General features: G+C 59.7%; 63 protein-coding genes and 1 tRNA gene (1 of these 64 cut by a window edge). 22 read left to right on the top strand and 42 right to left on the bottom strand.

Going from position 1 to position 55,215, the window contains the following annotated elements; translation table 11 throughout:
- Window positions 1-67: 67 nt before the first annotated feature.
- From BBG20_RS25125 to BBG20_RS25110, 4 genes are all read right to left on the bottom strand, one after another.
- Complete coding sequence (locus tag BBG20_RS25125; RefSeq protein WP_065908235.1) at window positions 68-1,111, bottom strand: phage late control D family protein; 1,044 nt, start codon at window positions 1,109-1,111, stop codon at window positions 68-70.
- A gap of 81 nt (window positions 1,112-1,192) precedes the next feature.
- Window positions 1,193-1,399 carry a tail protein X gene (locus BBG20_RS25120; RefSeq protein WP_065908233.1) on the bottom strand — a complete coding sequence of 69 codons (207 nt, stop codon included), beginning with the start codon at window positions 1,397-1,399 and terminating at the stop codon, window positions 1,193-1,195.
- A complete protein-coding gene (locus tag BBG20_RS25115; RefSeq protein WP_065908231.1) occupies window positions 1,374-2,219 on the bottom strand; it encodes a phage tail protein in 846 nt (281 codons plus the stop codon). Before BBG20_RS25115 ends, BBG20_RS25120 begins: the two co-directional genes overlap by 26 nt.
- 12 nt (window positions 2,220-2,231) lie before the next feature.
- Window positions 2,232-4,427, bottom strand: coding sequence for a phage tail tape measure protein (locus BBG20_RS25110; protein ID WP_226939960.1), 2,196 nt, complete (start codon window positions 4,425-4,427; stop codon window positions 2,232-2,234).
- Between the two features lie 75 nt (window positions 4,428-4,502).
- Here BBG20_RS25110 and BBG20_RS33275 point away from each other — a divergent pair, with 75 nt between their 5' ends.
- Window positions 4,503-4,724 (top strand): hypothetical protein, encoded by a 222-nt coding sequence (locus tag BBG20_RS33275; RefSeq protein ID WP_226939964.1) that lies wholly within the window; start codon window positions 4,503-4,505, stop codon window positions 4,722-4,724.
- A gap of 101 nt (window positions 4,725-4,825) precedes the next feature.
- Here BBG20_RS33275 and BBG20_RS25105 read toward each other — a convergent pair whose 3' ends face one another.
- The 27 genes from BBG20_RS25105 to BBG20_RS24980 form a co-directional block, all read right to left on the bottom strand.
- Window positions 4,826-5,131 carry a phage tail assembly protein gene (locus BBG20_RS25105; protein ID WP_065908227.1) on the bottom strand — a complete coding sequence of 102 codons (306 nt, stop codon included), beginning with the start codon at window positions 5,129-5,131 and terminating at the stop codon, window positions 4,826-4,828.
- A gap of 11 nt (window positions 5,132-5,142) precedes the next feature.
- The gene (locus BBG20_RS25100) at window positions 5,143-5,646 is read right to left on the bottom strand and encodes a phage major tail tube protein (protein ID WP_065908376.1); all 504 of its coding nucleotides are present in this window, start codon (window positions 5,644-5,646) and stop codon (window positions 5,143-5,145) included.
- A gap of 18 nt (window positions 5,647-5,664) precedes the next feature.
- Window positions 5,665-6,828, bottom strand: a complete 1,164-nt coding sequence (locus BBG20_RS25095; protein ID WP_065908225.1) for a phage tail sheath subtilisin-like domain-containing protein — start codon at window positions 6,826-6,828, stop codon at window positions 5,665-5,667.
- A 100-nt stretch (window positions 6,829-6,928) separates the two neighbouring features.
- Window positions 6,929-7,282 (bottom strand): tail fiber assembly protein, encoded by a 354-nt coding sequence (locus tag BBG20_RS33270; protein WP_226939961.1) that lies wholly within the window; start codon window positions 7,280-7,282, stop codon window positions 6,929-6,931.
- The gene (locus BBG20_RS33265) at window positions 7,279-9,357 is read right to left on the bottom strand and encodes a phage tail protein (RefSeq protein ID WP_226939962.1); all 2,079 of its coding nucleotides are present in this window, start codon (window positions 9,355-9,357) and stop codon (window positions 7,279-7,281) included. The genes BBG20_RS33270 and BBG20_RS33265 overlap by 4 nt, the downstream gene beginning before the upstream one ends.
- Window positions 9,350-9,961: a phage tail protein I gene (locus tag BBG20_RS25080; protein WP_065908221.1), complete on the bottom strand. Its 612-nt coding sequence runs from the start codon at window positions 9,959-9,961 to the stop codon at window positions 9,350-9,352. The genes BBG20_RS33265 and BBG20_RS25080 overlap by 8 nt, the downstream gene beginning before the upstream one ends.
- Window position 9,962: 1 nt before the next feature.
- Window positions 9,963-10,844 carry a baseplate assembly protein gene (locus BBG20_RS25075; protein ID WP_065908219.1) on the bottom strand — a complete coding sequence of 294 codons (882 nt, stop codon included), beginning with the start codon at window positions 10,842-10,844 and terminating at the stop codon, window positions 9,963-9,965.
- On the bottom strand, window positions 10,841-11,167 hold the full coding sequence (locus tag BBG20_RS25070) for a GPW/gp25 family protein (protein WP_065908218.1): 327 nt from the start codon (window positions 11,165-11,167) through the stop codon (window positions 10,841-10,843). Before BBG20_RS25070 ends, BBG20_RS25075 begins: the two co-directional genes overlap by 4 nt.
- Before the next feature lie 5 nt (window positions 11,168-11,172).
- Window positions 11,173-11,379 carry a hypothetical protein gene (locus BBG20_RS25065; RefSeq protein ID WP_065908216.1) on the bottom strand — a complete coding sequence of 69 codons (207 nt, stop codon included), beginning with the start codon at window positions 11,377-11,379 and terminating at the stop codon, window positions 11,173-11,175.
- Window positions 11,380-11,434: 55 nt separating this feature from the next.
- Window positions 11,435-12,028, bottom strand: coding sequence for a phage baseplate assembly protein V (locus BBG20_RS25060; RefSeq protein ID WP_065908214.1), 594 nt, complete (start codon window positions 12,026-12,028; stop codon window positions 11,435-11,437).
- On the bottom strand, window positions 12,025-12,543 hold the full coding sequence (locus tag BBG20_RS25055) for a hypothetical protein (RefSeq protein ID WP_065908212.1): 519 nt from the start codon (window positions 12,541-12,543) through the stop codon (window positions 12,025-12,027). The genes BBG20_RS25060 and BBG20_RS25055 overlap by 4 nt, the downstream gene beginning before the upstream one ends.
- A complete protein-coding gene (locus BBG20_RS25050; RefSeq protein ID WP_065908210.1) occupies window positions 12,533-13,192 on the bottom strand; it encodes a hypothetical protein in 660 nt (219 codons plus the stop codon). Before BBG20_RS25050 ends, BBG20_RS25055 begins: the two co-directional genes overlap by 11 nt.
- Window positions 13,189-13,509: a head-tail joining protein gene (locus tag BBG20_RS25045; RefSeq protein ID WP_034106725.1), complete on the bottom strand. Its 321-nt coding sequence runs from the start codon at window positions 13,507-13,509 to the stop codon at window positions 13,189-13,191. Before BBG20_RS25045 ends, BBG20_RS25050 begins: the two co-directional genes overlap by 4 nt.
- A 2-nt stretch (window positions 13,510-13,511) precedes the next feature.
- Entirely contained in the window at window positions 13,512-14,507 is a 996-nt protein-coding gene (locus BBG20_RS25040; RefSeq protein ID WP_065908209.1) for a major capsid protein, read from the bottom strand.
- Window positions 14,508-14,569: 62 nt separating this feature from the next.
- Window positions 14,570-14,908 (bottom strand): head decoration protein, encoded by a 339-nt coding sequence (locus tag BBG20_RS25035; protein ID WP_065908208.1) that lies wholly within the window; start codon window positions 14,906-14,908, stop codon window positions 14,570-14,572.
- Window positions 14,905-16,047, bottom strand: coding sequence for a head maturation protease, ClpP-related (locus BBG20_RS25030; protein WP_065908207.1), 1,143 nt, complete (start codon window positions 16,045-16,047; stop codon window positions 14,905-14,907). Before BBG20_RS25030 ends, BBG20_RS25035 begins: the two co-directional genes overlap by 4 nt.
- A complete protein-coding gene (locus tag BBG20_RS25025; RefSeq protein WP_065908205.1) occupies window positions 16,044-17,525 on the bottom strand; it encodes a phage portal protein in 1,482 nt (493 codons plus the stop codon). The genes BBG20_RS25030 and BBG20_RS25025 overlap by 4 nt, the downstream gene beginning before the upstream one ends.
- Window positions 17,525-17,731 carry a phage head-tail joining protein gene (locus BBG20_RS25020; RefSeq protein WP_034106735.1) on the bottom strand — a complete coding sequence of 69 codons (207 nt, stop codon included), beginning with the start codon at window positions 17,729-17,731 and terminating at the stop codon, window positions 17,525-17,527. Before BBG20_RS25020 ends, BBG20_RS25025 begins: the two co-directional genes overlap by 1 nt.
- A 1-nt stretch (window position 17,732) precedes the next feature.
- Window positions 17,733-19,769 carry a phage terminase large subunit family protein gene (locus BBG20_RS25015; protein WP_065908202.1) on the bottom strand — a complete coding sequence of 679 codons (2,037 nt, stop codon included), beginning with the start codon at window positions 19,767-19,769 and terminating at the stop codon, window positions 17,733-17,735.
- A 3-nt stretch (window positions 19,770-19,772) separates the two neighbouring features.
- The gene (locus BBG20_RS25010) at window positions 19,773-20,375 is read right to left on the bottom strand and encodes a terminase small subunit (RefSeq protein ID WP_065908201.1); all 603 of its coding nucleotides are present in this window, start codon (window positions 20,373-20,375) and stop codon (window positions 19,773-19,775) included.
- A 440-nt stretch (window positions 20,376-20,815) separates the two neighbouring features.
- The gene (locus BBG20_RS33020) at window positions 20,816-21,169 is read right to left on the bottom strand and encodes a hypothetical protein (RefSeq protein WP_177343962.1); all 354 of its coding nucleotides are present in this window, start codon (window positions 21,167-21,169) and stop codon (window positions 20,816-20,818) included.
- 14 nt (window positions 21,170-21,183) lie between these two features.
- Window positions 21,184-21,684 (bottom strand): hypothetical protein, encoded by a 501-nt coding sequence (locus tag BBG20_RS25000; RefSeq protein WP_065908196.1) that lies wholly within the window; start codon window positions 21,682-21,684, stop codon window positions 21,184-21,186.
- Window positions 21,685-21,716: 32 nt separating this feature from the next.
- Window positions 21,717-22,061, bottom strand: coding sequence for a phage holin family protein (locus BBG20_RS24995; protein ID WP_065908195.1), 345 nt, complete (start codon window positions 22,059-22,061; stop codon window positions 21,717-21,719).
- Between the two features lie 1,000 nt (window positions 22,062-23,061).
- Window positions 23,062-25,752, bottom strand: a complete 2,691-nt coding sequence (locus BBG20_RS24990) for a bifunctional DNA primase/polymerase (RefSeq protein WP_065908193.1) — start codon at window positions 25,750-25,752, stop codon at window positions 23,062-23,064.
- A complete protein-coding gene (locus tag BBG20_RS32060) occupies window positions 25,749-25,952 on the bottom strand; it encodes a TraR/DksA C4-type zinc finger protein (protein WP_065909428.1) in 204 nt (67 codons plus the stop codon). The genes BBG20_RS24990 and BBG20_RS32060 overlap by 4 nt, the downstream gene beginning before the upstream one ends.
- Complete coding sequence (locus tag BBG20_RS24985) at window positions 25,945-26,433, bottom strand: phage regulatory CII family protein (protein ID WP_065908190.1); 489 nt, start codon at window positions 26,431-26,433, stop codon at window positions 25,945-25,947. Before BBG20_RS24985 ends, BBG20_RS32060 begins: the two co-directional genes overlap by 8 nt.
- Window positions 26,434-26,575: 142 nt before the next feature.
- Complete coding sequence (locus tag BBG20_RS24980; protein WP_065908188.1) at window positions 26,576-26,803, bottom strand: transcriptional regulator; 228 nt, start codon at window positions 26,801-26,803, stop codon at window positions 26,576-26,578.
- 99 nt (window positions 26,804-26,902) lie between these two features.
- Between BBG20_RS24980 and BBG20_RS24975 the strand changes: the two genes are divergently transcribed.
- From BBG20_RS24975 to BBG20_RS24915, 13 genes are all read left to right on the top strand, one after another.
- Entirely contained in the window at window positions 26,903-27,616 is a 714-nt protein-coding gene (locus BBG20_RS24975; RefSeq protein WP_065908186.1) for an XRE family transcriptional regulator, read from the top strand.
- A gap of 140 nt (window positions 27,617-27,756) precedes the next feature.
- A complete protein-coding gene (locus BBG20_RS24970; protein ID WP_065908185.1) occupies window positions 27,757-28,008 on the top strand; it encodes a DUF1654 domain-containing protein in 252 nt (83 codons plus the stop codon).
- A 101-nt stretch (window positions 28,009-28,109) separates the two neighbouring features.
- Window positions 28,110-28,304, top strand: a complete 195-nt coding sequence (locus BBG20_RS24965) for a hypothetical protein (protein WP_065908182.1) — start codon at window positions 28,110-28,112, stop codon at window positions 28,302-28,304.
- On the top strand, window positions 28,301-28,882 hold the full coding sequence (locus BBG20_RS24960) for a deoxynucleotide monophosphate kinase family protein (RefSeq protein ID WP_065908180.1): 582 nt from the start codon (window positions 28,301-28,303) through the stop codon (window positions 28,880-28,882). The genes BBG20_RS24965 and BBG20_RS24960 overlap by 4 nt, the downstream gene beginning before the upstream one ends.
- 10 nt (window positions 28,883-28,892) lie before the next feature.
- Window positions 28,893-29,168: a hypothetical protein gene (locus BBG20_RS24955; protein ID WP_065908178.1), complete on the top strand. Its 276-nt coding sequence runs from the start codon at window positions 28,893-28,895 to the stop codon at window positions 29,166-29,168.
- The gene (locus tag BBG20_RS24950; protein WP_065908174.1) at window positions 29,165-29,542 is read left to right on the top strand and encodes a hypothetical protein; all 378 of its coding nucleotides are present in this window, start codon (window positions 29,165-29,167) and stop codon (window positions 29,540-29,542) included. The genes BBG20_RS24955 and BBG20_RS24950 overlap by 4 nt, the downstream gene beginning before the upstream one ends.
- The gene (locus BBG20_RS24945; protein ID WP_032888577.1) at window positions 29,539-29,781 is read left to right on the top strand and encodes a pyocin activator PrtN family protein; all 243 of its coding nucleotides are present in this window, start codon (window positions 29,539-29,541) and stop codon (window positions 29,779-29,781) included. Before BBG20_RS24950 ends, BBG20_RS24945 begins: the two co-directional genes overlap by 4 nt.
- Window positions 29,782-29,835: 54 nt before the next feature.
- On the top strand, window positions 29,836-30,183 hold the full coding sequence (locus tag BBG20_RS24940; protein WP_079443955.1) for a hypothetical protein: 348 nt from the start codon (window positions 29,836-29,838) through the stop codon (window positions 30,181-30,183).
- 51 nt (window positions 30,184-30,234) lie between these two features.
- Window positions 30,235-31,056, top strand: coding sequence for a YfdQ family protein (locus BBG20_RS24935; protein ID WP_065908173.1), 822 nt, complete (start codon window positions 30,235-30,237; stop codon window positions 31,054-31,056).
- 77 nt (window positions 31,057-31,133) lie between these two features.
- Window positions 31,134-31,484, top strand: coding sequence for a hypothetical protein (locus BBG20_RS24930; protein WP_065908170.1), 351 nt, complete (start codon window positions 31,134-31,136; stop codon window positions 31,482-31,484).
- The gene (locus BBG20_RS24925; RefSeq protein WP_065908169.1) at window positions 31,481-32,281 is read left to right on the top strand and encodes a DUF2786 domain-containing protein; all 801 of its coding nucleotides are present in this window, start codon (window positions 31,481-31,483) and stop codon (window positions 32,279-32,281) included. Before BBG20_RS24930 ends, BBG20_RS24925 begins: the two co-directional genes overlap by 4 nt.
- On the top strand, window positions 32,281-32,517 hold the full coding sequence (locus BBG20_RS24920; protein ID WP_065908372.1) for a DUF4224 domain-containing protein: 237 nt from the start codon (window positions 32,281-32,283) through the stop codon (window positions 32,515-32,517). The genes BBG20_RS24925 and BBG20_RS24920 overlap by 1 nt, the downstream gene beginning before the upstream one ends.
- A gap of 3 nt (window positions 32,518-32,520) precedes the next feature.
- Window positions 32,521-33,585: a tyrosine-type recombinase/integrase gene (locus BBG20_RS24915; RefSeq protein WP_065908167.1), complete on the top strand. Its 1,065-nt coding sequence runs from the start codon at window positions 32,521-32,523 to the stop codon at window positions 33,583-33,585.
- 22 nt (window positions 33,586-33,607) lie between these two features.
- Here BBG20_RS24915 and BBG20_RS24910 read toward each other — a convergent pair whose 3' ends face one another.
- The 4 genes from BBG20_RS24910 to pvdQ all read right to left on the bottom strand — a co-directional run bounded on the left by BBG20_RS24910 (window position 33,608) and on the right by pvdQ (window position 37,694).
- Window positions 33,608-34,216: a hypothetical protein gene (locus tag BBG20_RS24910; RefSeq protein ID WP_065908166.1), complete on the bottom strand. Its 609-nt coding sequence runs from the start codon at window positions 34,214-34,216 to the stop codon at window positions 33,608-33,610.
- Complete coding sequence (locus BBG20_RS24905; protein ID WP_141697319.1) at window positions 34,213-34,926, bottom strand: DUF6610 family protein; 714 nt, start codon at window positions 34,924-34,926, stop codon at window positions 34,213-34,215. Before BBG20_RS24905 ends, BBG20_RS24910 begins: the two co-directional genes overlap by 4 nt.
- A 193-nt stretch (window positions 34,927-35,119) precedes the next feature.
- A tRNA-Cys gene (locus BBG20_RS24900) sits at window positions 35,120-35,193 on the bottom strand.
- 212 nt (window positions 35,194-35,405) lie between these two features.
- On the bottom strand, window positions 35,406-37,694 hold the full coding sequence (pvdQ, locus tag BBG20_RS24895) for a bifunctional acylase PvdQ (protein ID WP_065908164.1): 2,289 nt from the start codon (window positions 37,692-37,694) through the stop codon (window positions 35,406-35,408).
- A gap of 236 nt (window positions 37,695-37,930) precedes the next feature.
- On the opposite strand from pvdQ, the gene BBG20_RS24890 reads away from it, so the two are divergent.
- Complete coding sequence (locus tag BBG20_RS24890; protein ID WP_065908163.1) at window positions 37,931-38,311, top strand: fe2+ zn2+ uptake regulation protein; 381 nt, start codon at window positions 37,931-37,933, stop codon at window positions 38,309-38,311.
- Window positions 38,312-38,326: 15 nt separating this feature from the next.
- On the opposite strand, the gene BBG20_RS24885 is transcribed toward BBG20_RS24890, so the two are convergent.
- Complete coding sequence (locus BBG20_RS24885; protein WP_016978057.1) at window positions 38,327-38,515, bottom strand: hypothetical protein; 189 nt, start codon at window positions 38,513-38,515, stop codon at window positions 38,327-38,329.
- 171 nt (window positions 38,516-38,686) lie between these two features.
- Between BBG20_RS24885 and BBG20_RS33350 the strand changes: the two genes are divergently transcribed.
- Both BBG20_RS33350 and BBG20_RS24880 read left to right on the top strand, forming a co-directional pair.
- Window positions 38,687-38,821 carry a hypothetical protein gene (locus tag BBG20_RS33350; protein WP_256595088.1) on the top strand — a complete coding sequence of 45 codons (135 nt, stop codon included), beginning with the start codon at window positions 38,687-38,689 and terminating at the stop codon, window positions 38,819-38,821.
- A 172-nt stretch (window positions 38,822-38,993) separates the two neighbouring features.
- On the top strand, window positions 38,994-42,578 hold the full coding sequence (locus tag BBG20_RS24880; RefSeq protein WP_141697318.1) for a membrane-targeted effector domain-containing toxin: 3,585 nt from the start codon (window positions 38,994-38,996) through the stop codon (window positions 42,576-42,578).
- A 63-nt stretch (window positions 42,579-42,641) separates the two neighbouring features.
- On the opposite strand, the gene BBG20_RS24875 is transcribed toward BBG20_RS24880, so the two are convergent.
- Genes BBG20_RS24875 through BBG20_RS24855 form a run of 5 tightly spaced genes read right to left on the bottom strand, consistent with a single transcriptional unit; the run spans window position 42,642 to window position 47,048 of the window.
- Complete coding sequence (locus BBG20_RS24875; RefSeq protein ID WP_065908160.1) at window positions 42,642-43,403, bottom strand: ABC transporter permease; 762 nt, start codon at window positions 43,401-43,403, stop codon at window positions 42,642-42,644.
- A complete protein-coding gene (locus BBG20_RS24870) occupies window positions 43,400-44,599 on the bottom strand; it encodes an ABC transporter substrate-binding protein (protein ID WP_065908158.1) in 1,200 nt (399 codons plus the stop codon). Before BBG20_RS24870 ends, BBG20_RS24875 begins: the two co-directional genes overlap by 4 nt.
- Window positions 44,586-45,389 carry an ABC transporter ATP-binding protein gene (locus tag BBG20_RS24865; protein ID WP_065908156.1) on the bottom strand — a complete coding sequence of 268 codons (804 nt, stop codon included), beginning with the start codon at window positions 45,387-45,389 and terminating at the stop codon, window positions 44,586-44,588. Before BBG20_RS24865 ends, BBG20_RS24870 begins: the two co-directional genes overlap by 14 nt.
- On the bottom strand, window positions 45,386-46,447 hold the full coding sequence (locus tag BBG20_RS24860) for an acyl-CoA dehydrogenase family protein (RefSeq protein ID WP_065908154.1): 1,062 nt from the start codon (window positions 46,445-46,447) through the stop codon (window positions 45,386-45,388). The genes BBG20_RS24865 and BBG20_RS24860 overlap by 4 nt, the downstream gene beginning before the upstream one ends.
- Before the next feature lie 40 nt (window positions 46,448-46,487).
- Window positions 46,488-47,048 carry a carboxymuconolactone decarboxylase family protein gene (locus tag BBG20_RS24855; protein WP_065908152.1) on the bottom strand — a complete coding sequence of 187 codons (561 nt, stop codon included), beginning with the start codon at window positions 47,046-47,048 and terminating at the stop codon, window positions 46,488-46,490.
- 102 nt (window positions 47,049-47,150) lie between these two features.
- Between BBG20_RS24855 and BBG20_RS24850 the strand changes: the two genes are divergently transcribed.
- Window positions 47,151-48,059, top strand: coding sequence for an AraC family transcriptional regulator (locus tag BBG20_RS24850; RefSeq protein ID WP_065908148.1), 909 nt, complete (start codon window positions 47,151-47,153; stop codon window positions 48,057-48,059).
- 111 nt (window positions 48,060-48,170) lie between these two features.
- Window positions 48,171-49,697, top strand: a complete 1,527-nt coding sequence (locus BBG20_RS24845; RefSeq protein ID WP_226939963.1) for a M91 family zinc metallopeptidase — start codon at window positions 48,171-48,173, stop codon at window positions 49,695-49,697.
- On the opposite strand, the gene BBG20_RS24840 is transcribed toward BBG20_RS24845, so the two are convergent.
- Entirely contained in the window at window positions 49,690-50,613 is a 924-nt protein-coding gene (locus tag BBG20_RS24840) for a LysR family transcriptional regulator (RefSeq protein WP_065908146.1), read from the bottom strand. The two genes, BBG20_RS24845 and BBG20_RS24840, sit on opposite strands and share 8 nt — an antisense overlap.
- A gap of 117 nt (window positions 50,614-50,730) precedes the next feature.
- Here BBG20_RS24840 and BBG20_RS24835 point away from each other — a divergent pair, with 117 nt between their 5' ends.
- From BBG20_RS24835 to BBG20_RS24825, 3 genes are all read left to right on the top strand, one after another.
- Window positions 50,731-51,726, top strand: coding sequence for an aldo/keto reductase (locus BBG20_RS24835; RefSeq protein ID WP_065908144.1), 996 nt, complete (start codon window positions 50,731-50,733; stop codon window positions 51,724-51,726).
- A 162-nt stretch (window positions 51,727-51,888) separates the two neighbouring features.
- Window positions 51,889-53,448, top strand: coding sequence for a M91 family zinc metallopeptidase (locus tag BBG20_RS24830; protein WP_107338965.1), 1,560 nt, complete (start codon window positions 51,889-51,891; stop codon window positions 53,446-53,448).
- A 173-nt stretch (window positions 53,449-53,621) separates the two neighbouring features.
- Window positions 53,622-55,215: the 5' portion of a methyl-accepting chemotaxis protein gene (locus tag BBG20_RS24825; protein WP_065908140.1), read on the top strand. It continues 401 nt past the right edge of the window; 1,594 of the gene's 1,995 nt are visible here — the first part of the coding sequence; its start codon is at window positions 53,622-53,624; the stop codon falls past the right edge of the window.

Here is a 55,215-nt window from a genome sequence, read left to right as displayed (position 1 = left end):
TCTCCAGGCAAAAAAAGCCGCCAAACGGCGGCGGTTTCTAGTTAAACGGGGGTTTCAGCGAGTCACGTCAAAGCTGTAGAACCCTGACCTCCTTGGTTTTTTTCGCCTTTTTACCCTTGGCCTTGGCCTTGCCCTTTTTGCCGCCATTGCACTCGACGGTGGTCGACCAGCCTGCCTGGGTGAATACCTGCTCAACTGAGTCGACCAGGTACTCGCCATCGATGCCGACCTTGAAGCCCGTGGCGTTTACCGACCGCTCGGCAAACAGATCGGTACGCCCAGGCATTTCAAGACGAACGCCTGCCGAAGATCGATTGAAGGCGGTCAGGCGGGCCTTAGCGGCCTGGGTCGCGGCGGTCTTGTTGGGGTAGATATGACGGTCTGTATGCACCGCCGGCAGCCCGTCGGGCGCATCCGTGTTGTCCAGGCTGATCAGCTTCAGCTCACCGCTTTTCTTGTCCTGGTGCTTGGTGGCCACTGCCTTGTGCGTGTTGCGATCGCCTAAGCGGAACTGCCACCGACTGACATCGGCGGGCGTGATGGTGACGGCGCCAAAGGCCTTACCGCTCGCACTGGTGCCGCCGTCGCGTGTCATGACAATCAGCTTCCCATCGGCCACCTTGGCCGTGCAGTCGTGCTGCTTGGCAATGCGGGTGATGAAGTTGAAATCAGACTCGCTGAGCTGGTCAGCCCGGGGCACGTTCGTGGAGACGTTGCACACCGGAGTCCAGCCGTTGCGGCCAGCCACGTCGGCTACGATCTTGGACAGTGGCACATCTTCCCAGCTACCGCTGCGCACCGTCTTTCCGGTACCGCGCATGTCGCCGGCCTTGCCGCGCACGACGATGGTGTTAGGCGGGCCGGATATCTCTACCTCATCCACCATATAACGGCCCAGCCGCACCATGGACGTTTCGGCATAGCCCAGGTAGATCTCAATGCCGGCGCCGCGCTTGGGCAGCGCCACGGCGCTGTCGCGGTCATCGATGCGCAGCTCGAAGTCGTCCGACTCCATGCCGGGCTTATCAGTGGTTTTCAGCAATAACAGGCGGTCATTGATCAGCGCGGTAATGTCTTTACCGTCCGCAACGACGCGAAAGCGAGGGGTCATGGTTCACCCAGTTACCCCGCCAACGCGGGGGAATGTTGGCGGCCGTTACGCGTAACGGAAGGAAAGGACAGCCAGGCCTGGCTAATCCCAAAGCATCACAAGTTCTTCAGTGGGTGCCGGCATGTCCGGCAGGATAATCACCACACCTGCCCGATACGGCTGAGCCTCATCGGCCAGGCCCTGATTAGCATCCAGCACAGCCTCCACGGTGCCGTTCAGGTGGCCGTAGTAGTTGTGACAGATAGTGTCCAACAGATCCCCGTCAGACGTTCTGCATGTCGTCGCCATAGCGTACAAACTCCAGGGTAAAGCCTTGCTTACGCGGGATGCCGCCGCCCAGCAGCGCGCTTTGTTCTTCCTCGACGCTGGTCATGCACCAGCTGCCCAACACGTCGCCGTAGCCGGTGGTCAGCGTCAGCGGCTGCAACTTGCCCCCCAGGGTTCGCAGGGTGTCCAGTTGTTTGATGCCACCCCTGAAGCCCGGGAAGATGGCGCCCTTCAACGTCAGCTTTTCGTCACCCATACCGATAGCCTGTTGCGCCGGTCGACGCGTCAGCCGCTCCTGAGAGGCCCAGCGAAACGCAGACGAACGCCGCAGCTCATCAAAGGCCGCCGTGTCTAGGTTGAAGAAGTACGGCTGTTGTTTCGGATCACGCGGCTGCATGATCATCAGGTGCGGGAAGGGTTTTACAGCTTCCGGCGCAGGTGTGGCATCAGCCGCAAAGGCCCCAGTCGGAATAATGCCCGACAGTGAAGGACTGACCTTGCCGGCGATGTTGTTGATCGCCGTCGCAGCCCGCCCTGCCTGTTCTTTCAGCGCACCCAAGCGCTCGTCAATCTGAGACGCAGCCCGGGTTGCTGCGCTGTACACCGACACTACCTGGCCAACCTTCGCCTGGGCGGCCGTTACACCGCGCATAACCCGCTGTAGCTTTTCGCCGATGGCTGGTCCCACAAACGGAATGCCTTCCAACTCCGAGGCCGCGCCGCTGAGTTCACTGATCGCCCCGTCTACCGGTGCGATCATCCCATCCAGGCTACGGCGACCAGTCTCACCCGCCGCCGCCAGGGACTTAACGCTTGATTGCAGCTGCTCCATGTAGCCCATAAATCCCCCAGGTCAAAGATGCGCGTCGTCGTAGAGCTTGCGGCTTTCCAGCTGTTGAGTGATTTCGCGCTGTTGCTGTGCGATGTATGGCTGAAGCTCGCGAGCGAGCTGCGCCGGATCCTTCACGTCGCCCTGCACGGTCACCTGAATCGGCGCGCTGATATCAACCTTTTGCTCGATCTTCGGCGCCGGCGGTTTTGGCGGTACCGCCATCAGCGCAACCCCAGCGGGTGTGCTCGATGCCGGCTGCGAAGCCAGCGAACGAACGACGTCACCACCCACCGGCCCAGGCGTCTTGACGGCGCCAGGCATCAGCAGAGAGCCATCACCTTTAGGCGCGAAAGAAGTCGCGATATCGCCGAGCACCGGCGGAATGTCTTTGCCGGCGTTGACCATCATCAACGGACCGGCATCGGGCATTTTCTTCAGCCCATCGTCGCCGCCGAAGAACGACTTGCCCAAATATCCGCCCAGAGCGTCGCCACCCAGGCTGCCCAGGTAGGCACCCAGCAACCCACCGACCACCGTGCCGATTATCGGTACCGCCGAGCCAATCGCCGCACCGGCCGCAGCGCCGGCAAGCGTGCCCGCCAAGCCCCCCGCCGCCTCGCCATAGCCTTCGGCTTTTTCATCGCGGGTCGTGGCGTTGTCATAGGTATCTTTGATCTTGTAACCAGCCTCAATGACCGCCAGGGCCGCAGGCAGCTTGGCGCCCTTGGGTAAGCCCAAACCGCGACCACCCGCCTTGCCGCCCCTCCTACCTTTGCCGCTGCCATCTACACCACCATCCAGGCCGCCCAAGCCACCTGCCGGCAGATTGGTGACGATTACCTTTTGCGGGATGTTCGGATTGCCCATCAGCGAACCACGGCCGACGTTCAGCAGGCCCTTGCCGATCTTGAGCGCGCTCAGCGCGGCGCCCAACGTGACTGCGCCTGCAGCAACCGCAGCAATCACCGCCGTAACTGGTTGGTACTTGTTGGCCAGGTCAGCCAGCGCATAGCCAACCTTCCCCAGGCCATCCGCGACCTTATCGGTCAAAGGCCGCAAACCATCTCCAAGGCTGATCATGGAGGCTTCCATGCCCGCCGTGGCCTCCGCCCATCTGCGGTTGGAGGTTTCGCGGGCCTTAGCGGCGTCCGACTCGATCTTGGTCTTGCCGTCGGTTTTCTCGATCGTGACCATATCGGCCTTGATCTTGTCGCCGTATTTGATCTGCGCGAGCAAACCCGCACTGGCGCTCTGATCGCTGACGATGTTGGCTAGGCCAGCGGCTTCAGTCAGGGCCACCATGGCCTGCTGTTCCTCGGCGCTGCCGTCCGCTGCCGCCTTGATCTTGGCCTTGAGGGCCTCGATCTTTTTGGCCTTCGCCGGATCCTGACGCTTGATCATTTCCTGACTGAGCATGATGAAAGCGTCAACCGGGTTGGCTGCCTTGCCGCTTTTCGTCGCGGCCAGGATCGAGCCGGCCAGGTCGTAACCTTCCTTGGCAAAGCGCTCCTGGCTGGTACTGCTGATCACCGCGTTCAACAGGTTGTTCATGTTGGTCGCAGCGGCCGCAGAGTCCTGCGTTTGTGAGTATTGCGACTGCAAGCTGGCCCCCAGAAAGCGAACCGCCTCCGGGCCTTCCATGCCCAGGCGCTTGATGTTACCGAGCATGGACGGCAGATACCGAGCCATGTCCTTGGGACCGAAGGCGCCGATATCCCCGGCTGCAGCGACCTGACCCAGCATGCCGGCCATGTCCTCTTTCTTAACCCCGGCCTCCTTGAACGAGTTGATCAAGGTGGCAATAGTTTCGGCTTCCATGCCCTGCCCATCGATCAGATCGGCAATCTGGCCGGCATAGGCACTGGCTTCCTGCCAATCAACACCCTTTTCGATCAGGCCACCAACCGCCTTGGCGAGCAGTTGACGGCTCATGCCCTTGTCGTCCGCAATGGTCGAAACCATCGCAGTCATCTTGCCTTCGTCATCTGTGCCGGCTGTATGCGCCCACAGCGACATCTGGCGCATTTGCGCCTGATAGTCGCCTGATATCTTGGTGGGGATAGCGACCGCCGCTGACAGCGCCGTCGCCTGGCCGAGCGAACTTTTCAGCCCGTCCTTACCCTGCTTGATTTGAGTGTGGCCGAGCGCCTTAAGCTCAGCCCCACGGGCCACCTGGCCCAGTTTCTGGTACTCGTTGCGCAACTTACCGACCTCCACACCCTGGTCCTTGAGGGTTCTGAGGTTGGTCTCCAACTTTTTCAGCAGGCCGTCAGCCGAGGCTGAGCCGGTGTCATGGGCTTTTTTCCACTCATCACGCAGGCGGATGGTGTCGCCAATGGTGCTTTGAAGTACCCGGGCCTTGGTGCCCTGGTCGCTGAGTTTCTTGATACGCCCTTCAACATCCTTGAAGGCAGCGCCGACGGTCGAACTGATAGCACCGCCGATGACGACGCCAAGCGCCAGGTTGTTCGCCATGGGGTCACTCCGAAAAGGTCCAGGCGGCTCACTCCTTGAGCCACCAGATCATCGTTGAGAAAGACATAGACTCGATCTCGCTGGCCGAGAAAGACATTTCCCGGGCCAGCCGCTGAGCCAGCTTCCTCTGTATCTCTTCGCTAAACCCGGTCTTCGCGCACCAGGCGAAAATAGGCGGCCTGCAGGCGCTTGTAATCACGCACACTCAGTTCACCCAGATCGTTTTGGCCTGCATCCGTCAGGCTAGCGAACAGGATCATTTCGCTTTGCTCCTCATCGTCCGGGGCGGCTTTGGTCGCGGCACGAACTTCGCGAACGGTTGGGGAACGCATGGTCAGCTGATCAGTTTCGATCTGATTGACCTTGACGATTTTGGACAGTTTGATGGTTGCCGAGTCAGCGGTGATCGTCAGCCATTCCGGGATTTTGTTGATGTCTTGAGGCATGGGTATTTTCCTTAAAGGCCGAGGTCGCGGCGAACAGATGCCAGTTGGTCAACGCCGTTGATAACGCGAACCGCGTTAACAGGATCGATTTCAAACATACGCAAGCCAGCGACTTCCAGCTTGTAGTAACTGACGCTGACGGCGTACTTGAATTCAGCGTCGCCGCCCGGCTTCCACTCACCTGGGTCCAGCTCCGAGACCATCCCGCGAAGGGTGGCGACCACTGCAGTAGTTGCCCCCTTCTGTCCTTTGAACGAGCCACGGAACACGGCGTTGAACGCGGTCTGATCAGCCAGGCCAAAGAACTTCATCGCCTCACGGCGTACACCTTTGGTGCTGAAAGACGCCTCCAGCTTTTCCATGCCCTGGTCCATATCGATGGGGGCATCCATGCCACCGCCCTGGTACTCGCCGGTTTTGATCTTCAGCTTGGGCAAGCTCAAAGTGGGCACGTCGCCGGCGAAGCTCATGCCGTCGACAAACATGTTCATCATGAACAGCGTTTGGGGAATCATGGACATTGCGAAGCCTCCTTAGGCTTTGGTTTCGATGACTTCGGTGATCCACTGATTAGTGACTTCAACGAGGAAAGTGGGGTTCTCAGCCGGCGGCACGTCGGTGAAACGGATGCGCCAATAGACTTTGCCCTGCTCCAGCTGACTGGCAGTATTCAGCTCGTCGTCCGGGAACACTTCGAAGTTGATAACCGCGCCCTGCTTTTTCAGGTCGCGCATGAAGTTTTCCAGGCCTTCGGTCACATCGCTGACGTAGGTCTTGGTGATCGAGCGGTCAACCGCCCACTTGTGCCCGTAAAGGATCGCGTCCATAACGATGTCCTGAGTGCGCACACGCGTCACGAAGGCCCACTTCGGATCGCTGGAACAGGTGCGGTTGCCCCACAGGCGGTAGCCGTCGTCACGGATAATCGTGGTGATGTTCGCGTTGTTGAGCAGGTTGGCCCGGCACGTTGCGTCGCCGTCCAAAAACTCAATCGGCCGCGTGGTACCGGTGATGCCGACAAACTCCTTGTTCGACGGCGAGGCCCAAAAGCCGTATTCGTTATCGGTCCAGGCGAACAGGCCAGCCACCCAAGCCGACGCTGGTGCGTCCACGGGTTCACTGAGACCGGTGTCCCAGGTCTGCACGCCAGGATCCACCAGAAACACGCGCTTGCTGCCGAAGTTTTCGGCGTAGGCAATGGCAGCCTCGTCGGTGGTGTTCGGGCCATCAACGATGGCGAGGCCGCGCAACTTGCCGGCGAGCGCATCGAGCGACGTGGCCACGGCCTGGGTCGCGCTGTGACCCGGGGTAATCAGCAAACGGGGCTGAGCATTGAAACGGCTCTTACCGTCAAGCAGCGCCTGCATGCCGGTACGCTGACCATCCGCCAGAACGCCACCGATGATGGCCGAGGTCTGCAGCGCGGGTGTGGCCAGCTTCTCGACACCGCACGCCACGATCACCGCCTTGGCGCGCATGTAGATAGCCTTGATCGACTTGGTGATCGCCGCGTCTTCGCCCCAGGCAGCCACCGCTTCGCTTTCGCGAGTGATCAGCAGCACCTGGTTAGGCTTAGCCGTCACCTTCGGCCCCGGGGTGAAGGTGTCGCACAGACCGATAATCGAGGAGGACGGCAGCGAGATAGTACGTGCGCCGGTGTCCACATTGGTGACGGTCACACCGTGAAAGAAACTCATAGGGCAATCTCCAGAAACGAAAAAGCCCCGCATAAGCGAGGCCGTGGGTTGTTCGTGTTACGCGTAACGGAAAAGAAAACGCCCCGTCAATGCGGGGCGTCTATTGGATTTGCTCGGCGATCCAGGCCGGCGGCACTGGCCGCTGCTCAATGTCGGGAAAGTCCGGCGATTGTGGCCAGTCGCGCAGATCCTGCATGTACTCCAACAGCTCAGTGAACTGCTCAGCGGAGAGTGTTGTTTCACGGCTGATTTCCAACTGGTCACGGTGCCGCTCACGCAACCACATGAGACTGGCCAGTTCCCCATCACGCCACGAACGCTCGGCATCAACATCAACACCAACCGAAAGTAACGGGACATAGACGTCAGAAAACACCTCGCCTGGCAACAGTTCCTCAGGTCCACCGATAGACCGGCAGCGGTAAACGCCGTCATTACGAACAGCAAAACTCATAACCCGTCCTCCCAGCCCATGACCTGCGCCACAGCAGTCGCAGCGGTCGCGCAAAACAGGAAGCTCATACGCCGCAAAATGAACTCGCCCTGCGCAGTAGGCACAGGACCAGAGGCGTTATAACCACCCGCAAACGGGAACCCGTTCAACTGCGCCGGGCTCAGGTAGCCAGTTCCCGGAGTTGAGGCGAAGGCCCCCTCAGGCGCAAAGCCCACGTAGCCCCCCGTACACCCGGCAACCAACGAAACCTTGCGGGCCGTTGGCGGCACAAGGTTCGCGAGCGACACCGACACCGGCGTACTTGCGGCGCCCGACACAGCCATCGGGTAATTGAGCGTATTTGTCGCCGCTGTCGGATCGAAAAGGAGAAGGTTATCGATCTGCGTGTAAGCAAATGGCACCCCGTTCGGAGCAGTCAATAACATGCCTACGCGCGCCTTTGATGTATATCCAGCAGGCAGCACCGGCTCATAGACGAAGCGCAAAGACGCCGCAGCAGTCGTAGTCAGCGCCAGGGCGCTAACGTTGATTTGAGACGGCGACTCAATGCTTTGCACAAAGGAGCCGGCAGGGAATGCCGAACTCGACAGCTGCATCCCAACACGCAGTGACGCGGTACTGGGCAAACCGGTAACAACCGCAGAACCCGCAGTGGTCGCTCCGGTCAGCACAGGGCACAGCGCGGCGATGAACGCCTGGGCCGCGCCATTGATAGCCCACAACGAGTAAAAACTGGACGCCGCCAATACCCCGCTATCCAGGCCATTGGCTCCGACAGTAGCCAGATTGATCGCAGAAGAAAGACCGCTGATACGACGCGCTACACCGGCCCCGTCTTTGACAATCACCTGATCAACGCGGGCCGAGATAAGCGAGCCGGCACCGGTTGCACTGATCAGGATTCCCCGGTAAGCGCCTTGAATCGAGAGGTTTCGGGTTTTCTCGACTTCGCTGGCCAGGGCTGCAACATCGATATTCCCCTGATTGATCGGAGCGTTCCAAGCCTTGATGCACCACATCACCGCCAAGTTGCGCGGTCGTGTTTCATCCGAGCCCGTCACGCCGGTTCGCATATCACTTGCAGCGCCACTTACCCACGGTGATGCAGAGCCGCCGCCAGACGCGCTTACAGATCCATAGGTTCCACCCGACCACATTGCATGATCGTGCTTCTGCATGGATTGGGCCTGAGCACTGCCAATTACCCGACCAGCATCAACCCCGCGCCCATGGTCCCAGCCCCGCAGGAACTCACCGCGCGACTCGGGCAGGCGAAAGTTACCGGCGCCCTCGTCGCCCTTGTTGAACGCGCCGCCCAGGAACGTCGCCAGGTCTGGATACGTCGCAACGCTTTTGACGCTACCGTCCAGCTCCAGAAAGCCCGGCGCCACCTTATCCACGGGAAAACCGATCATCGAGCCCACCGGCAACGCCGAGGCCTGGGCGATCATTGCCGTGATTTGGTCCTTGGTATACGTGTCGGTGATGCCATACCCCGCCAACGTGGTCGGGTTAGATCCAGAAACGAAAACGCCGCGATCATTGACCGTCACCTTGGTGTAGGTGCCAGCAGGCTTGTTCGCAGGCAGAAGGCCGTTAACCGCCTCATCGACATACTGACGCGTAGCCAGCACCACCGCCGGGTCGATTTTGAGCTGAATGTTCGAGGTGCCGTTGGTGATAATGTGCATCCGCACCACCTGATTGCGCCCCGAGCCCTGGGCCAGCACTGGCTTGTAACTCGGCGGCGCGTTGGCCACCGCAGAAAACACACCGTCCTTATCCTCCAGGGCCAACTCGCGCACCCACCAACCACCCACGTCGGGCGGCAACACCACCTCGGCAATCAGCACATTGGCATCAGTCGGAGATACACGCAGCTGATTGATCTGCGCACGATAAACTTGATTGACCAGCTTGGTCTGCGAAGGACTGGGCACCGGATCGGTGCCGTTCGCATCGCCGATCAACATGTAACGCGGCTCCCACGGAATACCGAGGGCATCGCAGTTGGTCTTCTTGGCGGCCCCCTGAGTGGTGATCATGCCGCCAAAAATAGAATTCTTATCAACCATGTGAGTACACATCCAGTTCGTCGAGGGTGTATTCGCTTACGCCTGCATGGCCTTGAATCACCACGTCGATATCGGGGTTGGCCCAAGGGTAAACGTCGATTTCATCACCGTCATAAACAGCGAAGCCGGTATAGGCGTTAGCGCGAGTTTCGAGCGTTATGTCGAGGCCCGTCAGATGCCGGCTCACGGGCTTGGCGTCGTCAATCAGGCGCTCCAGCTCACTGAACATTTCTTCGGTGATACCGGTGTCGAGTACGCCGACCCTAAGGGCGAAGGTCGCCGGCGCGCCTTCGGGTACCGTCTGCCACCACTCGATCACCTCCAGCAGATAGCCAAGCGGCTCCACCACGCGGCGCAGTGCGCCGATGGTTCCTTTGCGTGAGTGGATGTAAAACGACGCCCGTACCGCGTTGCGCTTGGCCGCCTCCGTCCAGCGATCGTCCCAGCGATCAACAGACCAGGCCCATGCGAGGTGGGGCAACAAATGAACCGGACACGTCGCGGGGTTGTAGAGCGAGCGTAACGGGATGACGGTCTGGTTCGAACTCGCCGCCTCAATCGCACGCTCCAACTGGGTGCTGTTATTCGGCAGTAGGCTTTTCATGTCACTCCCCCAGCTTGACGCTGTAGCCAGTGCAGAACGCCGCTTGCGCCTTTGTAGGGGCCAGATCCTGCCATCCGGTCAACTCAACGCGTGAAACCGCAGGCACGTGCACCTGCGCATCCACCGCTGAACGCGCCACCTCGACGCCCAAGCGTTTGCGTGGGTTGATCCAGGCCGCGAGCCGTCTTTCTGCTTCTGCCAGCGCCACGGCGCTTTCAGGGCCGGGGCCTTTCATGAACAGCACCGCATCAACGCGGTACGGCAACACTTCGGCGCTTTGCACCGTCACCCGATCACCCAGCGGCCGGACGTTTTCATCATTGACCGCAGCCGCTACCACAGACAACAACTCAGGACCGACCGCTCCGTCACCGGACAGGCCAAGCACCGTGACCGTAACGCACGCCGGGGACGGGCTTTCAGCGGACGCATCGGCCACCAGTGCCGATGCATTGCGGGCATGGCGAATGTAGCTGTTGCGCGGCCCGGCTGTTGTCAGGCCCTCATACGCCATCTGGATTCGCTCGCGGTAAGCGTCATCGCTTTCCGTGATCTTTTCCAGCGGCGGCACTGCGCTTAGATCTTCAGCCTGGATCACCAGGCGCGGGGTGTTGACGTTCGCACCCAACTGATCGAGGTCGCCACGAATGGCATGGGCCAACAGTAAAGCCTTGGCCGCATCGTTCACCCGGGCGCGATCACCGATACGCGCATAAGCACCGGCCTCCAACAACTTGACCACCGGATCACTCTCCAGCGGCGCACTCCAGTTGTCGCCCATGAATTCACGGAAGACACCGAGCGACTCCGTGTAGACCTCCTCAAAATCCAGAGGCTCAAGCACGTCCGGCGCCGGCAACTCGGACAGGTCGACGATACTCATACACTCACCTCTAACAATACGCTCTCGCCCAGGTAGCGCCCGGTGACTTGGATCTTGATCAACCCGCCCAGGACGGACACAGCCTGCACGCGCTCCAGCTTCAGCCGAGGCTCCCAGCGGCCTAACGCCCTGCTCGCCTCGGCCTGAACCGCGCCCTTCCAGCCTTCGTTGACCGGCAGATCCACGTAACGGCGCAGCTTGCTGCCGTAGTCCGGTCGCTGCCGACGGCTGCCAAGCGGAGTGCTCAAAATGTCAGCGATGCTCTGCCGCAGATGCGCAATGCCCGAAATGGGCTGGCCGGTGTGGCGGTCCATTCCGATCATCTAAGTCACTCCTGCAGTAGTTCGAATTCCTCGTTGGATTTGAGGTAATCCAGCGCTTCAGCGTCAGTTGCCGGCACCGACACACGCTGCTTGAGGACCACAAGAGCGCGGCCACTGTCGGGCAGAATCAGGGTGCGAGAGGTATAGAGCTTGTCGCGAAACGTTGAGCCAGACCCAGCGCCGGCAAGGGGTGTTTCAGAAGTCTTGGCCATGGTTTCTCCCGGGCACAAAAAAGCCCGCTCGCGGCGGGCCTGTGAAATTGAACGGCTAGTGTTTGTGGTTCGCGCTGTTGCCGCCAGCGTCAAGGATCTTGCCGGCACTGGTGATGTCTTTCACCGCGTGCAAGGCGCCCTGGACCGCTACGTTTTTCGTAACGGACAAAGAGCCTTCAATGGCAACGTCTGCAATCAACTTAACGTTGGTAGTCGTGACCGTCACCGCGTTATCCGTAACCACCGCCTCGGTCGCGCCTACCTTGATGGTCACCGTGCCCGTGGGCAAAGTGATGGTGTAGCTCCTGGCCTTCCAGTCGTAGACCAGGGAGCCGCCATCGTCGAACCGCCACACCTCGACATGATCACGGTTATCCGGTGGGGCACCGGCGCCGCCATACAGCCCAGGTACAAAAGTGCCAATTCCTGCCTGGCCGCTGGGATTGAACAAAATCCCCTGCTCGCCCAGGCTCGGCGCACGCCAGTGTCGAGCCTTCCCTGCCGCCTGGCCGTGCCAGCGCACCCAGGCGCTGACCCAGTCTCCCGACTTGACCCGCACGGCCGGGGCCATCAGATCGACCCCAACCACCACACACGGCATCAACATGGCCGCGATCATCCGGTCATGCTCGCCCGTCTGATAACTCATGGCGCGCCCCCTGGACTATCAACGTCCGGGTACGCTTCAAGGTTGAGTTTGAGCATGCTCGGCTTCTCTTCAGGGAAAGGCCAAACCTCCACCCCCAAATAGACTTGGTGAGTCCACTCGACCACCCACACGACATAGCCATCCAGCTCAGGCTTGGTCCAATCCTGAGTGGCTCGCTCAAACTGGGCAACGTTGACGTCAAGCCCCCAGCTTTGCTGCCGGAGCAGCACCGCCAGCTGCGAAACCAGGTGCACCGCTTGCTCGTGGTGATTGGCCTTGATCGGGTCAACAATGATCCGGGCTTCAAACTTACAGACCAGGCTGGACTCGCCAGTACCGATATCGATACCCGGTTCAAACTCAGCCATTTCGAGAAACACAGACGGCAGTGGAATGCCTTGGTTTTCCTGTATATCCGGCCAAAACACAACCTCCTTGATGCCCGACAGATGCTCCGTCAGGTGTTGCTCGATAGCCTGGTACAGCTGACTCAGGCTGAACGGCTCATCGGACATTGGCGCTCCCCTTCAGATACTTCTGCAGTTCGTAGTTGAGCTCTTGCTCGAGGACAACCAGCAGCTGTTCATCGGCGCGTTTGATCCACGCCTCAAAGTGCGGCCGGGCTTGCTCCAGCGATACCTTGGCTTTCGCCAGAGGAAAGCGGTTGTCGTTTTCCTCAACGAAACCACTGCGCCGCCGCCCTTGAGTCGCCTCGGGGTAGTCATCGCTGTTGAAGTGCTTGCTGGCAGTGCGGATCCAGATATCGGCGCTGTTGCCGTACACCTGTTTGTAAAACGCGCCCTGATAGCGACGCCCCGCCACCGACACACCTCTGCCGGTTTGACGCGCCCGACCGATGCGGCTGGCCTCAATCGCGTTGAGACCAAACCACAACTTGCCGCGCATGGCACCTCCGCTGGTGGGATACGCCCGCAACCGTTGCCGCACAGCGCCAATCGCGATGCGCTCTTGCTTGCCCACCGCCCTGGCGATATGCGTGCGCAGCCAACCCAGGGTTTTATTGATCGCTCGCCGTTGTGCGGCTGCTGCAGCTTTTGGCACAAGCCGGGCGAAGTCCTGAAAGCGCTTCAGGTCTGCCAGTGACGGCTGAATGTTGATCAACCCACCGTCGCGTTTTTGCTGTGCGTAGCTGCCGACACTCATGGACGCTTCCTCAAGATCAGGGCCACCAGGCCGTCACCACCAGGCTCCAGCTGCAGCAGGTCATATTCCCCGCCGCCGTCCAGCACAGGCAGATCGACGGTGACGCGCAGGCCTTTGATCAGGCCGTCCGAATCACGTACGCGGATCTCAAAGCGCGGCTCTCGGATGGCCGTTTGGGTCTTGCCAAACTGCGGCGCCTTCCATGGCGCCATGAACATGCCCAGCACCGGCTCAGCGCGGCCTTCGATCTGGGCTGAATCACCCAGGGTTTCGAAGACCACGTCGTCGATGTCCTCGATCAGATCGCGAAACGCCACGATCAGAGTTCCAGCAGGATCTGCGCCAGGGGACGCGTGCACAGGTGCAGCGGGTTGGACTGGGCTTCACCTGCTACACCCTTGTTGAAGGGCAGCGGCTCGATCTTGCTGTAGTACGGGATGCCTTGAGTGTTGACCGTTTCCATGTAGTCAGCCGGTGCGAACGAAGAGATGTACAGGTCAGGGACACCTTCGGGAATCAGCAGAGCCTTATCGTCATGGACGAACGAAATGCCTGCCACTTTGCCACGATAGCGCTCCCAGACGATCCCGCCGAACTCGAAGCTTTCCCGGGCATCGCCACGCAGGGCGGCGGCCTGCATAGTATTGAGATAGGTGTCTTTGACCGACTTGTGGACGATCAGCTTGTTCCAGAAGTTCTTACCGCAGAAGGCGCGAGAGCCAGTGCTGGTAATGCTGCCCAGCGCCTCTTCTTGCATGTCGAGCGCTTCGCCGGCGCGCACACGCAGCTCAGTGTCCGGGTTGCCAAGGCCCATCGGCAATTTCTTGCGCTGGACGCCGAAAGTTTTATAGATGTCCAGCAGCACGGTCTTACCGTCAGCATCCAACACCTGGCCGTTCAAGGCCCCCATGCGCTGGAATTCGTGAGTGGCATCCAGCTGACGGCGAGCCTTTGCCAGACGCTTGTTGACCACATCCTGCACAGACTGCAACTCGGTACGCGAGCCAAAAGCGCGAATGCCCTGGATCTCATCAGCCTTGATGGTGAAGCGTTCCGGCAGGTGCACGGTGTTGAAAGGGATCAGTTGACGCCTGGTCGCGCCGACCACCAGGCCAGAGGCACCGCGCTCACCCGCTGGCACCAGTGCCAGAGTGTCGCCGTCCTTCTCGATCTGAACAGTGATCGTGCTGATGCCCTCTTCGCGAAACAAGCCCAGGCTGCTGATGCGGCCCGGCAAGTATTCCTGATCATTGATTGCAGCGGTCAGGGAGGAAACGCTGAACGCGTCATCTTCAAAAATGGCGATATCGGCCATGGGGTACTCTCCAGAAACGAAAAATCCCGCACTCGGCGGGATGAATAAACAGGGTGATCGTCTTAACGGACGATGATGTGGTTGACGCCCAGGGCCTTTTCGGCGGCGGGATCGAGGCCGGTCAAATGCGCTTCGCTGACTTCGGCGAGCCGCACAATGGCACGACCGCGCCTTACCACATCAGATTCGCTCAATGGCCCGTAGAGGATCGCGATGGCGTTTTCAGTGCCATCCTCTGCGGTAGGCTTATACGGCGCAAATTCGCTGGTTGCGGTGATCAGGCCCAGGATCTGGCCCGGTTCGAGCGCGGCGCCGGCGGCGACATTGATCGCTTCGCGGGAAATGTTGCCAGCACCCTCGGACAGCAGGAACTCGCCTGCGTGCATCGATTCAATTTTCATGCTCTTGCTCCTTTCGAGTTTCCGTTCTGAGCCGCCTGACGGGAGCTCCAGATTGCGTGGGTGTCGACCTGCTTGGCCTTGACCGTGGGTTCGGGGTCACTGTCCAGCGGCAGGCTGTTGTTGATTTCAAAGCCGCCGCCGCTGCCCACCAGCTTGTCGAACAGTCGCGCCCTGACTGCGGCTTCGTCCAAGCCGGCGGTGATGAATTCACCGGTCAGCTCGGGCAGTCGTGCGGCAACGCACAAACCGTGCAGGGCTTTGGCCTTGGTCAGCGCCGCCTGGATCACAACTTCGCTTTCGAGATTGGTTGATGCCAGCAGTGGTTCCACCAGGTTACTGATGCCTGCAGCAGCGCAACCTTGCGTGACCATCAGTGCCAGTTTTGCCGCGTCCACCACGGGAGCCGGCGCCGGTGGATCGTTCGGCGCTGGCAGTTCCACCTCTGGATCTTCATCGAGCTGGGCCAGCAACTCAGGCGGGGCATGCTGGAACCGCTGCAACACACTTCCCTGGCCGAGACAGGCGCTAACCTTGAGGCCGTCACCCACCTCATCAGCGAGGCCCAAGGCCACCGCTTCATTGGCCGTTAGCCAGGTTTCAGCGTTAACCATGCGCCGCAGCTCGGCCTCGTCGATGTCCGGCGCCTTGGCCTTGTAGGCCGCGATGATCGCTTCCAGCGTTTGGTCCAGCACATCGGCAACGCGGCGAAAGTCTTCCGCATCGCCACCGGTGAAGGTGTAGGGGTTGTGAATCATCAACATCGCATTGGCAGCGATCACCACCCGGTGAGCGCCACATACCGCGACACTGGCCGCGCTGGCCGCCAGGGCATCAATACGACCGGTGCAACGCTCGCCCAAGCGCGACAACGCGTTGTGGATCGCCAGACCGTCAAACAGGTCACCGCCGATGCTGTTGAACGCAACAATCACCGGTGACACGCCGTCATCCATGGCGCGCAGATCCTGCACGAACTGATTGGCGGTGACGCCCCAAGCGCCGATCTCGCCATAGACGAAGATCTCGATGTTGCGCTGCTCGGCTTCGCCGCTGGCCTGGAGCGTGTACCAGCTCTTGTCCGCGACGGTTACCTGCTTACCAGCTTTGTCGTAAACGCGAGGTTTCGCTTTTTTGCTCATGGTTGTTCCTTGTCATCAATCGTCTCGATGGCTTCAAGAGTCGTGTAGTTGAGTCCGAGGTGTGTGGCCCTGGCGAGATCGGCGGCGTTTTCCGTGTCGACCGTTTCCGCGTCGTAGCCCGTGCGCAGCACCATCTCGCTGCGCGACGCAAAGCCTGCCTTCACTTCCATGCTCCGTGCCTGTACGTCCTGCACCGGCTGGATGTAGGCCCACCCTTGCGGTACCCAACGGGTGCGCAGGTATTCGCGACGTCGTTGCGCGTAGTCCTCAAGCACCAGGGCACCGGACAACACCGCCATGTCCATCCAGGCCGCCCGCACCGGGCGACACAACTGATGCACATACACACCAAATTGCAGCTGCTCCAGACGCCGCCGGAACTCGTTGAGCACCACCCGGAGCGCCCGGTCGTTGACCTCGCGCATGTCGCCGGTGAGGATCTCGTAAGGCGTGCCCGAACCCGCCGCCGCAGCCATCAGCTGCTGCCGCATAAAATCCGGGTAGTTGTTGCCGGCATCTGGTGGCTTGGAGAATTCCACCTCTTCACCTGGACCCAGCTCCTGCATGGTGCCGGGCTCCAAGGCGACCATAGGCGTGAAGCCATCGCGGTCAACATTCAATGGCATGCCTGTAACGGGATCGCGAGGCTGCTGCGTTGCCTCCGGTGCCGGGCGCTTGATGAAGCCCGCGAAGAGGTTCGCCACTTCCTGCCGGAACAGCACCGCGTCGTCGTAATTATCCAAGCTGCGCAGGCGCTTCAGCACCGGCGCCAAGCGCGGTACGCCGCGCAACTGCCCGGGCTCCATCGGTTCGAAGATATGCAGCACCTGGGCCGCAGGAACGCGTACCAGTTGGTTGTAACCCGCATTCAAAGACGACGAGTCACGCGGATGCGCCAGATACATCCAATACGCCACTCGCTTGCCGGCAGGGCTGAACTCGATCCCGGCACGGATGACATTGCCGTTTTTGGCCGCCTCGAACTTGTCGTGAGGAACAAATTCAGGCGCCAGCGCCTGCAGCTGCAGCGGCACTGCCAAACCTTCGCTCGGGCTGCGGGGTCGCAATCGCACAAAGCATTCACCGGCCGTTTCTACGGTGCGCGCCACCAGGGCCTGCATGCCGTAGAAGTCGGTCAGCTCATCGGCGTCTGCCTCATCCACCCAGTCATCCCACAGCTGCTGCTTGAGCTTGCGCAGCTCGGCGTCGGCCGTGGTCGGCCTGGGCGTGATGCCGGTGCCGATCAGGTTGCTGACGCGTTTGTCGATGACGTTGAACGCATAGGGGTCATTGCGCACGGCTGCCCGAGAGCGCGCACGCAGGTTGCGCAGTGCCGGGGTGTTGATGCTGTTGATGCCGTTGTCGGTGGCCTCCCAACTGGCCGAACGACGGCCCTCCCCGGCGCCTTCGTAACTGGCCTTGATGTTCGACGGCAACAAGAATCCGTTACGGGTCAGCGTCGGATAATGTCGGGCCATTAGATTCCCTTGCCTCCGTGGGTAAGCCGAATCACGCGAGAACGCGGCCCGGCGGCTTGGCTCAGCGACGTGCGGATCTCGTCGCGGGCCTTGAGCAGTTCGTCGATAGAGCGGTACTCCACCGTGCGGTCGCTGTAGCGCACGGTCTTTTCACCGCGTGCAATGGCGCGCTCGATGACTTCGAGGTGCTTCGGGGTAAACGACATATCAACGTCTCTTCAGGTAACCGCTGGTGGAGCTGCGGCGTTGTGGGGGTGCAGCGGGTCGCGGCTGGACCACAGGTGCTGCAGGTGGTGCTGCAGGTGCCGGTGCAGGTTGCGACTGACGCGCCGCAACCGGTGCTGGTGTTTCGTCAGAATCGACGCGCTCGCCTTGTACGGGCTTGACGCCCAACACATCGTCGAACAAACCGGACTGAGCCAGCGCTTGGCGTACCCGCTCCCAGTCGTGTTCTTGGTAGCGATTGATGCCCAGGTAATGCGCCATCGCCAGGCAGTACACCATCAGGTCGAGCGCTTCGTTGCGCTCGGCCTTGCCCTTGACCCACTCGATACGCTTGTAGCCTTTGACGTACCGGGCGACCTTGCGCTCGGCCACGCACTGGGCGAAGAACTCGTCCGGAAGGTCGTTGGCAAAGTGCAGCGAACCGGGTCCGTCCTCGAATGCGTAGCGGTTGTAGATCCAGTCCTTCGCGGTGTCGGTACCGACAAACCACAGCTCGGCGCCGCCGCGCTCGGTCTGCCCCTTCCACGTCACGTCAACCATGGATGGCCGCTGAGCGATCACCGGCTTACCGGGCTTGCTCGCCCCCTTGAGCGCGAATACGTTGCGCCAGCGCCGCACGCGGCAGAACTGGTACACCTCATCGGTGTGGTGACCACCAGAGTCGACGCCCGTCGCCAGGATCGCCAAGGCAACACCGCAGGGATGCCGGTATCGAGCTTTGAGCTTTTCGTCCAACACCGCCCAGGTACGTTCATCCGCAGGGTCGCCCCAGATCACTTGGTGGTCGACCACCCAACGTTCCATCCCAACACCAAAGCCCATCACCATCAGCTCCAGGCGGTTTGCCTGGACGTCGACGGCGCCGGTCAGCATCAGCACGCCCACCGGCATACTGCCGAGGGTGTAGGTCTCCAGTCGTGCCCGAGCGATCAGCACTTCAGCCTTGGTCTGCTCTTGCGCGCTGTCCCAGACCTTGGCGAGACGGGTGTTGTAGAACACCTGCATCAGGCCCATGTCGCCCTTGGCCTGGGCCTTTTTGGCGTCTTCAAACTCCTCGGCAAGCGAGGCCCAGTCCTTCCAACCAATTGGCGAGTAGAGGGCATTCAGGTGGAAACCCACCGTCTTGCCATCGCCGCTGCCATGGGCACGCCACTCGCCACGGGCGAGCATGTCGGTCTTGTGATGCTCCTCGATCAGGACGTCACATTCAGGCGCGGCGCACTGGTAGTGAACCGTGCGGTAGTCCTTGCTATAGAGCAGCCGCTCCCACTCCAACACCTGCATATGCCCGCATGAAGGGCACGGCACGTAGTAGTAACGCTGGTCGCTGGACTCGAACAGGTCCGCGATCCGCGAGGCGCCCTTGATCGTCGGCGAGCTGGAAAAGTAGATCTTGGCATTGCGCCCGAAGTTGGTCGCCCGCGTCTCTGCCAGCACGATGGGATCACCCTCCTGGCCGACGTCATTCTCCCAACGGTCGACCTCATCGCCGTAGATGTAGCGTGCCGACAATTCGGAAAGGTTCGCAGCCGAACCCGCCGTGGTGACGTACAAGGCGCCGCCCTCAAACTCCTTTGTATCCATGGTGTTGCGGGCATCCCGCGAGCGGCTGGCCGCTACTCGCTTCGCCAGTTCTGGGGTCGCCTTAATCGTCTTGCTGATCCGTCCGGAAACCCGCTTGGACAGGCTCAGACTGGGCAGCAGCGCCAGGATGTTGGACGGTGCCATGTGGATCAGCCCGCCCATCCAGTTCAAGGCGATCTGGGTTTTCATCAGCTGCGAGGCCACCATGGTGATGACTCGCCGGCAAGGGTGAGCCGGTGACAGGCAGCGCATGGGTTCGCGAGCGTACGGCGTCCGATCCGTGCGGTACTGGCCGGGCTCAGGGGCGCCGGTATCTCGCGGGATGCGCATGTACTCGTCGGCCCACTCGTCGATCCAGAGGTCAGGGTCAGGACGTAGTCCACGGAAATACGCCTCACGGTACGCACGGTCACCGTCAGGAAATTCCGTGGTCATAGGTCAGCTCGTTGTCATTGCTCGTTCAAGGTCGGACGAGGACATGCGCTCAGCCTCTTCCAGTGATTTACGAAGTGTCGCCGCCAGGTGTTTCTCGATGTCCCAGGGATCGGTCATGGTTGCAACCTTGTGGGACAGCTGGGGCAACAGGCCGAACAGTTGGTCGCGCAGATGGCGCCCCGCGTTGTACGCCCCCATCTCGACAGCATCCCTGGCTACCAGTGAGCCCTGCGCCTTGTGCAGCTCGATCTCGGCCAGTTGCGCCAGGTTGTGTTCGCGCATGGCGCGAGCCTTCTGGAAGTCGTGTGCCTTGGCGCCTACAGCAATAGGCTGCTGCGGCGCAGCCGTGTTAGTCGGCTCGACCAGGGGGGACAGTTGGCTGTAAACGTCACGCTGGATCCGGTCCTGCTGGTGTCGAGCAGCGACGGCGGCCTTGCTGGGGTCGGCGGTTTCGACGATCAGCGCTTCAGTTGCCAGCACGTCGACCATCTTGCCGTCCGGCGACAGGACCAGGCGATTGTTGCCTTTGAGCCAGGTGATGTAACTCGGCGTCCTGCCGATGCGAGCCGCGAAAGCGCTTTTAGACAGAAACAGTGGATCCGTCATAAGCCCTCCTTTTCAACGGCTTTTCAATGGAAACCTTTCAATTTCAATGGATTGAATTTCAGTAAGCTGGCAGCCCACCCGCTAACGCTTTCCCGCGGGTTTCATGCCCCGTGTACCTCGAATCCCCCCAGGGTCCCCGGCGATTTTTCGGCGCCCCAAAATCGTGCCACCCGGAAAATCGAGGCCTTCCGGGTCGACACAGCGGGCATAAAAAGCAAAGTGCTACCATCAGATAGTCCTTCCTCAGCAGAAGGCATGCCGAGGAAGGACGCCTCATCAATCACGAAGGGTAAAAGATGGCTAAATATCAAATTGCTCATGTCCGCCAAAGCGGTCAAGACATGATCATCTTTCCGCTGACGTCTTCGTTCGGCTCTCAGTCGAACACGTCTCAACAAGAGATCATGGACTCGCTCCAACAAGCAGCTTGGGGTGCAGACCTAGCTGGACACGTCGCAGTCATCTGGCAGTCCGGGAATCGCGTTCACTTCCGCGCCCCAACTGCCTGGCATTCGTTCTTCAGGTCCCCGGGCATCTGGGAATGGGTGATGACTAACATCAACAAGGAACTGACGATCTAACATTTCTGCGAGAGCTGCGGAGTTATCAGCTGCAACATCAGTACCCATGATCGGGCAATTCTGTTCCGCACGAGCCTGTAACAAAGCTGATTCCAGCGCAGCAATGATCTTCTCCAGCGTTCCATCCCGGCGGTAAGACAGACTTGTCAGGCCGCCGGTTTCTGTCTTCACCCACAGTACTTCTGAGCTTTTCTCAAAAACATGTACCTTCATGGTTCGGTCTCCTCTTACGCAAACTCACGCAACGCCTCTTGCAGCCGCTTGGCTTTGACGATGGCTTCAGCATTACTTTCGCGTTCAGCCTCTACCGACAGGGCTACCTCTTCGATGCGACCAGCCAATGCCTTCATGCGCTTGCTGAACTCGTCAGAAAGACTCACCACCTCTCCAGACAGTGCAGCCAACACATCCAATGCGCCCTCGGGCTTCTTGATCGAAACAACGGTCTGCTTGGCTACCTGAGTCACGGCCTGGTCCTTCCTGAGTTTTGGGGTTGCTGCGTCACGCTGAAACTTTCCGGGTACCGGCTCACGGATCAGTCCGGCATCTTTGAGTTCGCCAAGCGCGCGGCGTATTGCAGGGGCTGCGGCACCAGTGGCTTTGGCTGCCTGAGTGGCGGCGTGGATAGCGGGAACGCTCCAGCTCGTTTGGATCGGTACGTAACCAAAAACTTTCTGGGCAATAGAAGACTGCCCGGCGAGTATCTGCTGCTGCCTGGATTCGTTCATGCCTGAAGACCTGCTTAACGAGTGGATGGATGCTATTCAGCACGATTCGACTGGGAGGCTGTTTCGCATACGCCCAGCCGCTTGGCGGCCCAGCGTTCATAAAGGCCAATTGCAACATCGGCACCGGCCATTGCCGTGAGGCAACCCAAGCTGCCGGCGGTCCAGATAGACATGCCAGCCGCTATCATCAGCATCATGGCCGACACGCCACAGACGATGCAGGCACCCGATCGAAGCACCAGCCGCCGAACCAACGCCCAGCCCCGAGCCCCGTCCTTATCCGCTCGCCACATCTCACCCGATACGCCGCCGACCAGAGCCAGGACGATCACTAACCAGATCGGCATCTCAGCCAGCGCTTGCTGCTCATTTGTCATGTTGTGCCTCAAATGAAGGAGTGTGCCGGACACAAAAAAGAAAACCCCGCCGAAGCGGGGTTAAGTGACCGGTCTAGGGGAACCGGGTAAAGCTGCACAGCACGTGCGAGGTCAGCACCGAGGCGCAAATTCCATATCGTGGGGACTTTTTACCCCCTGAGTGCGAAACCGAAAAGGGGGCAATTTCGGTTAACCAGCTCGACGCAACTTTGACGCAGCTTTGAGGAGACTTTGAGGTAAATCACCCCGACCAGTGGTAAGCCACTTCCGGGCATCCGACCGCCCAGCAAGCACCTGTAACAGCCGAAGGTGCAGGCTGTGCACTTGATCGTAGTAGGTCCGCTTTACGCGGGACGTTGACCCGCACAGATGCAACTGCATCAACCACGTTGGCGCCGAGTCATCGGTATAACGAAGCACCGCCAGACGCTCCAGCATCTGACCGCGCTCATCCTGTCGACTGACCTCAGCCAGCGCCGCTGCAACCTCTTGCGCAACGGCGTCAATGCCAGCGCCGCCATTGAGTAGGCTGCGAGGCCCAGGCGTACCACGAGGAGCACAACCACCCCACTCCATGATCGTGGCCATTGGGCTGCCCAGACCGCCGGCAGTGCCACAGCGCCGCGTTTGCTCCCCCCAATGGTTCAACAGAGTTTCCATTTCTTCGATCATCGCCCCGCTCCCACGCTCAAAACCCAACCCGACACAGAAAACACCTTACCCAACACAAACCCAACACACCTAAAACCCTTTAAATTCAATAGCCTTAAATCAAATGTGTTGAGTGTGTTGGGTGTGTTGGGTTTAAGGGTACTCGCATAAGAAAAAAATCTTGCTGCCATGGACTCAAATAACGTCGCCCATGTGCGTGCGCGACGCCAAACCCAACACACCCAACACACAAGCCGGAAAGCCGCGAAATAGAAGGCTTTAAATTGTGTGGGGTATCGAAAACCAACCCAACACACACCCGACACACCCAACACACATATAGCCGGACTCATGCTGCAGCCGCCTTGATGTGGTCCCAGTTGTCGACGTTCCACCCCGCCAGGCGCGCCGCTGCCCGCCAAGTAACTACCGCTTTGCCCAGGTCGGCCGAGCTGAGTGATGGGGGCTGGGAAGCCTGCCCGTCGCGGGGAAAGAAGAAAGCTCCAAACTTGCGGTTGCTACCGTCAGTCCAGGGGATGGCGCGGGTCTTGTCCACCTCAGAGCCAATGAACAACGAGAACTTCGTCTGGCTCATCACGTGTTCTTTGTTGCGGTGGCACCACTCCAGGAACATCGCGTAGATGTCGGAGGACAAACAGGCGCCCCACATATCACGCCCAAGCTCGCCGTACTGCCAGAGGAACAGGAAAGTTTGCCAGCTGGCCCGGCTCAATGCCACCAACCGCTCACGCGCATCAGTGCTTGGCGGTCTGGTGCGCTGGTCGAAGTCACCTAGGTCAACGGACAACAACCACGCGTACAGCGCTGCAACACCACCATTCTCCAGCTCGCGGCCCACCGCTTTCTGGCGCTCCACCGGTAGCGTCTCCATCGGCCACAAGACCAACATTCGCCGATCACTGGGAGCGATCGGCCAGGGCATGATCTCGTTGCTGAGGAACGCGGCATTCATGTGGTTGGCCTCCTCCCAACCGTTGATAAACTTCGATTCCATGCGCACCGTCTTGCCGGTCACCAAGTGCTTGATCTTGCCCACCTGGTTGTAACGCTGATCACGGCTCACGACCTCTTCGAACACCGCCCACAACTTGCGGCTTTGCCAGGCGTTAAAGTTGCTTTCGAGCTGAGTCTGCCCGACCGTGGCCGCGTATTGCCCATAGAGCAAACCGAACGCATCGGCGAACAACAGGCTTTTACCCGAGCCCTCCATGGTCGAGTGGGCCAGCACCGCCGTATCCATCTTCGCGCCCAGGTGCTGCAACGGGTACGCCAGCCACTTCACCAGCCAATCGCGTGACGACTGGTCGTGGTTGCACAGGAATGAAATCAACCACCGCAGGTTCTCGCACGCGGCATCGTCACGCGCCGGCTCCATGGGCAGCCCGTCGAATGTGTTGATATAAATGTTGGGATCCTTGGTCATCGTCGGGTCGAACACGATGTTCTCCACGTCGACCACGCGCCGCTCCGGGCTGTTCAACCACATACCGTACATATCACCGAGGGCCATCTTGACCGCGCCTTCGGCAACCCGCCGTTTCTTTTCCCTGTCCCAAACGTCCTTGGTACCGTCGATGTACACGTACCGTTCAATCGGCTCCAGGTTCAGAGCCCCACCCTTCTTGCCAGCCATCTTGCGGGCTTGCTCGATCTCTTTGACCTTGTCATCCGAGATCAGCTTTTTGGTGGTGTCGTCTACCCACTGTTTCGCCAATGGCTTACCGACGCGAGCCTCAAACGCAGTTTTCTTCATCACCCGCGCTTTGTCGAGATCCCACACATGCGTGGTGCCTTCGACCAGCACGTAACGCCGCAGTACTTGTTCATAGGTCAGCACCTCCCCCGCTCCCCCGTCAGCAGCTGGAGCGGCCTCACTTGGCGGCACGCGGGAGTCCTGCTCGCTGGCATCCGCCGATGGGGCTGGGGGAATATCTTGTGGGGCTGGGCGCGACGCGTGCTGCATACCCAACATCCGAGCGGCGTCTTTCACTGCCTTCGATTGGTCGCCATCGTGGTCCAGCAGGCAAAACACCTCAAACGCGTCATTCTGGTGACCGTTGGCCAGCGGATCCGCGCCGTGGTGCGAATAGACCTTGCGGTCTGTGACCGTCACACCAGGTAGCCCGGTGCTGCTGTGTGGATACAGCCATTTGTTTCCGCGCTTGATGTAATCATGAGCGCGCAACAGCTCCTCCACATCGTGGCACCGATTGAACTCATCAATCACCGAGGGTTTGCCGTCGGTGGGTAGAGTGCGCTTGATCGGTTTTGCCGCAGGCTTCTTTGGCTTCGGCGCCCATGGGCACGCGGCCTCGGCGTTGCGCTTGAAGACGTCCCAATTCTGCCAAATATTCAGCAGCTCGTTGGTAAGCACTGGCAGACCATCAGCAGCATTGGGCGGAGTACGCCAGGTATACGGCTTGCCAGTGCCCGGATGGATCGATGGCGGGAGTACGTCCTGCACCAAGCCCGCACGCAGCTCAAACACCGTGAAGCGCTTATATTCCTCAGCCTCGGCTTTCGCTGCCGCCTCACCAGCAGCATCTCCCTGCTCTTTCGCCGTCTTCGCCCGAGCCATCAGCCCCTTGTGAATTGACCCGTCGGGGTCTTTTTCATTGGGCCAGGATAGCGAGTGGCGCGTGAGCTCGATGTCATCCGGCATCTTGAACAGCACGCGGAACCGCAACGGATTGCCCACGATGGTCGGATAGACCACCGCCATAGCATCCAGATCGAGCCCCATCTGGTCGAACAACACAAACCGCGTCCACTGCACATCGTCGACATCCAGCGAGCAGACACGGCTGGGCCCGAGCACCACGCCCAGGTTGTGATTAGGATTGCGTTGCCAGAATGCTTCGGCGGCACTCGGATCGGTGATGTAACCACCTGGCTTGTTCCAGCCCATGCCTTTCGGCGCCTTTTCGCCCGGATCAATCGGGACCAGGGCAAGGTTAAAGGTTTCGATGTAGCGGCGAGCCCAGGACGATATCGCTGTGCTGGTGGATTGCTCACTCATCGCCGCCGCTCCCGCAACCCCTGGCAACTAACGCAGGTAGCACAACCCTGGATCGTCTGCTGCCGAAGTAACGGGATAGGCTCGTCGCAATCCTCACAGAATTGCGCACTGACGGAGCACGTTGGGCGCGGACGGCTCGCCAGTGCGAGCTGTCGGAAATGTTCAGCAGCATCGTTAGCGATATCGATATCGTCAGACATTGTCAGCGCCCTCCATAGCCTTGCGCGCACCAGCCATTATGCCCAGCACCTCGCGGATAACATCCATGCCGCGCTGCTCCAGCAAGAGTACTTCGTGGGGCTCCCAGACGTTGTCGGCGGCGCCGTCGTGCATGCAGGCCACGAACTGACCTGACTCCTCGAGCATCTTGCCGACGGCCTTCAACGCATCAGCAGTTGCCGGTACCGGAATTGGCTTGTACCAAACGGCACCCGCAGGCCTGACAAGGGCATCTAACAGGCAAGGATCGGCGGTCAGCCTGATCACCTCTTCCATTTCGTCAGGATCCAGCCAGCGCCGCTCTTCATCGTGCTTGACCTTCTTCTGCAGGCTGTCGTAATCGAGCACCATGTCGAGCGCCAAAGCGGTCACGCCGCCCCGGTAATCATGGGCTGCGCGGTAGATCGCTTTGCGCAGAGAAAGAACCGGCCCAGCGGCCGGTGATTGATCTGTTCGACTCATAACCGTAAATACCCCTTTTACGGTCTAGCCATAGAAACGGGCACGCCCTATCCTACGACCACGACCGATGTGCATGTGCTGTATGTCGTCGTAGCCGGACTGGGGAAATCTTGTGGTGAGAGGCCCCAGTTCCGGCACCTGTTTAAGCCGCTTCAGAACCGCGCAGGTACGCCCAATCGATATCGGGTCGCATCACTTCGCAGACCACAGCCCCTTTGGACTCACGCTCAATGTTGACTGCGAGAGCCGCACTTGCTCGGCGATTGCAATATGCGACCTGCCGAAGCTGTCCTGCCGAGGTGTCGCATTTACTCGCGAACGCCTCTAGATCCGTCTTGTTAAGACCTTTCAAAAATTCGTGCAGAGTCATGTGCACCTCCGTTCTGGATACGCAGATTAGCAATTGCTAATCAGCACAGCAATAGCAAACCGTAATTTACTGTTTGCTAACGTCAAGCGATCATGAGAAATGGATATCTACGAACAGCGCATCAGGGCTCTACGCCACGCCATGGCAGGGCTCACCCAGAAAGACTTCGCCAACCAGCACGGGTTGGACGCTTCCTATTTGTCTCAGCTATTAACAGGCCACCGAAAGCTCGGCGAGAGAGCCGCGGCCTCGCTTGAGGCAAAGATCCAGCTCGCCCCTGGAACGCTGGTAGCGCCCACTCAGTCGGGCGATATTCAGGCCGATACCAATTTGCACCCGCCGGTGCTTCCAGGCAAAAAGAAGGTGATGGAGTCCCTTGGCTTTGTCACGATCCCCCACCTTGATGTAGCCGCGTCAATGGGATCAGGCAATGTGCCGCCCGATCATCAAATTGAGGTAATCCGTGAAATCACGGTCCACTTGGACTGGATCAAAACACAGGGTCTAGCGTTTTCCGGAATAGAGAATCTGGCAATCATCACCGGTGACGGCGACAGCATGAATGGAACGTTTCGCGACGGCGACTCCTTGCTGGTCGACCGCGGCATCACGGACATCAGAACCGACGCCGTGTACGTGTTCACACTGGACGGAGACCTTTTCATAAAGCGCTTACAACGCCTAACTGGCGGCTCCCTGCGCATGATTTCAGATAACCCAATTTATCCAGCAATCATGATAGAGGGGGCCGACCTTGAGAAGGTCCACATCCAAGCCAGGGTATTGCTGGTTTGGAATGCTAAAAAACTTTAGTCGCCGCTGAAGAAATCCAAGCCCGCATTCGCGGGCTTTTTGTTGTCCGCCCCGGCAAAGAGTACATACGTACTCTTTTTTGTTGCCGTAGGAGCCCTCTCGGAATACTGTATGAATATACAGATACCAAGGAGGACCCAATGGCTAAACCAAACCCCAAAACCCCCGCCCCAACAACGTCCATTGAGCTACTGGGCGCGCGTCTTCAGAAAATAATCAATGCCCCTGCCGCACAGAAAGCGCACGCCGCAATCATCTTCAAAACCGCCGATGAGGCGCAAGAAGACTGGGACCAGATCATTGAGGCGATAACAGAAACCGATGGGGTATACGTCACCTTTCAGGATGACGGCGCTATTCGCGTGTACTGGGATGTACCAGAAACTGACTAGCCACACATGACGAACCTCAACTAATTTAGCATCTGCTATTGCATTATAATTTAGCTATTGCTAATTTTGTCTCGTACTCCTCTCACCACAGGTTACGAGCCATGCAAACGACACAGCACAGCAACACCCGCTGCCCGGTGTACCTTCACCCGGCGGCGGCAACCAGCCCCGCCGCCGTAGAACGTATCCAGCGCAGCACCGGCCTTCTGGTCATCGTCAACCTGGGCCGCGCCACGATTGCTCCCGCCCCCACCGCCGACGATGAACTGGGCCCATGGGGAGGCGACGCAGCATGAGGCCTATTCTGATTGGCCTCACTGGCCGTGCCCGCTCCGGCAAGTCGACAGCCGCCGAACACCTGGTTGGCACTTACCTTCTGGAGCACTACGCATTCGCTGATCCGCTCCGCGATGGCTTGATGGCGATGTTCAACCTCGACCCTACCGACTTCGAAGGCGATCGCAAGGAGCAGCCACTGGCTTGGCTCGACCGCTCGCCACGTCAGCTGATGCAGTCGATGGGCACTGAGTGGGCACGCAACACCGTGCACCCAGATGTATGGGTAAAGCTCGCTGAACAAAACCTCGATTACATGACAAAGGCGCTGGGCGCGGTGCTGGGCTTCGTCATTAGCGACGTGCGCTTTGAAAACGAAGCGGACCTCATTCGGCGGCGCGGCGGCACGGTCATTCATATTTTTCGGGCCGATGCACAAGCCGTGAACCCTCACGTCAGCGAGGCCGGGGTAGCTGCTCATAAGGATGATCTGACGCTGACTAACTACGGCACGGTCGAGGAGTTCCTGCGCGCGCTGGATGAGGTGTTCCTGATGGTTCGCCGCATCCAGCAACACTCCGAACATCTCACTGCCTGAGGCCGCAGCCATGAACCGCACCCTGGATCAAACCGCAGCTTTGCTCGGGCTCAAGCCCCGCGCCTTCCGCACCAGGTTGCGGGAACTCGGCGTGCTGAATTCATCCGGCGACCTGGCCAGCGCCCACCGTGAGCGTGGCTACCTGTTCTCCGACCCGCGCAGCCGCTGGAATCCAACACTCCGCAACTACACCCACTACTCCGTGGTGATGGTTAAGGAAGCAGGCGTTGAGTGGATCGCCAAGAAGCTGGACATCACCATCACCAAGAAGGACGCAGCAGCATGAAGACGCCGAACGCCATCAACTCCGCTGTAGGCGCTCTGAAACTGGTGCCAATGTTCCTCAACCACCCCGGCGTGATCAGCCGCGCCACGCTGATCGGCGCCTCAGCCGAAGCCGTTGAACTGCTGGAGGCATTGCCCTGCGTGTCGGTCGAGCTGGCCGAAGTGTTCCGCTGCGTTGACGCAGTGATCGCAGAAGGTCAGATCGCCTACGTGACGCCGGTGAAGTGCCCGGAATACCCATACGGCGCTGTCGTCGCAGACGCCGAGGGCAACGTCCTGGCAGCGGCCAAGGGCAAGAGCAAAGAAGGTCTCGCCGAACTGATCCGGCTCAAGCTGGTGCCCCGAAAGGAGGGGCATGGGGAGGAATCCGCGTGACCACCACCCTGGAACAACTCCGGCGCCAGTTCGCCACGCCGTGCCCAACCTTAACCGCCGTGCGTGAACAGTACTTCACGCACATACGCACCGACCGCTACCTGCTGAGCGAAATCAAGGCCGGTCGGATCGCCCTGGTGGTCAAGCGGCTGCACTGCTCGGCCCGCGCCAAGCCAGTCGTTTACCTGCACGACCTGGCCGACTACCTCGACGCCCAGGCGACGAAGCAAGCGGCCTGATTCAAACGGTAGCCCCTGCCGTCCAGGGGCGACACAGCCAATGAGGCACAGCACATGAACACCAAAGCACGTCCCTTTATGGACACCCTGCGCGACATCGAGGCCGGTGGCCTGCTGGACGAACTCACCGAGGCCCAGCACAGCCTGATCGACGCCATCCGCATGACCGGCAAGGGCGGCGATCTGACCATCAAGCTTACCTACAAGCCTGATGGCGGCGGCCAGATGACCGTGAAGGCTGACGTTAAAGCCAAAGAGCCTGTACTGGCGCGCGGTACGTCGCTTTTCTTCCTCACGCCGGAAGGCAACATCACCCGCCGCGACCCACGACAGCAGGAAATCCCGCTGCGCAGTGTCGAGGACGAACCCGGGCCTGGAGCTTTGCGCCAGGTCAGCCAGTAACACCCAAACCACCAACCTCTCACCAAATCGTCACCCACTGGAGCACATCCAATGCAACAAGCCCTACAGCACCTGGTCACCCTGGCTCAATCCCTTGGCAAGCCAATCGAGGTCCCGGGCATCCCTGCGCCGCTGGCGCTCGTACCGAACGGGGTCAGCATCGAAAGCCTGGAGCACCTGCTGCCCGCACCTTCACGCATCAAGCAGAAGCTCACCGTGCTCGATGCCGAGTCGTTCATCGTCTACGTGAACCGCTTCGCCACCCAGGCAACGGCTGTGTTTTGCAATGGCCCCGAAGGTCGCACCTTCACAGCGGTCATCGACTACCACGATCCAGCCGCACCGGCCTGGCGCGACCACGTTGCGACGTACCGCTGCCCGACCACCGTTGAATGGGGTAACTGGAAGGAAAAAGACCGCAAGCGCATGGACCAGGCCACCTTCGCTGAATTCATCGAAGACAACGTGAAGGACATCACCCACCACCCCGAGCATGAGAACACCCCAAGCGCTGCCGACATGCTCGAAATCAGCCGCACCCTGGAAGCCAAGAAGAACATCACGTTCCGCCAAGGCACCCGCCTCGACAACGGCCAGGTGCAACTGACCTACAACGAAGAAATCGACGGGCGCGCCGGCGAAGCTGGCCAACTGCGTATCCCCGAAGAATTCTTCATCGCGCTCAAGCCATTCCTCGGTGGCGACGCCTTCTGCGTGCCCGCCCGTTTCCGCTACCGCATTCAGGAAGGCCGTCTGGTCATGTGGTACGAGCTGGTGCGCGCCGACAAGGTGCTCGAGGAAGCCTACAACGCAGTGCGCGCCAAGATCGAAGGCGCCATCAACGACGTGCCGCTCTATGAAGCCACGATCTAACTAACTCTCTGCAACACCCCGTCGCCGTCCTCTCACCAAAACTGTCCGGCGGCGGGTTCTAACGAGGCATACAGCACATGCAAATCGAAACTTACATCATCGTCGCCGGCCTGCTCGTGGGCTGGATTGCGACCGCTTTCTTCCTGATCAAAGCGAGCAAGAAAGCCTTTGTGCGCGGCTTTGATCGTGGCGTCAACCTAGCCCGCGAGCAGCATGCCGCTTCGCCTGCCTGCACCATCGACGACCACGAACTGATGACGAGGATCACTACGTCACTGGGGCTTGCCGTGGAAACCTGGCAGGCATTCCCAGGCACAGAAATCATGGTTGCCCGGGTGAACAAACAACGTCGCCAGCTAACCGCCTTCGCCGCGAAGATGTGGTTAGCGGCCTACCCTGCACCACTCAGTGCGGAGGATGCAGCATGACCAGCGATCACATTGACGAAAAGAAACTTGAACGTGCTATCCGCAAAATCAAGCACTGTTTGGCCCTATCGCAAAGCGCCAATGAAAACGAAGCGGCTACTGCCCTTCGTCAGGCTCAGGCCCTGATGCGCGAATACCGCTTGACCGAGACGGACGTTAAGCTCAGCGACGTCGGGGAAGTCGAGTCTCAGTTTTCGCGCAACGAGCGTCGACCAGCGTGGGACCAACAACTAAGTGCGTCTGTTGCTGCGGCTTTTAACTGCTCCTCACTGCGCGTTAGAGATTGGTGCAAAACCAAGCATCGAGTGGTGGAGCGGGCTTCATTCATCGGAGTCACACCCTCTCAGCACATTGCCCTATACGCCTACGAAGCCCTGCTCACCAAGCTAAAGCTGGCGCGCAAGCAATACGCCGCCGGAGTCCGCTCAGGTAAGTACCGCAGCTCGTATTCCGCAGAAACAGCAGGTGACCATTTTGCCCTGGCATGGGTTGCCCAGGTTTACGGAAAGCTTCTGGCACTGGTCCCACAAGGCGATGACGACGCGTACGCAACAACTGATGGGCATGAGCTGGTGACAGTACAGTGCCAGGACAAGGCGCTGATAGCTGAATACCTATCAAATATCACCATCGGAAAATCACGCAAATCCCCGGACATCGAACTCGACCTTGACGCCCAGAGCGCGGGGATGTTGGCAGGCAGCGAAGTTGATTTACACGCTGGCATAGCGCCGGCGGGTGGCGAACTCCTATCGTTGCCCGCTACTGAGAAAACCTATGCGGCGGAGGCACGATGATGGAATTCCAAAGCGAAACCCTGGCCGACGAAGAGCTGGCAACCATCACTGGCTATCAGATCCCATCCAAGCAAATCCAGTGGCTAACCTGCAATCACTGGGAGTTTGTTCTGACCGGTGCCCGCCGCCCGATAGTTGGTCGAGTGTATGCCCGAATGAAACTGGCGGGCGTCAAACCCTCCGCGTCGAATCCAGCGGCTGAAACCTGGACGCTCGACCTGGCGAACGTGAGCTGATCAATGCGCCAGAAATCAATCGCCAACCGGGACCTACCCCCACGAATGATCCGCCGATGCCGCACGCGCAAGAGCGGAAAGACTTGGATCAGTTACTACTACAACGGCAGGGACGCCCAAGGTAAACGCAAAGAGATCCCCCTGGGCGCCGACCTCGACCAGGCCAAAGTGGAATGGGCCAGGCTGGAACGCCGAGCGCCACCAAAGCCAAGCCATTTGCTGGGATCTTTGTTCGACAGGTACGTAAAGGAAATCATCCCGACAAAGGGTCTACGCACCCAATCCGACAACATGAAGGAACTCAAGCAGCTAAGAAAAGCGTTTGAGAAGGCCCCCATTGATTCGATCACCCCCCAAGTCGTCGCGCAGTACCGCGACGCCAGGACCGCAAAAGTCAGGGCCAACCGGGAGATCGCCCTGCTTTCGCACATGTTCACAATCGCGCGCGAGTGGGGCCTGACCAACAACGCCAATCCTTGCTTCGGCGTGCGCCGCAACAAGGAAAAACCGCGGGATTATTACGCCGGCGATGTCGTGTGGAATGCGGTGTATGCCGAAGCCGTGCAGGAATTGAAAGACGCCATGAATCTGGCGTATCTGACTGGACAGCGCCCCGCTGACGTCCTTAAGGTGGCCGTGACCGATCTGAATAGTGGGTTCTTGATGGTCAAGCAGGGGAAGACAGAAAAGAAACTTCGCTTGCGACTAGAGAACGATGGCGTTCAGTCTGCACTTAGCGTTTTTATCGATGATCTCCAACAGCGCCGGGCTCTGGGCGGCATTAAAACGTCAACACTTATCACAAATACTTCCGGCCTTCGCATGAGCCAGCAAATGTTGCGCAATCGCTGGGACGAAGCTCGCGAAAGAGCAGCAATCAACGCCGCAGCCGATGGCGACTCGCCCTTGGCCGTAATGATTCGCCAATTTCAATTCAAAGACATCCGCCCAAAAGCTGCCAGCGAGATTGAGTTGACCCACGCAAGTCGCTTGCTGGGTCACTCTACTGAAGATATCACTAAAAAAGTTTATCGACGTGTAGGGGAAATAGTGAACCCGACGAAATAGCCAAGTCACTTCTCATAATTAATTAGTGACCATGCCCTACTCCGTACTGCGTGCCTGTAGTATTAATAGTTTTACCAGGTGACTCTCTCAGAAACTCCTCATATTTTTTGATATTAAGTCGTTTCAACCAAAACAAGTAACCCGACGAAACGAAAGCCAAAATATAAGGAAGCGATCTGGCAACCGAAAAGTCGCTTATAGGAAGTGAGAACCCAGGCACAACGCGATCAACGAAGTGGTAACCAAGAACTAACATAGCTAAAACCAAACCAAGCGCCATTTGGATTCTAAGATGGTAAATCATTTTATTAGTAGGACGGTGGGATCCAAAATAATAATGAATATCTTTCAAGTCCTGAACCAACAAAAATTGCCGCTCGATATTTGCAATAATAACCAAATTTCGATTATACCAATAAGCAGCATCAAACAAATGCGCCATCAGCCAAAGAGAAAGCAACAATACGATACAAACAGCGAAATCTAACGATACAACGTTTTTCTCAACCAGTGCAAATACTGCGAATGCCCCTATCAACACACCAACACTTTGCCATACAACTAAAATATGACGATTTATGTCATTAAACATCTGATCGTACATCTTCAAAAGCAAGTCTTCTCTGCTCATACTGGTCCTCCAATTAGCGCTTTGACGTCTGGATGTACAGAATAGTCCGTCCACAATTGGTTAATGTTTTCGATAGAAGCTGTTAGGCATTGTTCGTATCCCCCCATAGGGTGGGGAATGAATCGCCTACCATCAAAATAATCCCCATACCTCGCATCTAGGGTAAACCTATTACAATCAATCGAAAATACTTTCATTACATCCGCCAAAGAACGCTGTACATCTGGTCGTCCTCCGAGAAGATGTACTGGCCTGTCGAAGCTTTCAACTGTAACTTTGGTCCCCCCGTATTTTGTAGGCACACTGTAGGCCAGCATGAACTCCTTTGGTATTAACTCCTGCAAACGGCCATTCAAAAGCACATCTTTCGGCACGATAGCTACATGAGTGCTATGCCGAAGTAGTTCTTCTGCCTCTCTGATGATCCCGTCCAAACTGTGTATACACTCTACATCTCGCGCGATCGTTATTCTTGGTTCAACTTTAGCAGCCGCGGCCAGGTGCATTTCAAAATCGTAGCTTTTCCAATTGATATCTAGGAAACCTTCAGAGCAGAACTGGAAGGTTTTCACGTCTCTCAAATTTGTGTATCTCGCGCCTGGATACCATCCATATTTTTGCGCAATTGATATGACTTTCTTGCTATGCGCAACAAACTTTATAATTTCCATATAATTGCATTCCTGCTGAATTAATTCGTCAGCACTCAAGGGTAACACCATCATACCCCCCCTAACTGCACCTGTGGAACCCGACGGGGTGGTATGTAAATGAAAACCGATGCCTTCCGACTGCTTAACGAAAAGACGGGGTTGCGGAACACGTCTCAAAAGTTGCGGAACGGTTCTTAAATCGCAGACAATAAAAAACCCCGTAGACCATTGATCTACGGGGCTTTAAGAGTGGAGGCCGAGGTCGGAATCGAACCGGCGTAGGCGGATTTGCAATCCGCTGCATAACCATTTTGCTACTCGGCCTCAAACGATCAACGCCCTAACCGCTGGCATTCACCGCATAAAAACTTGAGCGGGCTATAAAACCCCGCCTCTACTCTAACTCATTGAATACATTGAAGTTTTTAATGCTTCGTTGCGTTCGATGGGCGCCATTATGTACTCATTTGCTTTTGCCTGCAACCCCTTGATTTCAAAAATATTTCGCATGGGGATCAAGGGGTTGCGTGCCTGCCCTACTCCTGCACGCGCCGTTCCTGATACGCCGGGTCGGCCTTGATCTGAGCGTCGGTGAAGGGCAGCGTGCGCAGTTTTTTCTGTGAAAACAGCTGCGTCTGGTCCTTGGAATGCGCGGACGCGGGGTTGCTCGACAGGGAGAATGCCAGCACGCCCTGTGCATGGGGGCCCTGGTCGTCGAAGGTGACGATTTGCAGGTAGCTGCTGCCGCTGACCACTTCGCGCTTGCCGTCGGCGCGAGGCATGGTTTGCATGGCGTTGTAGATCCCCAACTCCTGCGGACCGCCATGCACCGGGGTCTGGCCGGACACCTGGATATCGCCCCATCGGCTGTCGGCACCCAGGCCGAGTTTGGCGACCGCTGCGCTGGAAGCCAGCATGGCTTCGCGCAGGGCTTGGGCAACAGGCGCGCGGTCGATGGCCAGGCCGCGTGGTGTGGTCAGCGGCTGGGTCGGGTCGAAGGGCACGCGCCAGGCGTCGGGGATTTGCTGCAGGTGTTCGACCAGATCGATGAAGTGCACCAGGCCCAGGCCGCTGTCGAGGTTGGCGTGCCGGTCCCAGGTGCTCAGGCGGCTGCACAGCGGTTGCAACGTGGTGGCGTCGGCACCGAGTTGCTTGGCGCAGAACTCGAGCAGGTCAGGCATGACCTGGCCGGCGAGGTAGACCTCATTGTCCATGACCATGTTCTGCAAGTCGGCAACGCGGATCGGTTGCTTCTCCAGGGACTGCAGCCGCTGCAGGGCAAAACGCGCACGCGGGCCAAGGCCGATGTGGTCCTGGCTGATCACCGGTGAGAAGCCGGTCAGCGGCGCCTTGGGGTTGGCCATCCAGGCCGAGTCGTTGGAGTGCTGCACGTAGTCGGTGCGCGCAAGTTGTGGCAATTGGTCGGCGGCGAAGATGCCGGCCTGGGCCGCGCGCGGATCCACATCCCAGGCGCAGGCGCTGTGGGCGCCGTCGAGGATGATCATCTGCAGGCCGGCACGCGGGTCGCTGCATTGCGCCAGCTTCGCCGCACTGACGTTGGGCACCACCGACAGGTTCATGTACAGGCTTTGGCCCTGATCATCGGCGGCCACGGTGTTGACCCATGGAATGCCTTGCAGCGTATGCACCGAGGTTTGCAGGGCCTTGAGGTCGCTGGCCTGGTTCATCGCGTACCACTGCTGCAGCACGCGGTCGTTGCCCAGGTTGGCATCGCGCAGGCTGAAGGCGTAGTGGTTGTCCCAATCGAGCTTGCCCGGCCATTGCACCACCGGGCCGAACTGCGAGCTGTAGACCGGATGCACCACGGGTTGAATGCTGCCGTCCGGCTGTTTGACCTGCACGGTCACCGTGGTTTTTTCCAGGGCGATGGATTTGCCGTCGAGCAGGTAGCGCGTTGCGTCCTTGGGATCCAGCGTCAGGCGATACAGCGTGAAGTGCTTGGAGGTATCCACCGTATGGGTCCACGCCACATGCTGGTTGAAACCGATATTGATCACCGGCAGGCCAGGCAACGCGGCGCCCATCACATCGAGCTGGCCGGGGATGGTCAGGTGCATCTCGTAGAAACGCATGCCGCCCACCCACGGGAAATGCGGGTTGGCCAGCAACATGCCACGGCCATTGAACGAACGCTCTCGGCCGACCGCGACCGCGTTACTGCCGCGATCCAGGCTAAAGCGCTGTTGCTGGGCGTCTGCCAGTGCAAAGGCCTTGGCGGTCGGCCGCACGCTGGCGGTTGCCTGAGGCGGTGCCGCGCCTACCAGGGCTTCGGCAAACTGGCCGACACCGCCTTCGACCAACAACCTGCGCGTCAGCTTCACCAGGTCGCCAACCTCCAGCGGCCGCACCCATGCCGCCTGGCACTGCGCGGGAGCGCCCTGCTCTTTCAGGTATCGGTTGTAGCCGGCGACGTAGCCTTCCATGCGCTGGCGGATCTGCGGGCTTTGCGCGTTCCAGAACGCGGCGACGGCCTGCGGCGTGTTCAGCCAGGTGAAAAACACATCACTGGCCAGGTTGCTGCGTTCCTCCAGGGTCGACTGCTCGGGACCGAAGAATTTGGCGCGCTGGCCATTCACCGTCACCACCTCATTGGCCAGCAGGCAAAGGTTGTCCTGGGCATACGCGTAACCAATGCCCAAGCCCAGGCCGCGCTCGTCGCTGGCACGAATATGTGGCACGCCGAAACTGGTCCGCCGAATATCCGCCGACGCTTGTGTCGACTGTTCCCGCGCCGATGCGGCCAGGCTCAACCCCAGCAACAGCCCCGCCACGCACACCCTGGACAACCCGTTGGAAATAATCACGCAGACTCCACAGTCAAATTGAACACCCTCACCAGGGGTAGCTACCCCACCGTAAGGACGCAAAAAGCCGCGGACAATTTAGCGCGCGCCGAGGTTTATTTAAGGCGGCGCGACTGTGACAAAACCGATACCGACAAAATTTCTACATCCGAGACTTCATGATTTTGCTCGCTCGTACGTCTTATTAACTAAGAGCGCCATCATTTTCCTGATCAGGCTCTGATAAGGAGTTTTGCATGTACAACCCGCAAGTGCCCACGGACGGACATTCACCGGCAGCCGACGCCCATTACGGCAGCGGCGCACAGACGTTCGGCAAAGCGCCCGAACAGCAAGGCAACCAGCGTATTCGCCATTTGCTCAAGTGTTTCGGTTTGCGCACCAGCCTGATTCGGCTGAAGGTCATTGACGCCCTGCTCACCGCTGCCGACAACCAGCGCACGCTGGGCGTGCGCGGCGTGCACAGCCATTTGCTCGAACTGGGCATCCCGCTGTCGTTTCTGAGTGTGCGCGAGGTGCTCAAGCGCCTGTGCAGCGAGGGCGTGATTACCCTCAATGCGGATAAAAGCTACAGCCTCCATGAAGAGGCTGCGAAGGTACTCGAAGGTCGCGCCTGACGTCGCGTCGCAGGCTTAGAGCTTGACCTTGCGGCGCATGATGCCGTTGATCACCACCACGACCACTGCAACGGCAATGGCGATGGTCTGGAACGTCTTCTCACTGATCGCCCCGATGTTCTGCAGATAGGACAGGCCAAACATCGTCGCCAGTACCGCCAGGGCGATCAGAATCGAGTATTTCAAACGTTGCTTTTGGGTCATGACGGGTTCCTGAACCTGAAAAATGTATCCACTTTGTATCGCCGAACATGCCAAGTACATACCCGGCAACGGGGATGGACGCGGGTCGGCAGGGTCCTATGTTACAGGCGATGAAAAGCTTTGGCTTGTCTGACGCCTGATTGATCCTGTAAGCCCCCGGAGGACTTGGACATGCTTCGTCGTATCGCACTGCTGATCCCCTTGCTGGTCATGTTGAGCATGAGCGGCTGCTTCTTTTTCCCGCACGGAGGCGGCTGGCACGACCATCGCTATTCAGAAGGCGGGCCGGGGTACTACCACCGCTGACGCCTGAGCGGTATCAGAAAATTCTCTGATTTACCGACACTCGGTCTTACACACAGCAGTCCCCTCAGGAGGAACCTCGGCGGGTGTTTTCCACACCCAAAGAGGCGCCTGAGGAACAGGGAACCTCCTAATGACAGGCGCTTTTCTTGGCAAGTCAAAAAGGTACCCACCGATGTCAATATCTGCCTATACACCTCCCCACCAGCCCAGCGCTGAAACTCTCCCGCTTCCCACTCCCGCTGCGACACCCGCATTATTGGTCAGCCCTGCACCGACACCTCAGCCTTCAGAGGACGCCGACCAGACACCTACAGGGCGCCAGCGGCGCTCACCCACCGACACCAGCCATACCGGGCTTGCACGGTCCCTGGCGGACAAGCAGAACCTGCGGACCCTGGGACAAAAGCTCAACGAGATAGCCGCCCGCCTGGGGGTGAACACCACGCCCCAGGCAATCATCTCGGCGCTGACGACCGCTCTCATGGATATTCATCCGGCCTCAACCTACGCCTCGCAAGTAGACACCGCATCGACGCTTGAAGACTTCATCACCGACTACGGGTTGAAAATGCCCAACAGCCATTTTGCCCTGAGCGCGCTGGCCGACGCCGTGCTCGACCGCGCCATGGAACACCCACTGGGCAACTTTGGTGGCGCGCTGTCCTGGCCAGTGCCGTTGAGTAGCCAGGCGCAGCGCTCGCTGATGGAAAACGCCCGGCTCTATGTGACAGAGCATCCGAATCCCCCACCGATGGTGACAAGCCAGGGGCTTCTGGAGTACTTGAACAGCAACCAGCCACTGTCTGCGGAGGCCCTGAAGGACCCGGCAAAGGCACTGGAAGCACTCCTTGGCACCGCGCGTGCGCAAGGGTTGGGCCACGCCTTGCAGACCCAATTGAACGGGATTGCGACCGATACCAGCGTAAACGACTACACGTTGGCGGCGATGAATTTGTTTCTGGACCCGACATCGATTGCTGAGCCCAATAAAACCAAGTTTGCTGGCTTCGATCTGGTCCAGCAAAGTCATTGGGGCAAACCCGCTTCCACGATAGTGGACAACCTCAGCAAGCATTTGGAGACCAAACGCTACACCACATCTGGAATGGCCAAGGTCGGTGCTTACCTGCTACTGGCCAGGACAGCCCCTGAACTGCTGATCAAAGATATCCCCGCCAATGTCACCTATGGCAGCCCTGCCTGGGTCAGCCTGTCGATCGCAGCGGCCACGATAGAACACCAGGCACCTGGTAAGGTGCCCAATATGACCTTTGCCCAAGTCATGCTGGAGGCCGAGAATGCCGGCCTGCAAAACCTTGCCATGACCCAACAGGCACAGACCGCTGCGCTGCGAGTCTGGGGGGTGGTCAACGGCGTGCTTTCTGAAACAGAGGCTGGCCGTTACAACACCACCGACGTTGAGAAGGTCAGGAGTGCCTTCAATCAGCAGGCACGCATGCGCGTCGACGCCAGCAGCCAGATTGAGGCCCCTATTCCCAGCCGCAAGGAAATCGCGCTGGCCAAGCTGAAAGAACGGTTTGGCGAGAACGTACCTTTTGAAGAGAAGCTCCTGACGGTCAAGCAGACCGTGCAGCCTCACGCCCAGCCGCTCTTCGACCCCAATCGCGCGCCCGCCGGCCCGCATTCGCTGCTGGATATCGCCATGAGCGGCCTGCACCAGTATGAATGGGAATCCACCGACGATCGGATCGTTGAGGCGACACGAGGCAAGTCCCTCAATCTGGAGGTGAAAACCGAGTTCGACACTCAATTCACCGCTGCCATCGACCAGCGTAAACAAGGCCTCAAGACGGCCGTCAAACAGATGATTACCCAGCTCCCTCTACCTGACAGGGAACAATTCGAATACGGCAAGCTCGAGTTCTTTCAAAATCATACCTACCAGTTGGGCCTGGGCTTTACCGATCGAACCCTCGCAGAAAAAAACCAGGCGTTGCTGGTCAAAATCACGGGGGTAGACGGCGAAAAGGTCTATGAGATCGACTTTAAACGGGGTTCCATCACCGCGGTGCCGAACACCGTCCTGACTCAAGAACGCGAGCGCGAAGCCAACCGTGTCTTTCCGATAGAGTCGTTCAAACCCTCCGATACCGTTGCCGCAGCCCTGGCTTCAGGCGGTCAAGCGAGCGAGCCACGCGCCACCCCCAACAGCTTTGCAAGCACGCGAACCCAGGCCATTGCCGATGCTTTTGTCGAACACCTGGATATTGATAACAACGATGTGGTCAAGCAGGCCAAGGGCACCACGACGTTCGACAAGCAAATGGAAACCGAGGGGAAACTGGCGGATTTTTTTCTCGACCTGATTCCGCTCAGGTCGGCGATCGTCAACTTTCAAAACGGTAACCACCTGGACGGCGCAATCGACCTGGGCATGGATATCTTCGGGTTTGTCACCGCCGGCGCGGGGAAGGTTGCCAAGGTCGGCGCTAAAGCTGCCGGCGCGGCGAGCAAGGCCTTGAAGGTCGCGAAAATCCTCGGTACCACCGTCATCAGTGAACTCAACCCGCTGGGTGGGCTCGGCGACCTGGTGGAAGGTGGCGCCAAGCTGATCGGCAAGGGTGTGGACAAGATCAAGGGCGCGACAGACTCCTTGGACCTGGCCAATGCGATGAGCCGCGACCATGGGCCCCTGACGTACGGTTCGTTCAAGTACGGAGGCCAGACCTACGAGGCCGACACCATCCTGTCGAATGGCCAACGCTATGCCTACGATCCGGTCCAGATGAGGCCTTACGGCACCCCGTTGGACGACTTCAACCCTCTGGATGCAATGATGCCGCCCTCGCCGAGGATGGAGGGCGCCATAGGACGGCCAGGTAACGCCCGGTATAACCCCATCGACCGGCAGGGCCGTCACGTCCCCACCGCGCCCAAGACCGACCACTTGCCTGACGCAGAGTACGTAACGAGCATCAACGGTGCGCGCAATGACGCCCATTTCACCCCCAGCAGAAAAGCCGCAACCCGCGAAAAGTTTGGTCGGGAAATGGACGCCTTCTACCAACGCATGGCCTCTGGCGAACTGCCAGCGCGCCCGACCATTCCCGAGATCCCCAAAAGTGTCACACCTTCACAACTGATCGAAAAAGCGCTGGACGCGGCAGATGGGGTGGTCTTTGGTGACGTTCACAAAGACCTGGCGAGCTTCCAGACACTGTTCGGCAACGTGGACACCTTCAAGCAAAAAGGCGTGAAGAAGCTGTATATGGAAGCCACGTTTTATGACGCACAGATGAAGCTCGTTGACGACGGCATCGGCTACCTTGGGGATGGCATAACCCCACGGTTTCCCTCTTTCAATCAACTGGTTAAAAAGTTTTCCGATGCAGATATAGAAGTCGTGCCGCTGGACCATTGTTACTTGACCCGGCACAAGGATGAACGCGAGCTGTACAAGCAAGCGATGAAGGCCGAGGACTTTGTGCCAAGGCTAAAGGAATTCAACTACTACGCCGCGCAAACCATCCGGCAAAACTCCGCGGGCGAAAAATGGATTGCCTTGGTGGGCAACGCCCACATGAAAACCAGCCAAGGTATCCCGGGCGTGGCAGAGTTGACGGGCAGCATAGGTGTCGGGGTGTTTAAAAGGACCGATCCGGGGCCAAGCCTCGGGCTCAGGAAAACCAATCACGTGCCTGATCCAGCCCAGCGTTTGAAACCGGATGATCTGCCTGGTGACCTGCACATCTTCAAACAGGAAAAAGCGTCACCCAGGAATTCAGTGGCGGCGTAAGCCGGGTCGATGAACCGACCCACGAAAGCCCGGCGAAATACCGGGCTTTCGTTTCAGGGCCTGTCAGCCCGCATGCACCCATCGCTGATGCAACCCGCGTGCAAGCGCATCCAGCGCGAACCCCAACACCCCGATCAACAGCACCATCGCCATCAGTTCCGAATAAGCCAACCGATCACGCGTATCCAGGATATAATACCCCAGCCCCGCACTGACCCCGAGCATTTCGCACGGCACCAGCACGATCCACAGGATCCCGATGGCCAGGCGCACGCCGGTCAGCACATGCCCGACCACCCCGGGGATGATCACGCGGCGCAAGGTTTCCCAGCGCGTGGCGCTCAGGCTCTGGCTCAATTGCAACCAGCGCGGATCCAACTGACGCACGCCGGCTGCGGTATTGAGCATAATCGGCCACACAGCGGCAAAGGCCAGCAGGAAGTAGATCGGCGGGTCCCCTACCCCCATCAGCATCACCACGATGGGCATCCAGGACAACGGCGAGATCATCCGCAGGAACTGGAACGCGGGCGTGGTCGCCGCCTCCAGGTTGCGCGAACTGCCCACCAGGAGCCCGAGTGGCACCCCCACCAGCAAGGCCAGGAACAGCCCGACAAAAATGCGCTTGAGGCTGACGGCGATGTGCAGATACAGCTCACCCCGCCCGAGCAATTCCCACAGGCTGCTGAACGTCGCCGCCAGCGAAAAGCGCGCGGACAGGCCGTCCGCGTCGCCCAGTACCTTCACCCCCAGCCACCAGAGCACCAGCAAACCGGCCAGGCCACTCAACCCGAGCAACCAGCCCGGGACTCTGCGGTTGTTCAAACGCCAATCTCCTCGGTCCGCTCAAAGCCGTCCGGCAAGCCAAAGGTCTTCATGCCGCCCACCGCTTCGATGGCGTTGCGCACGAAGCGGTCGTCCACCAGGTCCTTGGCCACGAAGGCCGGGTCGAGGTCTGCGAGGAATTTCTTGTCGCCCTCGATCAGCGTGTCTTTCAAGCGCCGCACCAGTTCCTCGGTGTAGCTGGGGAACGGATAGGGCTGGAAGTCGATGCGGTGCTCGTCCCAATTGGCGTGCTGGATAGCGCCATCGGCCAGGTAGGCCGCGCGGTCGCCGGCCGCCGGGGCGAGCACCTTGCTGAGCACCGGTTCAGCATGCGGCGTGTAGCGGTTCGGGCCGTCCTTGGACAGCAGTTTCACCGCCTCCTCGCGGTTGTCGCGGGTCCAGACCTGGGCCTTGACGATAGCGTTCACCACCTTCTGCGACCATTCCGGGCGGTTGGTCAGGTCGTGTTCATGCATGAACACCACGCAGCACGCATGGTTGCGCCACACGTCACCGGTAAAGCGCTGCACGCGGCCGACCTTGAGGTTCTCCGCCAAGGCGTTGAACGGCTCGGCGACGATGTAGCCATCGATGCGCTTGCTGGCCAGGGCCGGCGGCATGTCCGAGGGCGGCAGCACGATCAGGTTGACCTCGTTCGCCGCAATCGCACTGCCGGCCGCACGGGCGACCGGGGTCAGGCCGTTGTCGCGAAACAGCTGCTGCACCACCACGTTATGGATCGAATACCAGAACGGAATCGCTACCGACTTGCCACCCAGTTGCTTCACCTCAGTAATGCCCGGTGACACGGTCAGGCCCGAACCGCCGACGTGGTTCCACGCCACCACTTTGGCCGGTACCTTGCTGCCATAGCGCGCCCACACGGTCATGGGGGACAGCAGGTGGATCACGTTGACCTGGCCCGATATAAACGCCTCGATGACTTGCGCCCAACTGCGCAGCAGCACCGGGCGTTCGGCCTGGATGCCTTCGGCTTCGAACAGGCCATTGTTGTGGGCCACCAGCAACGGCGTGGCGTCGGTGATCGGCAAGTAGCCGATGCGTACCGGCGCATCCGGCTCGCTGGCGGCGCGCGCCTGCAGGCTGCTCAACAGTGGCAACGCGCCGGCGGCGCTGAGTACGGCGGACAGTTTGAGAAAATCACGGCGCGAGTGAGTCAGGTCATCCAGGCACATGGCAGGGCTCCGGCAGGTCAAGGGGGTTGGGTTGGGGGCGGCTCGCCTGCCGTAGGGTTTTGAAAATCTCGATGCGCAGCGTGCCGATGGCTTCCACCTGTTCTTCACGCGGCTGCGGCAGGTCGATCAGCCATTCGCCCAGCGTCCGCGCCGGGCGGTTGCCCAGTAGCAGGATGCGGTCGGACAGCAACAGCGCTTCATCAATGTCATGGGTGATCAGCACCGCCGCCGCGCCTTGCTCGCGATTGACCTTGAGCAACAGGTGCTGCATGTCCGCGCGGGTAACCTCGTCGAGGGCGCCGAATGGCTCATCCAACAGCAATACCTGCGGCTGGCGTGCCAGGCAGCGCGCCAACGCCGTGCGCTGCGCCATGCCACCGGACAACTGCGCCGGAAACTGCTGGCGCGCGTGCTCCAGGCCCACCGCCGCGATGGCGTGGTCGACGCGGTGGCGGCGCTCTTCAGGGCTGAGGTGCGGCTGGCGGGCGAAATCCAGGCCGAAGGCGACGTTCTTTTCCAGGCTCAGCCAAGGCAACAGGCTGGGGTCCTGGAACGCCACCGCGACGCGTGGATGCGGGCCGTTCAAAGGCTCAACGAGCACACGTACGCTGCCGCCCTGAGGCGCTTGCAAACCGGCCAGCACACGCAACAGGCTGGACTTGCCGACACCACTGGGACCCAGGATCGACACCACTTCGCCAGGCTGCAACTGCAGGTCGAATCCCTGCAATACCGGGCCACTCGCGTACCCCAGGCAAATCCCCTGGGCCGTCAATACCGCCGGGCTCATAGGTTGGCCTGACGCTGCAACTCGGTGCGCAATTGCACCAGGCTTGGCGTGACGATCGGCACGAAAGCCGACTCACGCCAGCGTCGCGCAAACCCACTGCCATGCGCGGTGAGATAGGCCTTGCCGCCGCTGGCCTGCAACTCCAGCTGCACAGCGCTGGCGGCGGTTTCGGCCAGGGCGATGCGCAGCTTGAACAACGGCACCGGCTTGGCGGCAAAGCGCCCGGCCAACAGGCCGCTCTTCAGCTCGCTGACTAAATGATCGAGGGTCACGCGCAATGTCTCGAGTTCTTCACGCAACACCGTACGGCTGGCCCCCAGATGGTTGGCCACTTCAGCCAGTGAGCGCCGCGCCAGACCGATCGACATGCCGCACTGCAGGCCAAGGAACGCCGGGCGTACCGCTGGCAGAAACTTGCGCGCATCGTCATGCAGCAACCAGTCGCGGCTCAGCTCCACGCCTTCCAGGCCCAACGCCGCGGTGTTGCTCGATTGCAGGCCGAGCAACTCCAGGTCGCGCGAGCGCTGCAAGCCGGCCACCGAATCCGGAATCGCCATGATAAACGGTGCGCCACCGCCGGCATGTTCAATCGCCGCAGCGGCAACAAAGCCGTTCTTGCGCAGGTTGGTCACCCAGTGCAGGCGACCGTTGAGGGTCCAGCCGTGGTCGTTGGGCTCGGCGCTGATCTGCAACGTCTCGATGCCCGATAAAAACTTCATCGCATTCGACAACCCGGTCGCCCCCGCCAGCTTGCCGCTGAGCAGGTCCGGCAGCAGTTGCTCGCGCAGCCGCGCATTTGGGCTCTGCAGCAAATACTCGATAAACGAACGCTGGCCCCAGCACACGAAGGCCGCCGCCAGCGAATGGCTGGCGACATTGGCGATGGCCTCCACGGCGCCGGCCACATCACCGCCCAGCCCGCCGAGTGCCGTGGGCACACCGATACGCAATACATTGGCTTCTGCCAGCCGTGGCAGCACTTCCTGTGGATCGCAACTGCCCACATCCAGGGCCTGCGCTTGAACATCGAGCCAACGGCTCAAGATAGGGTCAAGCATTCATGTTTCTCCTTGTTAACGCAGAGGGACCATCGCCACTTCAGCTGGCCGGTTTTTCCCAACGGTATTGCGCCAGCTCCGGGTTCAGCGGGGTACGGGCAAACACGTTAGCGAAGTTGCACAGGGTTGCCAGGCTGACGCCCAAAATAACTTCCAGGGCCTGGCCTTCGGAGTAGCCTGCCGCACGGAACGCGTCATAACCGGCATCGCTGACATCGCCGCGGGTGGCGATCACTTCACGGGTGAAGGCGGCGAGTGTCTCATACCGCGCATTGGGTAATTCGCCACGCTGGCGCAGGGCCTCGATCACCGCCTCCGGCAGCTTGGCTTTGTTGCGCGCCACGGCGGTGTGACCGGCAACGCAGAAGTCGCAGCCATGGGTCGTCGCGGCAATCAATTGCACCACTTCACGATCAGCCAGGCTCAGTTCGGCCTTGGCGTTCAGGCCGGACACGGTGATGTAGGTTTCCAGCGCCGCCGGAGCATTGGCCAGCACCGCCAGCAGATTAGGAATAAACCCCGAGCCTTTCAGCGCGTTTTCGAGGAAGGGTTTGGCCGCATCCGGGGCGGTTTCAGGGGTGAGCAGCGGTACACGGGACATGGAGTGGTCTCCTTGGGGGTTGGTGTAACCAGTCTGTTGGTTATAAAAAAACCCCTCAATAGGCTAAAGTAGCGATTACTTGCTCTTGAGTCTTTCCATTAGATGAATTCGTCCAGTGCACTTGTCGATTGGTTATTAGACAGCCTCGAACTCAACACCAGCCTGTTCCACGTCGGGCGTTATTGCGGCGACTGGCACGCCAGTACCCACGGCCTGGCCCGGGCCAGTTTCCACTTGATCGTGCAGGGTCAGTGCTGGTTGCACATCGATGGCGAGCCCACCCCGGTGGCGCTGGACAACGGCGACGCGGTGTTCCTGCTGCGTGACCTTGAGTATCGACTGTCGGGTGAAGCCACGGCGGCGGGCGCGCAGGAATGCCCGCGTCGCCCAATGGAGCCGCTGGACAGCAGCGCCACCGACGGCGTGGGCTTGGTCTGCGGGTTCTTTCATTTCCAGTCCGGCCTGTCGGCGATGATTGTCGACACCCTGCCCGCCTGGATCGTGCTGCGAGCCGGCGATCCGTCACTCACGGCGGCGCGCAACCTGTTCGACCTGATCCTGCAAGAATGCGCACGCACTCCGCCCTCTTCCGCCTTGCTGGAACGCCTCTGCCATCTGCTGTTCCTGTATGTGCTGCGCCAGCAGGTGCTGGATAACACCGAGCTTGGCGGCCTTGCCGCGCTGGCCCGGCAGCCGACATTTGCGCATTTGCTCGAGCAATTGATCGCCCACCCCGAGCAACCCTGGAGCCTGGAAAGCATGGCCGCCTGCACCGGGCTGTCGCGCTCGGCGTTTTTCAAGCGGTTCAATGAGCTGTGCGGGCAATCGCCGGGGCAAGTATTGCTGATGATGCGCGTGCGCCATGCCTGCCAACTGTTCAAGCAGGACCAGACCGTGGCCGATGTAGCGCTGGCGGTGGGGTATCAATCAGTGGCGGCGTTTACGCGCGCGTTTCATAAGGTCACCGGGCAGCAGCCCGGCGCTTACCGCAAGGGTTTGGCGTCGAAATAAAATGCAAGTGTGTAGTTTTACGCCAATCAAGCTGTAAGAAAATATGGAACTGTTTTTCCGGCGCTCTCACACAAGGAGTACATCTTCGGCAAACAGTGGAACTTCTCACCCATGATCAACCCCGCAGCACCTCCGACAAGCCGCCAAAACCATGATCCGCTGCGCGATGCAAAACATTCAGCGCCCGAGGATTCCATCTACGTCCAGCCGCGTTTGGACCCGAGCAAGGGCCCGATGCAAACCAAGACCGAGGTTTTGCACAACGACGACTACTCAAAGATTTCACGGCAGGCCAAGTGGGACTTCCTGAGCAGACCGCCGGAGTTAAAGCAACTCACACTGGTGATGGAAACGGGCAATGCCGCCGACGCGGTCCATGTCGGCAAAAACCCTGATGGCCGTCTCAAGGTCCAGATCAATGGAAAGTCATACGCGCTCGATGACAAGGACCGAGACGGGAAGCCCCTGCATTTGCTGATCAAAACCCACGGCGGAAACGACCAGGTAACCGTCAGTGAAGACGTGAAAAACCCGCTGACGATTGAAGGGGGCAAAGGGGATGACACGCTCACTGGCGGCGGTGGCATCACTCGGCTTCTGGGCGGGCCGGGCAACGACACGCTTAAGCTGCGCTCGCATGCAGGCTATGCCGAAGGCAACGACGGCGACGATACAATCATCGGCGGCCCCGGCAATTCAGCCATGTACGGAAACAACGGGGATGATCGGCTGTATGCGGGCGCCGGCCCCGCCACAAAACAGAGCTATCTGGATGGGGGAGCAGGCAACGACCGGCTGTACGCCGGTAATGGGCATACGGTACTCCATGGTGGCAAAGGTGACGACGATTTGGTCGGGCACGATCGAACGACGTTCTACACCGGTAAAGGTCAGGATCGAGTCTGGAACAACCAGCAAGGCGATCATATATATGCCAAGACCGGCGATGTGTACGACCGGTCGCAAGGCTCAACATTGACCCCGGTGCAACCCAGCACTGCTGGCGGTGCGGGATTTGGGGTCGTAGGCACGCCACAATTCAAACAACGCGTAGAGGATGATCTCGAGTTTCTGCGCGGCTCTCCCACTGGGCAAAAGATGCTCACGGATATGGACAGGGAAGCCGCCGTGGCAGGGGGAAAAGTCACTATCGAGGAAGAAACAGACAGAGGCAACGCTTACAATTTCGGGAGTTTGGAACTGGATAAGGCTTGGGAAAACGGTCGCCGTATAGACGGTGATGACCCTAAAAGGGGCAAGATCACCGACAATAAACCTGGCTCGCGCGCCAATAAGGGGGTGATCGCTTACGACACAAGCACTACGGTCGCACCGGATGGACGCACCTTTGGATTTCCACTCATCGGGCTGGTTCATGAAGTGGGGCATTCCTACAACGGTGCGACGGGAACAAACCTGCCAGGCACAACCATAGAGCACCCGCCAGCACGCCCTGACATTTCAATTCCTATCAGGAACACTGAGTTCCAGGTCGTCGGTTTGCCGAGCAGCGCGTCGCCTTTCGATTTCGATAACGATCCATCCACCCCGCCCACCCGCATCAACCCCGAGCATTTCACGGAGAATGGCATGAGGCGCGAAATGGGTCTTCCAGAGCGCAAAACCTACCTCACCTGAGACGCTGACGTTGCAGCCCGGTGCCGGGTTGGGCGCATAACTCCACCAGCCAATCGACAAATACCCGCACCCGCTGCGACAGCTGCCGGTGTGGCGGGTACAGTGCCGTGAGCGCCATTTTCGGCACTGCAAGCTGCCCCAGCACTTCCAGCAGGCTGCCCTGCGCCAGGCGCTGCATCGCGTGGTAGTACGGCGCCTGGATCAACCCGTAGCCCGCTTCACAGGCACAGAAGTAGCCGTCGGCACTGTTGACCGCAACCACCTTGGGCAGGTTGACCGCACGCAGTTCAGCGCCGAATTGAAACTCCAGGCCAAAGCGTTTGCCGCTGGCACTGGAAACGTACTCGACCATGTGGTGCCCGGCCAGGTCATCAAGACTTGCCGGCACGCCCTTGCGCGCCAGATAACCGGGGCTCGCCAAGGTGATTTGATCCATCATTGCCAACGGCCTCGCCACCAGCGATTCGTCCAAGGCGAGGCCACCGCGCAACACGCAATCCACGCCCTCGCGGATCAGGTCCACCGGGCGGTCGTTGAGGCCGATTTCCAAATCAATGTGCGGGTATCGAGCAGTAAATGTCGGCAAGGCGGGAATGACCAGAAAGCGGCCGATACCCGAGGGCATATCAACGCTCAAGGTGCCGCGCGGGTTCTGCCGGCGCGTGGAAAACACCGCCTCGGTTTCTTCAAGGTCGGCAAGCAATTGCACGCAGCGCTGGTAGTACGCCGCACCGTCCAGGGTCGGGCTGACCTGGCGCGTGGTGCGTTGCAGCAGTTGGACGCCGAGGTGCGCTTCCAGTTGCTTGATCAGGATGGTCACTGAGGCGCGTGGCAATTGCAGGCTGTCGGCCGCCTTGGCGAACCCGCCCAATTCGACGATCCGGGTGAACACACGCATCGCATTAAAACGGTCCACGGGCCGGCTCCTGGCTGATTATTTAGAAATTACGAATAGTGATAGTGCTTTTAGCCGGTTTATCAAGGTTTTGTCGAGGATGACAATGGAGCCCTTCCCCACCCAGGAGCTTTACCCATGCACACTCGTCAACTCGGTAAAAACGGCCCGCACGTCTCCGCCATCGGCCTCGGCTGCATGGGCATGACGGATTTCTACACCACCGGCAGTGATACCCAGGAGGCCGTCGCCACGTTGCATCGCGCGCTGGAACTGGGGATCAACTTCCTCGATACCGCCGACATCTACGGCCCGCACACCAATGAGGCACTGATCGGCAAAGCCATCGCCGGCAAGCGCGACCAAGTGTTCCTGGCGAGCAAGTTCGGCATCGTGCGTGACCCGGCGAATCCGGCATTGCGCGGGGTCAATGGCCGGCCCGAATACATTCGCAATGCTATCGACGGCACCCTGCAACGGCTGGGCATCGACACCCTGGATTTGTACTACCAGCACCGTATCGACCCCGACGTGGCCATCGAAGAAACCGTCGGCGCCATGGCCGATCTGGTCACACTGGGCAAGGTGCGTTACCTGGGGCTGAGCGAAGCGTCCGCCGCCACACTGGAGCGCGCCCATCGCGTGCACCCCATCAGCGCCCTGCAAAGCGAGTATTCATTGTGGAGCCGCGACCAGGAACTCAACGGCTGCCTGGCTGCCTGCCAACGCCTGGGCATCGCCTTTGTGCCGTACAGTCCATTGGGCCGGGGGTTTCTCACCGGCGCGCTGAAAAGCCCGGATGATTTCGCTGCCGATGATTACCGCCGTTTCAGCCCGCGCTTCCAGGGCGACAACTTTGCAAAAAACCTGCTGCTGGTCCAACAGGTCCAGGCACTCGCAGCCGAAAAAGGCGTAACGGCCGGGCAACTGGCACTGGCGTGGGTGTTGGCACAGGGCGAATTCATTCTGCCGATCCCCGGCACCAAGCAGCGCAAGTACCTGGAAGAAAACGTCGCCGCCGTCTCGCTGACCCTCAGCACCCGCGAGCTGGCCGCGCTGGAGGCGATCTTCCCGGCCGATGCCACCGCCGGCCTGCGTTATCCCGAGGCGGTAATGGCGATGCTGGATATCTGACCGCCAAACCCACGGGGCGCCTGGAGGGAGGCGCCCCCACGACGAAACGTTTGGCACTCAATCGGCCCCGGGCGAGAGGAACGTTTGCAGGCGCGATGCCACGTAAGAGCAGCCCTGATGCGTCATCAGGGGCGCCTCAAGAGTCGATAAAAAGGACCTGTCATGATATCCACGCCATCCAACCCCTCGGCAACCCAGCCTTACGCCCAGCTACCCAAGCCTCCCGAGACAGCCACCTCGCCCTACACCCCACCGACCGACCTCAAGCCAGACATGGTTAACCGCCGGACACAGGTGCTGTTCGACGAAGGTGGCACCAAAATCAGCCGGTCAATCGACTGGGACCCCAGTGACCCGAAAAAGCCGCAGATCCTGAACAATTTCCTGCACGTAGAAACCGGTGATCGCGCTGACCGTGTCCATGTGCGCAATTTACCGAATGACAAGCTGCAGATCACAATCAACGATAAACCGCATGTATTCGACGTCAAAAGCAAGGAAGACCGCGAGCAGGAGCTGGCGATCGATACCCACGGCGGCGACGACACGGTCATCATCGACGATGACGTCAAGCTTCGTACAAGAGTGGAAGGCGGTGATGGTGACGATCGCATCCAGGCTGGCGGCGGTCGCAGCAGGCTGTTCGGAGGGCGTGGCAACGATGCCCTGGTGTTGGGCAGTGGTTTGGGTTATGCCGCCGGCGGCGAGGGCGACGACACGATCATCGGCGGCAGCGGCAACGGCGTGATGTACGGCAACAAGGGCAATGACCTGCTCATTGCGGGCTCTGGCCCCGCCACCAAGCAAACCTACATGGACGGTGGCGACGGCGACGATGTGCTCTTCTCCGGCAGCGGGCACACCGTTGCACATGGTGGCAATGGCGATGACAACTTGGTCGGGAACGCACGCACGACGTTCTACACCGGCAAAGGCAAAGACAGCATTTGGAACAACCAGCCCAATGACCGCATCTACGCCAAGGCCGGGGATAGTTTCGACCGTACCCAAGGATCGGCTTTCACCGAAGTCAAACCCAGCAATGCCGGCAACCGCGGCTTCAGCGTGGACGTCCCACCAGAAGTCAACGAGGACCAGGCACAGGAGTTCAAGCAGAGCGTCGCCGACGATTTTGAATTTCTGCGCAGTTCACCTACGGGGCAACAGGCACTCAAGCGAATGGATGAACTTGCGGCAATAAATGGCGCCAAGGTCAGCATACGGCCGATCAACCACGGCGGTAACGAATACCTGTTTGGCAGCACTGGACTGGAAAACATGACACCTGAGGAGTCCGAAAGCGCAGGCGAAGGGGCCTTCGGGACGATCACCAATGGCGTGCCCGGTGCCCGCGCCGATCGCGGCATCATTCACTTTGACTCGCCGGCTACGCTCGAAAACGCCGACCGCACCAACACACGGGTACCCGCCACCGCTCTCTTCGCTCAGGTGGCCTCCGCCTACAATGGCGCAACAGGTACATTCCTGCCGGGGGAAACCCGCGAAGCGCCGGGAGAATCGGGTCTCGCCAGGAATGAAGTACGTCAAGCCATTGGCCTGCCCAGCGATGCCGAACCTTTTGATTTCGACAATGACCCCTCGACACCGCCGAGCACTGTCAATCCGAGACCGTTCACCGAAAACGCCCTGAATGAAGAGATGGGCAAACCCTTGAGGAAGACCGTCCTATGGTCACCTAGCGATCAAGGTCGTGGGACGTAGAGCGGCGCCTCAATATCGGTTCCTACACGGAGCGCGGCGGGTAGTCGGCCTCGCTCTGGTCAGCCCCAGCTATTTAGCACCATCGTACCTAAAGCTCCGCCCATCCACGCCGATAGCCCTACGAAGCTCCAAAAAGCCGCGTCGACAATAAACGCTTCGTAAGGACGAATCCCATGCCCCCACTGCGCTCCATCCAAACTCGCTACACCCTGTTTCTGGTGCTGTTCGTCCTGGTGTTATTGGTCTTGACGGTCGTGGGTATCGGCCAGTTGGTTGCGCCCAAGCTGCAGTACACCGAAGAACAGGTGGTGCTCAACCGCATCAGTGAAGTGGCCGAGCAGATCCAGGGCGAACTGAACAAGGTCCAGGCCCAGCAACGCAGCATCACCCAGACCATTGTGCTGCTCGACAGCGATGCCATCGACAAGGTCCTGCCCGGCCTGGTGGACCAGTACGGCGAGCTGAAAGTCTTCGGCGGCGGCATCTGGCCGCTGCCCAACCAGCGCACGCCGGGGCGCAACAAGCACAGCACGTTCTGGCACCGCGATGCGTCGGGCAAGCTCGTAGTGAACACGTTCTGGAACAGCGACCCTGCTCCCAATTACTACGACCAGAGCTGGTACAAGGGCGGCCTCGCCGCGCCGCGTGGCCAATGCGCCTGGGCTGCCGCCTACAAGGACGACGCCAGCCAGGAGCCGCGCACCAACTGCGCCATGGCGATCCAGCGGGACGGCGCGGCGTATGGCGTCGCCACCATTGACGTGACCCTGGGCTTTTTCAACGCGCTGGTGGCCAGCAAGGAAAAAGACATCGGCGGGCAGATGCTGATCGTCGAAGGCGACGGCAAGATCATCAGCAACAGCACGCGCCTCAGTGGCCCGGTGGTGTTGAAGAACATCAGCGAACTCACCGGCACCTCGGCATTTGCCGCCCAGGTCAGCAAAGCCCTGGCCCACCGTGAGCAGGCCTTGCAGCGCAGCGAGTTCGACAACCAGGGCGTGGCCAGCACGTTCTATATGCGCCCCATCGAAGGCACGCCGTGGTTCCTGGCGACCGCCCTGCCCACCTCGTTGATCACCGCCCAGCGCGACGACGTGCTCGGCAGCCTGGCCCTGGTGCAAATCCCCATGGTGCTGCTGTTGGTGCTGCTGGCGGCCTATGCGATCCGCCAATTGGTGCAACGCATGAACACGCTGAAAGCCAATATTGACGCGTTGTCCGCCGGCGACGCCGACCTGACGCGACGCATCACCATCCGCGCTGAAGACGAACTCGGCGCCATCGGCCACTCGGTCAACCGCTTTATCGTGTACCTGCAAAACATGATCGGCGAGGTCACGCAGGCCACCGGCGCCATGTCGTCGGGCCTTGAGCAACTGCAGAAAACCTCGGCGCACACCAACCAGATCCTGGTGCGCCACGCCTCGGAGACCGACCAGACCGTCACCGCCATCACCGAGATGAGTTCCACCGCCGACACGGTTGCGCAGAACGCCGCAGAAACCGCCTCGTTCACTCAACGCGCCAACGAACACGCCGACCGTTCCCGCGTGGTGGTCGGCGAAGCCTCCAGCAGTGTCAGCGCCCTGATCGGCGAAGTGGCCAGCGCCACCCACACCGTGGAGAACATGCGCCAGGACGCCGCGCGCATCACCGAAACCCTGGGCGTGATCGGCGCGATTGCGGGCCAGACCAACCTGCTGGCGCTCAACGCCGCAATCGAAGCGGCACGGGCCGGCGAACAAGGCCGGGGGTTTGCCGTGGTCG

It is taken from the genome of Pseudomonas aylmerensis (genome assembly GCF_001702265.1).
GTDB classification, from domain to species: Bacteria; Pseudomonadota; Gammaproteobacteria; order Pseudomonadales; family Pseudomonadaceae; genus Aquipseudomonas; species Aquipseudomonas aylmerensis.
This window is presented reverse-complemented; position numbering and strand designations above follow the sequence as displayed.

Coding starts and splice junctions, on each gene's coding strand:
- BBG20_RS25125 (WP_065908235.1), bottom strand. CDS start 1,111: ATGACCCCTCGCTTTCGCGTCGTTGCGGACGGTAAAGACATTACCGCG.
- BBG20_RS25120 (WP_065908233.1), bottom strand. CDS start 1,399: ATGGCGACGACATGCAGAACGTCTGACGGGGATCTGTTGGACACTATC.
- BBG20_RS25115 (WP_065908231.1), bottom strand. CDS start 2,219: ATGGGCTACATGGAGCAGCTGCAATCAAGCGTTAAGTCCCTGGCGGCG.
- BBG20_RS33275 (WP_226939964.1), top strand. CDS start 4,503: ATGGGCTTTTTTCCACTCATCACGCAGGCGGATGGTGTCGCCAATGGT.
- BBG20_RS25105 (WP_065908227.1), bottom strand. CDS start 5,131: ATGCCTCAAGACATCAACAAAATCCCGGAATGGCTGACGATCACCGCT.
- BBG20_RS25100 (WP_065908376.1), bottom strand. CDS start 5,646: ATGATTCCCCAAACGCTGTTCATGATGAACATGTTTGTCGACGGCATG.
- BBG20_RS25095 (WP_065908225.1), bottom strand. CDS start 6,828: ATGAGTTTCTTTCACGGTGTGACCGTCACCAATGTGGACACCGGCGCA.
- BBG20_RS33270 (WP_226939961.1), bottom strand. CDS start 7,282: ATGAGTTTTGCTGTTCGTAATGACGGCGTTTACCGCTGCCGGTCTATC.
- BBG20_RS33265 (WP_226939962.1), bottom strand. CDS start 9,357: ATGGTTGATAAGAATTCTATTTTTGGCGGCATGATCACCACTCAGGGG.
- BBG20_RS25080 (WP_065908221.1), bottom strand. CDS start 9,961: ATGAAAAGCCTACTGCCGAATAACAGCACCCAGTTGGAGCGTGCGATT.
- BBG20_RS25075 (WP_065908219.1), bottom strand. CDS start 10,844: ATGAGTATCGTCGACCTGTCCGAGTTGCCGGCGCCGGACGTGCTTGAG.
- BBG20_RS25070 (WP_065908218.1), bottom strand. CDS start 11,167: ATGATCGGAATGGACCGCCACACCGGCCAGCCCATTTCGGGCATTGCG.
- BBG20_RS25065 (WP_065908216.1), bottom strand. CDS start 11,379: ATGGCCAAGACTTCTGAAACACCCCTTGCCGGCGCTGGGTCTGGCTCA.
- BBG20_RS25060 (WP_065908214.1), bottom strand. CDS start 12,028: ATGAGTTATCAGACGGGCGAGCATGACCGGATGATCGCGGCCATGTTG.
- BBG20_RS25055 (WP_065908212.1), bottom strand. CDS start 12,543: ATGTCCGATGAGCCGTTCAGCCTGAGTCAGCTGTACCAGGCTATCGAG.
- BBG20_RS25050 (WP_065908210.1), bottom strand. CDS start 13,192: ATGAGTGTCGGCAGCTACGCACAGCAAAAACGCGACGGTGGGTTGATC.
- BBG20_RS25040 (WP_065908209.1), bottom strand. CDS start 14,507: ATGGCCGATATCGCCATTTTTGAAGATGACGCGTTCAGCGTTTCCTCC.
- BBG20_RS25035 (WP_065908208.1), bottom strand. CDS start 14,908: ATGAAAATTGAATCGATGCACGCAGGCGAGTTCCTGCTGTCCGAGGGT.
- BBG20_RS25030 (WP_065908207.1), bottom strand. CDS start 16,047: ATGAGCAAAAAAGCGAAACCTCGCGTTTACGACAAAGCTGGTAAGCAG.
- BBG20_RS25025 (WP_065908205.1), bottom strand. CDS start 17,525: ATGGCCCGACATTATCCGACGCTGACCCGTAACGGATTCTTGTTGCCG.
- BBG20_RS25020 (WP_034106735.1), bottom strand. CDS start 17,731: ATGTCGTTTACCCCGAAGCACCTCGAAGTCATCGAGCGCGCCATTGCA.
- BBG20_RS25015 (WP_065908202.1), bottom strand. CDS start 19,769: ATGACCACGGAATTTCCTGACGGTGACCGTGCGTACCGTGAGGCGTAT.
- BBG20_RS25010 (WP_065908201.1), bottom strand. CDS start 20,375: ATGACGGATCCACTGTTTCTGTCTAAAAGCGCTTTCGCGGCTCGCATC.
- BBG20_RS33020 (WP_177343962.1), bottom strand. CDS start 21,169: ATGAAGGTACATGTTTTTGAGAAAAGCTCAGAAGTACTGTGGGTGAAG.
- BBG20_RS25000 (WP_065908196.1), bottom strand. CDS start 21,684: ATGAACGAATCCAGGCAGCAGCAGATACTCGCCGGGCAGTCTTCTATT.
- BBG20_RS24995 (WP_065908195.1), bottom strand. CDS start 22,061: ATGACAAATGAGCAGCAAGCGCTGGCTGAGATGCCGATCTGGTTAGTG.
- BBG20_RS24990 (WP_065908193.1), bottom strand. CDS start 25,752: ATGAGTGAGCAATCCACCAGCACAGCGATATCGTCCTGGGCTCGCCGC.
- BBG20_RS32060 (WP_065909428.1), bottom strand. CDS start 25,952: ATGTCTGACGATATCGATATCGCTAACGATGCTGCTGAACATTTCCGA.
- BBG20_RS24985 (WP_065908190.1), bottom strand. CDS start 26,433: ATGAGTCGAACAGATCAATCACCGGCCGCTGGGCCGGTTCTTTCTCTG.
- BBG20_RS24980 (WP_065908188.1), bottom strand. CDS start 26,803: ATGACTCTGCACGAATTTTTGAAAGGTCTTAACAAGACGGATCTAGAG.
- BBG20_RS24975 (WP_065908186.1), top strand. CDS start 26,903: ATGGATATCTACGAACAGCGCATCAGGGCTCTACGCCACGCCATGGCA.
- BBG20_RS24970 (WP_065908185.1), top strand. CDS start 27,757: ATGGCTAAACCAAACCCCAAAACCCCCGCCCCAACAACGTCCATTGAG.
- BBG20_RS24965 (WP_065908182.1), top strand. CDS start 28,110: ATGCAAACGACACAGCACAGCAACACCCGCTGCCCGGTGTACCTTCAC.
- BBG20_RS24960 (WP_065908180.1), top strand. CDS start 28,301: ATGAGGCCTATTCTGATTGGCCTCACTGGCCGTGCCCGCTCCGGCAAG.
- BBG20_RS24955 (WP_065908178.1), top strand. CDS start 28,893: ATGAACCGCACCCTGGATCAAACCGCAGCTTTGCTCGGGCTCAAGCCC.
- BBG20_RS24950 (WP_065908174.1), top strand. CDS start 29,165: ATGAAGACGCCGAACGCCATCAACTCCGCTGTAGGCGCTCTGAAACTG.
- BBG20_RS24940 (WP_079443955.1), top strand. CDS start 29,836: ATGAACACCAAAGCACGTCCCTTTATGGACACCCTGCGCGACATCGAG.
- BBG20_RS24935 (WP_065908173.1), top strand. CDS start 30,235: ATGCAACAAGCCCTACAGCACCTGGTCACCCTGGCTCAATCCCTTGGC.
- BBG20_RS24930 (WP_065908170.1), top strand. CDS start 31,134: ATGCAAATCGAAACTTACATCATCGTCGCCGGCCTGCTCGTGGGCTGG.
- BBG20_RS24925 (WP_065908169.1), top strand. CDS start 31,481: ATGACCAGCGATCACATTGACGAAAAGAAACTTGAACGTGCTATCCGC.
- BBG20_RS24920 (WP_065908372.1), top strand. CDS start 32,281: ATGGAATTCCAAAGCGAAACCCTGGCCGACGAAGAGCTGGCAACCATC.
- BBG20_RS24915 (WP_065908167.1), top strand. CDS start 32,521: ATGCGCCAGAAATCAATCGCCAACCGGGACCTACCCCCACGAATGATC.
- BBG20_RS24910 (WP_065908166.1), bottom strand. CDS start 34,216: ATGAGCAGAGAAGACTTGCTTTTGAAGATGTACGATCAGATGTTTAAT.
- BBG20_RS24890 (WP_065908163.1), top strand. CDS start 37,931: ATGTACAACCCGCAAGTGCCCACGGACGGACATTCACCGGCAGCCGAC.
- BBG20_RS24885 (WP_016978057.1), bottom strand. CDS start 38,515: ATGACCCAAAAGCAACGTTTGAAATACTCGATTCTGATCGCCCTGGCG.
- BBG20_RS33350 (WP_256595088.1), top strand. CDS start 38,687: ATGCTTCGTCGTATCGCACTGCTGATCCCCTTGCTGGTCATGTTGAGC.
- BBG20_RS24880 (WP_141697318.1), top strand. CDS start 38,994: ATGTCAATATCTGCCTATACACCTCCCCACCAGCCCAGCGCTGAAACT.
- BBG20_RS24870 (WP_065908158.1), bottom strand. CDS start 44,599: ATGTGCCTGGATGACCTGACTCACTCGCGCCGTGATTTTCTCAAACTG.
- BBG20_RS24865 (WP_065908156.1), bottom strand. CDS start 45,389: ATGAGCCCGGCGGTATTGACGGCCCAGGGGATTTGCCTGGGGTACGCG.
- BBG20_RS24860 (WP_065908154.1), bottom strand. CDS start 46,447: ATGCTTGACCCTATCTTGAGCCGTTGGCTCGATGTTCAAGCGCAGGCC.
- BBG20_RS24855 (WP_065908152.1), bottom strand. CDS start 47,048: ATGTCCCGTGTACCGCTGCTCACCCCTGAAACCGCCCCGGATGCGGCC.
- BBG20_RS24850 (WP_065908148.1), top strand. CDS start 47,151: ATGAATTCGTCCAGTGCACTTGTCGATTGGTTATTAGACAGCCTCGAA.
- BBG20_RS24845 (WP_226939963.1), top strand. CDS start 48,171: ATGATCAACCCCGCAGCACCTCCGACAAGCCGCCAAAACCATGATCCG.
- BBG20_RS24835 (WP_065908144.1), top strand. CDS start 50,731: ATGCACACTCGTCAACTCGGTAAAAACGGCCCGCACGTCTCCGCCATC.
- BBG20_RS24830 (WP_107338965.1), top strand. CDS start 51,889: ATGATATCCACGCCATCCAACCCCTCGGCAACCCAGCCTTACGCCCAG.